Genomic DNA, 55,105 nt, shown 5'->3' with positions numbered 1-55,105 from the left:
GGAGTTGCATGGCTTCTATGCCCGCGTTGCAGGTGAGTCAAGCTGAGCTTGGCTGGGGGGCGTCGGACAATGTGTCGGTGCCGCGCAGGTCCTTGAGCCAGCCATTGACCGCGCGGGTGACGGTGGCCGCACCCTTGCCGCTCGACATGACCGATGTCAGCGGCAGGATGGTCGTCGCGCCGGTCCCCGAGCCATCTCGGATCACGAAGATCAGTCGCGACATGGTGCGGCGTGGTCTTGACCCGTCGCGATTGTTGCTGAGCCCGCTTTCCGTTTCCGCGCGGAGCACATCACCAAGCGGGATCACCGTTTCCGAATGACGGAAAATCGTTCGGCTGCGCAAGGTCAGCGTCTGTGCGCGGGCGTCGAGGATAACCTGCAGCCGTTCCACAAAGACCCCCATGGCACCGAGGCCAAGACCGCCACCGAAAATGATAAAGATCAGCCCGGCCCAATGCTGCGTGAGCGTCAGCAACCCGATGGCTGCGAAGGTCAACGTGAAGAAAAGCAGCATGATCGCCATGAACCACGGGGTTTCACCGGCGATCAGCAGGTCGGGGGTGTTTGTCTTGATCTTCATGAGGCGCAGAATAGGGGTTTCACCGACAGATGAAACACCGTCTTTCGCCAAAGAGAAAAACCGGAACCATTCAGCGGCGAAGAGGGGCATGGAACGCCGTGCAACGTCGAGATTGGAAGGATTGGCAGCGGCCTGCCTTTTGCAGGCTTTCGCCGCAGGTTGTGGTATCGGTGCGAGATCAAATATTGCAACTTCGAACCTAATTGGCGAAGAAGGTGGGGCGTTGTGCGAATGCGCGCAGAATAGTCTTGCAGGGAACGCATGGATAACTGGGACGAGATTAGAACAGCTTACAACGTGGCGCGGATCGGCACGGTTAGTGGCGCGGCGGAAGTGTTGGGCGTGCATCATGCGACGGTCATCCGGCATATTGACGCGCTGGAGGAGCGGCTTGGTGTGCGGCTGTTTCAACGTCACGCCCGGGGCTATACGCCGACCGAAGCGGGCGATGACCTGCTCAGGGTGGCGCAGGCGACTGACGATCAGTTCAGCCAGCTTGCGGGGCGGATAAAGGGGCAAGGAGATGCGGTGAGCGGCGAGTTGGTGGTCACGTCCCTGGGCGGGTTGAGCCACCTTCTGGTCCCAGTATTGGCGGAGTTCCAGTTGGAGTATCCCGACCTGATCGTGAGATACCTGACTGGCGACCGGCTGTTCCGCCTGGAATATGGTGAGGCACATGTGGCCGTGCGTGCGGGATCTGTCCCGGACCAGCCGGATAACGTCGTGCAGCCCTTTCACCGGCAACAATATGCGCTTTACGCGAGCGAGGCCTATGTCGCGCGCCATGGCATGCCCGGTCCGGTGGCGGAGTATGACAGGCACCGGTTTGTCGGCACCGACGATCCCAAGTCGCGCGCGCCCTTCTATCGCTGGATGCGCGAGAACGTCCCGTCGGAGTGTATCGTCTTTCGCAGCGGTGACGTGCATGCGATGCGGCGGGCGATACAGGAGGGGATCGGGATTGGCTTCATGTCGCAGCTTCATGCGGCAGAACTTGGCGGCTTGACCGAGGTTCACCCCCCGATCGAAGAGTGGCACGGGCCGCTCTGGTTGGTGACGCATATGGATCTGCACCGGACGACCAAGGTGCAGGCCTTCCTGTCCTTCCTCAAGGATCGCGCAAAAACCTGGGACAGCCAATGACCGAAGCCCTCCGCGGCCACCTGGCGATGCTGTGTTTTTCCGGGCTGATCGCCGGTTCCTTTGCGCTTGGGTCCATGGCGGCCCCGCATATCGCGCCCACGGCGCTGAACGCCGTGCGCTTCGTCCTGGCCTCGGTGCTGGTCGGGGCTGTCGCTCTGGGAACAACCGGCATTTCGCGCAGCGCACTGGACGCCCCCTGGCGTTACCTGCTGATGGGCGCGTCGATGGGCATCTACTTTGTCCTGATGTTCGAGGGTCTGAAAACGGCGCCGCCGGTCTCGGCCTCGGCGGTCTTTACCCTGACGCCGGTGATTTCCGGCATTTTCGGCTATTGGATGCTGCGGCAGGTCACCACGCGGCGCATGGCGCTGGCGCTGGCCGTTGGCGCCGCGGGCGCTCTTTGGGTGATTTTCCGCGCGGATTGGCAGGCCTTGGTGGCGTTCCAGGTGGGTCGGGGCGAGATGATCTATTTCGTCGGCTGCGTGGCGCACGCCTTCTACACCCCGCTCGTGCGCAAGTTGAACCGTGGTGAGCCGCCCGTGGTGTTTTCCTTCGGCGCCATGGCTGGCGCGGCGATCCTGATCGCCCTTGCCGGTTGGGGGGACATCCGTGCCACCGATTGGACCGCGCTGCCGGGCATCGTGTGGATCACCATTGCCTATACGGCGGTTTTCGCCACGGCCATGACCTTTGTCCTTTTGCAATACGCCACACTCAGGCTGCCCAGTGCCAAGGTGATGGCCTATACCTACCTCACGCCGAGTTGGGTCATCCTGTGGCAATTCATGCTGGGTCATGACGCGCCGCCGGCCCTGATCTATGGCGGCATTGCCCTCACGATTCTGGCGCTCTTTATGCTTTTGCGGGATGACGAAGCCTAAGTACGACGGAAAACCATGGAACCCCGGGACGCTTCAGGGCGTTAGCTTGCAGTGCAACAAAAAGAGGGGGAGTTCTCATGCGCAACATCATCTATCTCGTAGGCCTTGTCGTCATCGTTTTGGCAATCGTGCAGTTCGTCCTCTGAAAACCGGCTGCGCGACGTTAAGTTACTTTTAGAGCGCCTTTCGCGTCGCTGATGACCAGCCTGTGACCCTTTCCGCCAACATCTTGGGGGAAAACCTGCGAGGTTTTCCCGTTTAACGGGTGTGTCACCGCCATCTAGAAGCATGTTGCTGATTAGTTGGGGGGATTTTCCATGGTGAATATCGAAAGCATCGTGTTGATCGTTGCGGCAGGGGCGTTAGTCCTGGGCTTCTTCTGAGCCGTCATTATCCAATTCGACTTCGAGAAACCGTTCGAACGCGTCGAGGTTCACGGGTTCAAACTGCCCAAATCCCTGCATCCAGACGCTGGCCGCTTTCATCGCGTCCGGCTCCAGCTTGCACCATTTCACACGGCCGCGCCGTTCTTGGCTGATGAGGCCCGCGCGGCTGAGGATGTTGAGATGTTTGGAAATCGCCGCCAGCGACATCTCGAACGGCTCGGCCACATCGGTCACCGCCATGTCATCCTCGAGCAGCATCGACAGGATCGCGCGGCGGGTCGGATCGGCGAGGGCGGCAAAGACGGTATCGAGAGGATCGGCCATGGCAACGGTCGTACGGGGAATGCAAAGCGGACGTCAATTGCTGAATTTTCCGCCGGGTTCGTTGCGCAATCGTTCATTTAACCGTGCGGTGGTTGCGAAATTACGGCTGAATCCGAAAAATCGCTGGCCGAGTCGGGCGCTTTACAGTAGCGAAATCCCATGATGGCGGGTAAACCCAAGTATCGGAACACTCTGCTGGCGGCACTGATTGTGCTGCCGCTGTTGCTTCTGTCGGTCTTTCCCCAAGGCACCATGGCGGTGCGGGGTGCCGATGGGATTGAGGTCGTGCTCTGTACCGGTGACGGGCCGCTCACGATCCTCGTGGATGAAAACGGGACACCGATCGACGATCAGCATGCGGATGTTGCCGGTTGTGATTGGGTGCTTCTCGGGCAGTCCATCGTTCTGGCCTCGTCGCTGGAGACCAGCTGCGCCGCTCCGATTGTTGCAGAGCGGATCACCGGGTTTGACGAAGGCAGCGCGGACCTGCCGTCCCCGCATCGCACTCATGCCGCCCGGGCGCCGCCCGTGGTCTGATCTGACCCCAAAAATACCCCAAAACTAAAGATCAGATAATGGAGGGACCCATGGTCTCGATGGACGGTAATTCCGTGGCTGGACGGGTGGCGGACACCCACGCGTCAAACAAATTCTACAAGGCCGCATGGCGGTGGCATTTCTATGCGGGCCTCTACATCATCCCGTTTTTCATCCTTCTGGCGGTGACCGGCATGACCATGCTGTGGCTGGCCTATGTGGATGGCCGGGACGGCGAGCGTATTCCCGTTGTCCCGCAGGAGCAGACGCTGGCCGTGTCAAAGCTCGCCGATGCGGCCCTCAGTGCCGTGCCGGAGGGAGAGTTGAAAACCTACCTCGCCCCGCATCGCGAAGACATGGCGGCGGTGTTCCGCGTGGACCGCGATGGCGCCGCCAACATGGTGGCCATCAACCCCTATGACGCAACACTCCTACAGATCTATCCGCGCCGCTCCGGCTGGTATGATTTCATGGACAACCTGCATAGTGACCTCATGCTCGGGGTGACCGGCGACCGGATGCTCGAAATCGCGGCATCGCTTGGCATGGTCCTGATTGCCACCGGCCTTTACATGTGGTGGCCGCGCGAAGGCGGTTGGCGTCAGGCGCTTTTCCCGTCGCTGGGGCGCGGGCGCAGCCTTGTGAAATCACTGCATGGCGCCGCTGGCTTCTGGATTTCCATCGTGCTCACCTTCTTCCTGATTTCCGGCCTTGCCTGGACAGGTGTCTGGGGCGAGAAGATCACCCAGGCCTGGAGCCAGTTTCCCGCCGACAAGTGGGATGCGCCGCTCTCGGACATCACGCATGCAAGCCTTAATGGCGGTCGCAAGGAAGTGCCCTGGGCGCTGGAGCTGACCCCGATGCCGGCCTCCGATCCGCATGCGAACCATGGCGGAAGTGCCAGCACCCCCGATGCGGCGGGGACTGACACCGAAGCGGGGCCGGTTACCAATCCGACGCTTGATCAGATGGATGCCCTGGCCCGGGAGATCGGGTTTGACGGCCGCTATCAGCTCAGTACGCCGCAGGGTGAAACCGGCGTCTGGACCTTCAGCCGCGACTCCATGAGCAATGATGACCCCAACCCGACGACGGACCGCACGGTGCATGTGGATCGTTACACCGGTCAGGTACTGGCCGATGTGCGCTACGAGGATTACTCTTGGGCGGGCAAGGCCATGGCCGTGGGCATCGCGCTCCATATGGGGACGCTGGGCCTGTGGTCGGTTCTGGCCAACACGCTGGTGTGCCTGACGGTGATTTTCCTCTGCGTGAGTTCCGTCATCATGTGGTGGATGCGCCGCCCGGCCAAAGCCGCCCGCCTTGCGGCACCGCCGATGCCGTCCTCGATGCCCTTCTGGAAGGGTGCGGTCCTCGTTGGCCTTCTGGTGTCGATGGCATTCCCGATGGCGGGGATCACCCTTCTGACGGTCATGTTGCTGGACCTCCTGGTGATTTCCCGGCTGCCGGGGTTGCAGAGGTTGGTGTCCTGAGGACGTGAATGGCGCGCCCCGTTGCCGCAATAGCGCGGCGGGGCGCGTTCCTCTTTCCGCTTGACGCAGAACAAGGTGTCGCCCGCGGGCCGCGCCTAGGATGGGCGGAATACCGACAATCGGAAGGGGGAAGAAAATGTTCAAGCAGATCATGGTGCCATACGATCTGTCAGCCCGCGAGAAATGCGCCAAGGCGCTCAAGGTCGCGGGCGATCTGGCCCGGCGACACGAGGCGCAGATGACGCTGGTCAGCGTGGGTGGCGGCACAAACACGTTGATATCCCATTCGGCCGATGAGCTGGAGCGATTGCTCGGGGCCTATGCGGCGCAGGTCTCGGCAAGCGAAAAGGTTGAGGTGGCAAGCCGTTTCTACGACGTCACTGACCCGCGGGCCGAAGTCGACCGCATCCTGATCGAAGCGATTGGCGACACCGGTGCCGATCTTGTGGTGATGGCGTCGCATCACCCCGGCTGGGTCGAATACCTGATCAACTCGCACGCGGGCAGGGTGGCATCGCGGGCGCAGGTGTCCGTCTTCGTCGTCCGCGACTAGACCGTCACTGGGGATGTCGCCGCTGCCGTGCCGTTTGCAGCGGCTTGGGGGGACGCCCGAACAGGGCCTGTAGCGTCACGGCACCAAGGACGATCGCACCGCCGAACATCTCCGGCACGGTCATGGCCTCATTGACAAACAGCCAGACCCAGATCGGCCCCAACACACTTTCCAGCAGGACAAGAAGGCTGACCTCGGCGGCGGGGACATAGGGGGTGCCCCAGGTCACGAAGGCGATCCCGATGCCGATGGTAAAGCCGCCCATGAACAACGTGATCCAGAAGTCATGCGCCGAGACCTGCAGGCCGTTTCCAATGACCAGGGCGCAGCCCGCGCCAATCAGGAGGCAGAACACACCGCCCAGAAAAGTGCCGCCCAGCACGTCTGGTTTGCGTGACCTGCGCGCCAGGGTCAGCATCAGGGCAAATGTCACCGCCGAGATGAAGGCGATAATATTGCCTGTGGTGCGGCCCAGGTCGATGCCGCCCTGGACCATGACGCCAACACCGACCACCGCCAGCGCCATCGAGGCCAAGGTGATGCGGGTCGGCCGTTCGCCGATCCACGCCCAGGCCATGAGCGCGGCACAAAGCGGTGTCGCGGACAGGATGAAGAGGGCCGATGCGACCGAGGTGTTGAGCATCGCAAAGACATAGGCCGTGAACGCGACGGAGAGCGCGAGGCCCATGCCGAGGTCATAGCGGTCAAGGCTGGCCAGAAACCGGGTCGGCGCGGTTTTGCGCCGCAGGCAGGCCACGAGCGCGACCATCCCGGCAAGCGAGATCGACCGGTATGTCAGGATCTGGAACCCGTCCGCCGTGTCGATCAAGCGCATCAGCAGGCCGACGAAGCTCATGAACGTCGCCCCAAAGAGGATAAGCGCCATCGCCTGTGTTTTTCCCATCGACCGTCCCCCGCGGATCCCCGTTGCAGGCTTATCGGGGACCACGGCATGCTGTCCAGAACGGAAATCAGCGCTGGCGATCAACTGCTCTGCACCCACCTTCGCAACGCGCCCTGCGGTCGGGAGGCGTCACAAAGATCAACCAAATGGTTGAATATCGTGAATCCGGTCTTTTGGCGCAAACCGCATGGTTGGACGATTCCCGGTGCGTTGTTGGTGGTAAAATAAACGCTTATAATTCAGATGTTTATTACGTCCTTCGAGGGTCGGCGGCCATGCTTGACTCGGTTCCTCCACGCGCATAGCAAAGGGCATCCATTTGATGGGGGTAAATCCGCGTGACAGAGCCTGATCAAAGCGAGCGCCTGGCGCAGCTTGAGGCCAGGATCAACGCGCTAAAGGCGAAGGACGCGCCGAAGCCCCATCAGGAGACCCACTATTCCCAGGCACATCTGGCCTGGCGCATGGTGATTGAATTGGTGGTCGGTCTTTTGATCGGCTTTGGCATGGGGTACGGGCTCGACAGCCTGTTCGGGACACTCCCGATCTTCCTCGTGATTTTTACATTGCTGGGTCTGGCGGCAGGCATCAAGACGATGATGCGCAGCGCACAGGAGATCCAACAGAAGAAAGAAGCGGCAGATGCCGCGGGCACCGCACCCTCCGGGGGTGATGACGAGAGGACAAAAGATGGCGACTGAATCGCACGATGGCGCAGAAAAAGGCGCAGAGCTGGTTTTCCACCCGATGGATCAGTTTATCGTCAAGCCGCTTTTCGGTGACGGCGCGGTTGGCATGTTCACGGTCACCAACGTGACCCTGTGGATGGCACTGACCATCGTCTGCATTATCGCGCTGCTGGTTCTGGGCACCTCGGGCCGCTCGGTCGTGCCAAGCCGCATCCAGTCGATTGCTGAGCTTTGCTATGGCTTCATCCGCAAGATGGTCGAAGACGTCGCGTCGAAAGAGGCGCTGCCTTACTTCCCCTATATCATGACGCTCTTCATCTTCATCGTCTTCTCGAACTTCCTCGGGCTCTTGCCGGGCGCGTTCACCACGACCTCGCATATTGCCGTGACGGCGGTGCTGGCGATGATGGTGTTTCTGACCGTAACAATCCTGGGCTTCGTCAAGAACGGCATGGGTTTCCTCAGCCTGTTCTGGATCAGCGCGGCCCCGCTGCCGCTGCGGCCGATCCTGGCGTTGATCGAAATCATCTCTTATTTCGTCCGCCCGGTGAGCCACTCCATCCGTCTTGCCGGTAACATGATGGCCGGCCACGCGGTTATCAAGGTTTTCGCGGCCTTCGCGCCCATGGTCCTGATCTCGACCGGTATCGGCCTCGTGGTGACACCGCTGTCGATCCTGGCGATCACCGCGATCTACGCGCTGGAGGTCCTCGTGGCCTTCATCCAGGCCTACGTTTTCACGATCCTGACCTGCGTGTATCTCAAGGATGCGCTGCATCCGCACCACTAAGGGCAATGAAACAAAGGCGGGTCCGCCCGCCACATGAACAATCGAAACAACTCAATTCCATCGTAAGGAGAAATCAAATGGAAGGTGACGTCGTACAAATGGGTGCATACATCGGTGCTGGTCTGGCCTGTACAGGCATGGGCGGTGCTGCTGTTGGTGTGGGCCACGTTGTTGGTAACTTCCTGTCGGGCGCCCTGCGCAACCCGTCGGCAGCCGGTGGCCAGACCGCAACCATGTTCATCGGTATCGCGTTCTCGGAAGCGCTGGGGATCTTCTCGTTCCTCGTAGCCCTTCTGCTGATGTTCGCCGTCTAAACTTACGGAACCTGATCCTTACGGCCGGGTGGCGGGGCTTGACCTCCCACCCGGTGTAAACGGAAAGTTTCCTTAAGAGAGGACGACGACATGGCAACCGAAACGCACGATACGGCCAACCAAGCGGCCAGCGCCTGCGTCGACTCGTATGGCGGCGCCATCGGCATGCCGCAGCTCTGTGGCGAATGGTTTGGAAACCAGATCTTCTGGCTTCTGGTCGCGCTGGTCGTGATCTTTTTCATTCTGTCGCGGGTCGCCTTGCCGCGCATCGCGTCGATCCTGGCGGAACGTCAGGGGTCGATCACCAATGATCTGGCTGCTGCCGAAGACCTCAAGGCCAAGGCCGTCGAGGCCGAAGAAGCCTATAATAAGGCGCTGGCCGATGCCCGTGCCGAAGCACAAAACATCGTGGCGCAGGCCAAGGCGGAGATTCAGGGCGACCTGAACGACGCGATTGCCAAGGCTGACGCCGAGATCGCCGCCAAGTCCGCCGAAAGCGAAAAGGCCATTGCCGAGATCCGCGCCAGCGCGCTGGATAACGTCAAGACCGTCGCCAAGGACACAGCCAAGGAAATCGTGGCGGCCATGGGCGGCAAAGCCGACGCCAAGACGGTAACCGCGGCAATCAACGCGCGGATGAAGGGGTAAGGACATGCGCAAGACACTTGCAACACTGATCGCCCTGACCACGGCCAGCCCCGCGCTGGCGGCATCGGGTCCATTCTTCTCGCTGGCCAACACCAACTTCGTGGTGCTGGTGGCCTTCCTTTTGTTCGTCGGGGTGCTTTTGTACCTCAAGGTGCCGTCGCTTCTGGGCGGTATGCTCGACAAGCGCGCTGAAGGCATCGCTGCGGAACTGGAAGAGGCCCGCGCCCTGCGCGAAGAGGCACAGACCCTGCTGGCTGGATACGAACGCAAGCAGAAAGAGGTCCAGGACCAGGCCGAGCGCATCATTGCCCACGCCAAGGAAGAGGCGACAGCCGCGGCCGAGCAGGCCAAGGAAGATCTGAAGGTCTCGATCGCGCGCCGGATGGCCGCCGCCGAAGATCAGATCGCCTCGGCCGAGTCCTCGGCCCTGAAAGAGGTCCGTGACCGTGCCGTTGCGATCGCGATCGGCGCCGCCAAAGACGTCATCGCCAAGCAGATGACCGCGGCTGAATCGAACAAGCTGATCGACAGCGCGATTGATGAAGTGGACGCAAAACTGCACTAAGGCGCCAGTTTTCTGCGAAAAATAGGAACCCCGGGCCGTTGTGCCCGGGGTTTTTTGTAACGAAACCACCCCGCGCATCACGCTTGACGTTGAGTTTCGTTACGTCAATTGGCGGGATTCACCGCGAAACTGTAAGAATTCTCACAGGATGGTATACAGTTGCACACTAAACGGTGACTTCGCCCGTCGCTGCGTTGATCGGCACCGATCCGTTGGCATATCAACTCCACAAGAAAATTCAGATGTCAGTGGAGACTTAAACAATGAATGCAGCACTTTCCCATCCCCGCCCCATCGGCGCCTTGCCGTCGATCAATGTACAAACCGTCGGCCTCATGTTCATCGCGGGTTTCGTCGCGACGATCGCTTTCGACCTCTGGGGGCAGCTTATCAGCCCCGGTCTCGGTTTCGCCGCGCTCTCGCCCCATGGCCTGGCGCGCAGCCTTCTGGGAACGCTTGGCCTGCCGAATGGCGCGTTTGCCGGTAACTTCGTTCACTTCTACCTCGTTGGCCTGATCGGCTACCCCGTTGGATGGCTCTTCATCTTCGCCCCGATCTGGAAACGGGTGATCGGCCAGACCCATTGGTTCCTGCCCTCCGCCATCTATGGTTTCGGCCTCTGGGTTTTCGCCATCGGCGGCATCACGTCGGTTGCCGGTCTGCCGTTCTTTCTGAACTTCACCGGCATCACCTGGGTCGCGCTGGTCGGTCATGTCGCTTACGGGATCGTCCTCGTGGCAACGCTGCGGGTCATTGATCGCGACTGAGTGGCGCCAGCCAATAAAAAAGAAAGGGGGCCGTTGATCCGGCCCCTCAATCCGTCCTGCCTGGTGTCTTCAGTGAATAGTCAGAGTTCTGAAATGCCAGTGCGTTTTATCGAATTGCATCAGGTATAGGCGAGACGAATCAGGCCGGTCAACAGAAACTGATTCGAAACGCCGAATTATCGTGATTTTATTGGGGATAACGTGGATTTACCCGTGATCCCGCAGAATATGACCAGCCAGATATAGCGAGCCGCAGATCAGGATCCGCGCATGGGGCGTGTCCCGGGCGATGCGCTCTGCCGCGGCCAGGGTGCTGTCCGCTGTGCTGGCAGTGATGCCAACGGCCTGCGCAGCGGCGGCGGTTTCCTCCGCGGGCAGCGTATTGGCCTCTGCGGGGATCGAGACGGCGGTGAGGCTATCGGCGTGCCGCGCCAGCGGTTTCATGTATCCCGACACATCCTTGGTGTTCAGCATCCCGCAGACCAGATGGGTGGGACGTTTGGGCAGGGTCGAAAGGTGACTGCCGAGCGCCTGACCCGCGGCGGCGTTGTGGCCCCCGTCAAGCCAGATCTCGGCCTGTGGGGCGGCCTCGACCAACGGACCGGTGGCGAGCTTTTGCATCCGCGCCGGCCACTGCGCCGAGGTCACAGCCGCCTCGCAAGCCACCTCGCCGAGACCCAAGTGACGCAGGACCGCCAATGCTGCCCCGGCATTGTCGATCTGATGCGCGCCGGGCAGGTTTGGCATCGGCAGGTCCAACAGCCCCTGTTCGTCCTGAAAGACCAACCTGCCGCGTTCGGGGAAGACATGCCAGTGCTGGCCCTGCGCAATCAATGGCGCGCCGAGGGTCGCGGCGCGCGCTTCGATCACGTCCATCGCGTCTTCTGCCTGCGGCCCGACCACGCAGGTCACGCCCCGCTTGATGATCCCGGCCTTCTCACCGGCAATCTTGGCCAAGGTGTCACCCAGGAACTGTTCATGGTCGATAGACACCGGTGTGATGACCGTCAACGCAGGCTTGGCAATCACGTTGGTGGCGTCGAGCCTGCCGCCAAGGCCGACTTCAAGTAGCGTGTAGTCCGCAGGCACCCGGCTCATCGCCAGGATCGCGGCACAGGTGGTGATTTCGAAATAGGTGATCGCCTCATCGCCATTTGCGGCATAGCACTCGTCCAGAACCGCGGTCAGATCGGCCTCGGAAATCAGCTCACCGGCAAGGCGGATGCGTTCGTGAAACCGCGCCAAATGCGGCGAGGTATAGGCATGCACACGCTTGCCCGCCGCCTCGAGCCCCGCCCGGATCATTGCCTGGGTCGAGCCTTTACCATTGGTGCCGGCGAGGTGAATGACCGGCGGCAACCGGTCCTGCGGATTGTCGAGCGCCGCCAGAAGCCGCCAGACACGGTCCAGTGTCAGATCAATGATCTTGGGGTGCAGCGCCATCATCCTCTCAAGGATGATGTCCGAATGGGGCGCGGTCATTTTTCCGCGGGCTTTGCGTCGGGGGTCTCGGCCTCTTTGACGGCCGTGGGTGTCTCCGGTGCGGGCAGGTCGCCTTTGACCGCCGGGGGCAGGCCCATCAGCATGCGCGTGATGGTAATGAGCTCATCGCGCATCTGCGGGCGCGGGGTCACGCGGTCGAGCATACCGTGATCGAGCAGGTACTCGGCGCGCTGAAACCCTTCGGGCAGCTTCTCGCGAATGGTCTGTTCGATGACACGCGGCCCGGCGAAACAGATGAGTGCATTGGGCTCGGCGATATGCACGTCGCCCAGCATCGCATAGCTCGCCGTCACGCCGCCGGTGGTCGGATGGGTCAGCACGACGATATAGGGCAAGCCGGCCTCTTTCAGCATCTGCACGGCCACGGTCGTGCGCGGCATCTGCATCAGGCTCAGGATACCTTCCTGCATCCGCGCGCCGCCCGCGGCGGAGAAAAGGATCAGCGGGCGTTTCAGGCGCACGGCTTCTTCGGCGGCGGTGATGATTGCGTTGCCGACATACATGCCCATGGATCCGGCCATGAAGCTGAAATCCTGCGCGGCGGCCACGATCGGGGTGCGCCCCATCTCGCCGGTGGCCACGAGCATCGCCTCGGCCTCACCGCTGGATTTTTGCGCGGCCTTCATCCGGTCGGGGTATTTCTTCTGATCGCGGAATTGCAGCGGGTCGGCTTTTGGCGCGGGCACTTTCAAATCGGTGAAAATCCCGCCGTCGAATAAGGTCTTGAACCGTTCGCGCGGCGTGATCGCCATGTGATGGCCGCAACCGGTGCAGACAAACAGGTTTTCGCTGAGTTCCCGGTGAAACAGCATCGTGCCGCATTCATCGCATTTGGACCAAAGGTTTTCGGGCATCTCACGGCGCGAAAAGATCGAGTTGATCCGCGGGCGCACGTAATTGGTGATCCAGTTCATGTAGCGATGGTCCGGTTGTTCGTGTTGCGGATCAGAAATAAGGGGCCGCGCGGGGAATTGCAATCAACGACGCAGGGCTAATCGCGCGGTCAGCCAGCAGCAAAGCAGGATCAGGAGGTCAACCGGTGCCCACGTAGTCAGGGCATCCGTTGATGCCAGCGAAAAGGGAAATGTGTAGAGGGCCAACCCGTCAAATGGCCCCTGCGGGGCGGCGATGGCGATGGCGCTGAAGTTGTTGACGAAATGCAGGGCGATGGCCGGGCCCAACGTGCCGGAACGGGCGGTGAGATCCGCGGCGGCCATGCCGAAAAGCGTGGCCCAGAGGATCACGATGAGCGCGTTTTGCGCCGGCAGGCTCGGGTCGTAATGCACGAGGCCAAAGACCACCGATGGCACCATCAGCCAGATGACCGGATTGGGAAACCGCGCGGCCAGTTGGCTTTGGATATAGCCGCGAAAGGCCAGCTCTTCGGCGGATGTCTGGATCAGCAGGGCGATGATGGTGAGCGGCAGGAACATCACCCATTTGCCGAATGGTAGGTTAGGGAGGGGTGTGATCTCGTTCGGCATCGGCAGGAACATGGTGACCGCCAGCAGCAACACCAGGCCCACCAGAACCCGGCGGAATTGCATGATCGCCCAGGGCAACGGTCCGATGAGCGACATCAGGCCGCGCTGGTGCAAGGCGCGGACGGAGATGGCCAGGGACACCGACAGAAGCGCGAAGACCGAGAGGTTGATGATGACGCTGCCCGGTGTGCGGGATTGGTCGATCGTGGTGATGACGGCCATGCTCTGGTCGGAGGTGAGCATGGCAAAGATCACCATCCAGACCAGGTAGTTGATCGAATAGTAGATCAGGATCGTCAGGACGATCCCCGCAATGAGGAATTGCAGGCCCGCTGTTGGTCGTGCCGGGGCGATCAGGGGGTCATAGGCGTCATACCGCATGACCGCACCCTAGGCGGGGACCGGTGGCAGTGCAATCGGGCGGCTGCCCCGCCATCAGGCTTGCCCATCCCCGCCCCTTGTCCTAGACCGTTCAGGACATTTTCAAGAGGCTCGCCATGACCAAATTCGACAAAGCCAAGCTGCCCAGCCGTCACGTAACCGAAGGCCCCGCGCGGGCACCGCATCGTTCGTATTATTACGCGATGGGGATGAGCGAGGAGGAAATTCACCAGCCTCTCATCGGTGTCGCCACCTGCTGGAACGAAGCCGCGCCGTGCAACATCGCGCTTAACCGGCAGGCGCAATCGGTCAAGATGGGCGTCAAATACGCCTCTGGCACACCGCGCGAGTTCACCACCATCACCGTAACCGACGGGATCGCCATGGGCCACGAGGGCATGCGCTCGTCGCTGGCCTCACGCGAGGCAATTGCCGACACGGTCGAACTGACGATGCGCGGTCACTGCTATGACGCGCTGGTGGGGCTGGCGGGCTGCGACAAGTCGCTGCCGGGGATGATGATGGCGATGGTGCGCCTCAATGTGCCGTCGGTCTTCCTCTATGGCGGGTCGATCCTGCCGGGCCGGTTGGACGGCAAGGATGTGACCGTGCAGGACGTGTTCGAGGCCGTAGGGCAGAACCAGGCCGGGAACCTCAGCGAATGCGAGTTGGAGAAGCTTGAAAAAGTCGCTTGCCCCTCTGCCGGGGCCTGCGGCGGGCAGTTCACCGCCAACACGATGGCCTGCGTGTCAGAGGCGATTGGCCTTGCCTTGATGAATTCCTCCGGCGCCCCCGCACCTTATGAGAGCCGCGATCAATATGCCGAGGCGTCCGGATCGGCGGTGATGAACCTGCTGGAGAAAGGTATCCGTGCGCGCGACGTCGTGACCCGCAAGTCGCTGGAAAACGCGGCCCGCGTCGTGGCTTGCACAGGTGGTTCGACCAATGCCGGGCTGCACCTGCCCGCGATTGCCCATGAGGCAGGGATCGAGTTCTTCCTCGATGACGTTTGTGACATCTTCAAGGACACGCCCTATTTCGTTGATTTGAAACCCGGCGGGCAATTCGTGGCCAAGGACCTTTACGAGGTGGGTGGTGTGCCGGTCGTGATGAAAGAACTTCGCAAGGCGGGCCTCATCCACGAGGAGTGCATGACCGCCGATGGCATCACCATGGGTGAGGCGCTCGACAAGATCACCCGCGAGGCCGATGGCCGGGTGATCTATCCGGTGGACAAGCCGCTTTCCAAAACCGGCGGCGTTGTTGGCCTCAAGGGCAACCTGGCTCCGGCGGGTGCCATCGTGAAGGTTGCGGGCATGAGCGAAGAGCAGCAGGTCTTCACCGGCCCCGCGCGCGTGTTTGAATGCGAAGAGGATGCTTTTGCCGCCGTGCAGGAACGCGCCTATGAAGAGGGCGAGGTGATCGTTATCCGCAACGAAGGCCCCGCCGGCGGCCCCGGCATGCGCGAGATGCTGGCGACAACTGCTGCGCTTTCCGGCCAAGGCATGGGCAAGAAGGTGGCGCTGATTACCGATGGGCGTTTCTCGGGCGCAACCCGTGGTTTCTGCGTGGGTCATGTCGGCCCCGAGGCGGCTCATGGCGGCCCGATCGCGCTTTTGCAAAACGGCGATGTGATCACCATCGACGCGATCAAAGGCGCAATCAGTGTTGATCTGAGCGACGAAGAGTTGACCAAGCGCAAGGAAAGCTGGCCCGGCCCGCGCGAGACAATCTATGCCTCGGGCGCGCTGTGGAAATACGCGCAACTGGTGGGCGAGACCTATAAAGGTGCCGTGACCCACCCCGGTGGTGGCAAGGAACGCCACGTCTACGCCGATATCTGAATACGAATTGGTCCGACGGTAAGCCTGTCGGGCCATTTTCCTCTTTAGGACGAAGCGGGTGTTCATGAACGAGCCGCTCGATTGCCAGACCGCGGGATGGCGATCAACGGTCGTGGGACGTGCTTTATCGCAGCCAAATTCGAAATAGCCCTGATGGTTGCGCAACCTCTCCAAATCGCCAGCCCTTGCGGGCGGTCTGGCGATCGCGCGGCGGCCTGCGGCCTTAATTCCGCGCGGGTGGAAACTCAGAACGTCCGCTGAGATTTCTGAATGGACATCGGGCGACACAAGCGGACCACAGGTCATCACGTCAGGCGGTTCCATCGGGTCACTCGCAGGCCTCATGCCAAACAGGTGGATTGTTTCCAATTCGTGGTTAATGCTATGGAAGGATGAGGTGGGGCAGACTGGGACGGAGCCAGGGCAAGATGGATCCGCAATGATAAGACTTCGCAGTTCGCTGTTTGACTGGGCCCGTCACCGGCGGGAGGTACGGCGTTGGGGCAGGGTGGCGCGCGAAGCGCCGAGAATGCGGTTTTCCCTGCTGCGGGCGGAACGTGCCCGAGCGCGTAAGCTGATGTATTCATTGAATGAAATTGTCTCGGTTGCCGATAACCGACTGGCGCTGCCGATGATTGGGTCCAGTGCTTTCCCCAAGCCCCATGGGACCGATTGGTCGTGGCGTCCGTCGCTCTGGCGCGAACCTCTGGCCACGCCGGGCATGTCGTCGGTGCAGAGCAAGTCGATGTTGGGGGACGAAGTGACATTGTTTCACGATTGTGCCCATTCCGAACTGACCCTGCGCCAGATCCGCAACAGCCGGGAGGCCGATCTGGCCCCGTTCGGCCTGCGCATGGACGTGTTCAGTTTCGACGGTTCCTTCCTGTCATTGGTGCTGGATCTGCCGTTCGAAGCGGTGGATCAGCTGACCCGCAGGCACCTGATCCGCATGGACACGATCGTGGAGATGGAAAAGCCGCTGGAGATCTTCGCGCGGCTCAACATCAAGCATGGCCCGAATACGGAGCAGTTGGTACGTGAGTTGCCGCTCCACGAAGAAGACGTGATGGTCGAGTTTGACCTGGCCTACAGCCAGCTCAACGAAAAGCGTATCGAGCGCGCGTGGATCGACCTGATTTTCGAGAACCCGCAGATGAGCCAGGTGATCCTGCGTGATCTCACCTTTGGCCGCCGGCCGCGCGCCGAGTTCTGAGAGGAGGCCCTGATGGATGAGCTGACACTGACCAAGACACGGTTGTTCGAGGGGGTGTGGGAAGGTGTCCTGACCTATGAGGGTACGGGCAACTACCAGCCCGAGATCGAGGTCACCCATCTGCAGAAGCCCGTGGCCGGGGTGGAGGTGCGGGAAAAGCCCGAAGAGGGCCTCTGGGTCGTCCGGGTGCCGATCCCGGTCGAGATCATTGCCGACGGCGTGCAGACCTTTGTCATTTGCGACAAGAGGTCAGGAGAGATGCTCGACAGTTTCGCGCTGATGTCGGGCGATGCGCTGAGCTATGACATCAGGGCCGAGATGACCTTGTTGCGCGAAGAGCTCGACATGCTGAAACGGGCGTTCCGCAGGCATTGCCTCGAGACCACCTGACGGGAGGCTCAGGCCGGCTCTTCCCAGCCGTCGATAACCGCCATCGCCTCCTGCGCGGTTTCCACGAACCGGAACAGGTCGAGATCTTCGGGCGAGATGGTGCCTGCGTCCGACAGGGCTTCCCAGTTGATGATCGAGCGCCAGAACTTTTCGCCGAAGAGCAGAAATGGAACGCGATTCATGCGGTCGGTCTGGATCAGGGTGAGTGCCTCGAACATTTCATCCAGCGTACCGTAGCCGCCGGGAAAAACGCAGATCGCCCGCGCGCGCATCAGGAAGTGCATCTTGCGGATGGCGAAATAATGGAAATTGAAGCACAGGCCCGGGGTGACGTATTCATTCGGGGCCTGTTCATGGGGCAGGACGATGTTGAGGCCGATGGAATTGCCGCCCGCATCGGCGGCACCGCGGTTGCCAGCCTCCATCACGCCGGGGCCGCCGCCGGTTGCAACGACATATTCACGCCCGTAGCTCGCCATGGATTTTTCGGTCATCAGCCGGGCAAATTCGCGTGCTTCGTCGTAAAATTCAGACAGATCAGCGAGGGTTTTTGTACGCGCCTCGGATTTCTTGGTGGGGTCGGGGATGCGGGCGCCGCCGAAGAGGACAATCGTGCTTTCGATGCCGCGCTCGTTCAGGATCATCTCGGGTTTGAGCAGTTCCAGCTGCAGGCGCACGGGGCGTAATTCGTCCCGGCACATGAAGTCCAGATCGTTGAAGGCCAGGCGATAGGCCGGCGCGCGGGTCTGCGGCGTATCGGGGACCTGCTCGGCCGACGAGCGGTCGGAATGGGCGTCACGGAACTGGCTGCGGCGATCATCTTTCATATGCGGCATATCCTTGCTTGGGTATGGTTAACAAGGCGTATAGGAACGGGTCTGAATTGACCAGCGAAAGGGGCGTGGCATGGATTGGAAAACCTTGATCGGCGCGGCAGGTGACCGGATTGGTGGCCATGTACGGCGGACCCCGGTGATCGAGGTCGCGGTACCCGGTATTGCCCAGCCTGTGGCCCTGAAGCTCGAACAGATGCAGCATACCGGCAGTTTCAAGGCCCGGGGCGCGTTCAACACGCTTCTGAGTGAGCCGGTGCCGGAGGCGGGTCTTGTTGCGGCCAGTGGTGGCAATCACGGGGCCGCGGTGGCTTTTGCAGCGCAACAATTGGGCCACACCGCACAGATTTTCGTGCCGGAAATGGCGGGGCCTGCGAAAATCGCGCTGATCGAACGGACGGGTGCAAAGCTCACCGTTGTTCAGGGCGAATACGCCAATGCCCTGGCGCAGGCGCGCGAGGTCGAGGAGCGCCGTGGTGCGATGCAGGTCCATGCCTATGACGCCCCGGCGACCGTGGCCGGTCAGGGGACCTGCATGGCGGAATGGGAGGATCAGGGGCTTGAGGCCGATACCGTGTTGATTGCCGTTGGCGGTGGCGGGTTGATTGCGGGCGCGATGGCCTGGCTTGACGGGCGGCGCAAGGTTGTGGCCGTTGAGCCGGAAGGGGCCTCTGCGCTGCATGCGGCACTCTTTGCGAGCGGCCCGGTGGATGTGGAGGTTTCGGGGGTGGCGGCGAATGCCCTGGGCGCGCGGCGGATTGGTGATATCTGTTTCGAGCTTGCATCACGGCAACAGGTGTCATCGGTCCTCGTGAGTGATGATGCGATCATCGGTGCACAGCGATGGCTTTGGCAGGAGCTGCGCCAGTTGGTTGAACCGGCGGGTGCGGCGGCATTGGCGGCGTTGCTTTCCGGCGTTTATGTCCCGGAGCCGGAGGAACGGGTGGCGGTCCTGGTTTGTGGTGGGAACGTGGCGCCCGACCCGGTGGGGTGAAAGGCGCGCTCGGGCGCGTCCCGCCCACCCACCTCCGCGCCCTCACGCGCCTTTGCTGGCGCGATTGGCATCTGCCACGTCGCATTGCGCATCGCGCGTCCACGTCATATAGGCGATTGCGAGATCTGAAAGTTGACCCAAGGGAGGCCACCCATGTCGAATGCCCAGCTTGAACAAGCCATCGAAGCCGCGTGGGATGCGCGCGATACAATCACGACGGCGACGACCGGGGAAGTCCGCGACGCGATCGAGGATACGTTGCATGCGCTCGACAGCGGCACGTTGCGCGTGGCGGAGCGGCGCGAGAATGGCGACTGGCATGTGAACCAATGGGCCAAGAAGGCGGTTTTGCTGTCCTTCCGGCTGAATGATATGGCCATTATCGAGGGCGGCCCCGACAATGCCGGTTGGTGGGACAAGGTGCCGTCAAAATTCGATGGCTGGTCCGAAGATCAATGGCGCAGCGCCGGTTTCCGTGCCGTGCCGGGATCCATCGTGCGCCGGTCGGCTTTCGTTGCGCCGGGCGTGGTGCTGATGCCCTCTTTCGTCAACATCGGTGCCTATGTGGATGAGGGCTCGATGGTGGACGGTTGGGCCACGGTGGGAAGCTGCGCCCAGATTGGCAAGAACGTACACCTTTCCGGCGGTGTCGGCATCGGCGGTGTGCTGGAGCCGATGCAGGCGGGCCCGACGATCATCGAAGATAACTGCTTTATCGGCGCACGCTCGGAAGTGGTCGAAGGTTGCATCGTGCGCGAAGGATCCGTCCTCGGCATGGGTGTCTTCATTGGCCAGTCCACCAAGATCGTCGATCGTGAAACGGGCGACGTGTTCTATGGCGAGGTGCCGCCCTATTCGGTCGTCGTCGCGGGGTCCATGCCCACAAAGAATAACATCAGCCTCTATTGCGCGGTGATCGTGAAGCGTGTGGATGAAAAGACCCGTTCGAAGACCGGGATCAACGAGCTTCTGCGTGACTGACAAACCCAAGAAGAAATCGCGCCAGCAGGTCTATACCCTGCTGGTCGAAATCGGCCGCAAGGAGGGCGACGGGCTTGCCGATAAGGCCACCGGTGCGGCGCTTGTGGTTTACGCCAGCGGCGTGGATGAGGCCGAGGCGGTGCGCGAGACCGTTGCGATCCTGAAACAGGCCGATACGGCACCGCTCGACGTGTCGGGCTATGGCACGTTGGACGAACGCCTGGCTGAGGGCCATGAGATCTGCGACGAAGAACGCGATCTGATGCAGCGCGCGTTGGATGAAAACGCGGTGATCGTGGCGCAGGTGACCCCGTTTTTTGATTGAGAGGCCCGAGTCGCGGGCATAGGCCTCTTGCGGCCTGCTTCAGGCGGCTCGGTGCATGGCCAGTGTAATCGCCTCGAAGGGTTTCAGGACCGGCCAGATCGGTTTGGGATGTTCGGGAAGCTGGAACCGGTCGATGCCCGCGAGAACGCTGGCGGCGAGAGCTTCTGGCTTGCGGCGCAGCCGGCCAATGTAGAGGCTTTCGACCGGGCATCCAGCGGCCAGGATTTCCTCGTGGCCGGGAAGGAGGATATGGTGGTAGGTCACCAGATCGGGACTATCGGCGAAGAAGGTCGATACCCCGTTTACGAGGTGACGCGCCGGGATCAGGACGGCCTCCTTGCCGAACATGTATTCCACCTCGCTGCCGCTCATGACCAGCCGCTGTTGCGGGGCAACGACGATATCACGTACGAGGCCGAAATAGGGCGCGCGGATCAGAACGGGGCAAAAACTCCCGCGGGCGGGAACAGTGCGTCGCACCGTGTGCAGCACCGGCACCTGTTCACCCGTGGCCGTTTCGACAAGATCACCCCGGCGCAGACGGTCGGCATAGGCGGGGCCGTTTGGCGTGGCGACCTGTATGGAGCCGGTCAGGCCGGGCATGGGTCCGACCGGTTCGACCTCGGACGAGATGGCCAGGAAATCGACCTCGGCATGCAGGTCGCGTTGTGTCGATTCCATGATCATCGCCCGCAGATCCGTCATCGCGATCGCTTGTGGCGGCGCGAAGGCGATGGTCCGCATCCTGTCGGTTTCGGGCTGCTCCAGCGTCAGCTGCGCCCGGTTGCCGGGGATGTCCCAGCAATAACTCAGCCGGATCTTGTCGGTGCGGCTGTTTGGATCATGCGCCAGGGTTGCATGGCGAATGTCATCGCCGTCCCGGTCGATCAGAACGATGCTGCCACCGGGCAGCATCTGAAGCGAAAAACTTCCCGGTCCGGCACCGCGCCGGTGAAACTCCAGAAGGGTCTGGGGCTTCTTGTCGGCAGACAGGCTGGTTTCCAGCATCAGCGTTCCCCGCGGCAGCGTGGTGCCCTGTGCGCCGCCGCGCGCTTCTTTGCCGAGGCCGCCCGCGTCAAAAATGGCGCCGTTCCGGTCGGCGATGCCAATCCATCCCATCTCAGGCGGCCCTCGCCCGTGACATGAGCAACTGCGCCTCGTAGCGTTTCAACGTACGTCGGGCCGCGGGGCTGTACCCGGCGCCGGTTTCGGGGTCGATTTCGGGGAAGAGCGTGCAGATTTCCTCCACGATCTCGGCTTCGAAACTCTTGGCGGTCTGTGGCCCGGGCAGGAAACTCTCCGTCTCAAGACCTTCGGAAAAGACGACCTGATGACGATCAAAGAGGATGTGCACGTAATCCACCATCCCGCCTTCGACCCGTCGCACGCTTCGATCATTGACGAGGTCGCGCGCCGCGACGAGCACTTCGGCTTCGCCAAACAGAAGCTCTGCCAGGCTGTCGCGGATCAGAACGCGGTGCAGCGGTGAAAGAAGCAGTTCGCGGTGTGTGCCGAAAGTGTTTTGTGCAATGCGGATGGGGGCAAAGTCACCCGCGGCTTCAACCCGCCGCTGCCCAATCCAGCGCAGGGGTTGTGGGCCGTCATCCTGCGTCATCACCAGGTCACCGGGTGCCAGCGTCTCGACCGGCGTCTCGCCGTCCGGGGTCCGGATCAATGTCCCCGCGACAAAGCACGGGATGGAGGACACGGTCACAAAGCCGACATCGGTGCTTCCGGTCGAGCTGGACACTTCGTAGGTGAACGAGAAATCCTCGATATCGCCATCGCCAACCATGGTGATCGTGCCGTTGGCATTCAGCGTGATCTGCTGACCGGTGGACAGGGTCACGACCGATCCGGTGGTCACGGCCTGTCCGTTGATTTCGGTGATGGTTAGCGTGCCACCGGTATTGTTGATGTCGTTGGCCAGAAGATCCAGCGTCTTACTGCCGGTCGGAAAGAGGTTCGACGTGTCATCGGTCGCGACCAGCGTGGTCTGGATGCTGTCCCCAGCAATCAGAAGCGTTGAATCGTACCGGTTGTCGGCCACGTCCGCGATACCGATCCGGATCGAATTGAGCTGCCCGGAATTCACCGGGATGGTCAGGGTCATGGTGACGGTAAACCCGTCCATCTCGGTGTTGAACTGATCGGCAGTGTTGTCGATGAAGAGGTTGCTGTTGTTGCCGGAATTGAGGTTGTTTGGGTCGATATCGCCATCGCCGACGGCAAGATCGACCTGATTGCCGTTGATCCAGACGCCGACAAAATCCTGGAATTGGCCATTGGTGAACTCGGGGTATTCCTCGGACGCAAAGACGAATTGCATCGTCATCACGTCGCCCGTGGGGATGAAATCGACATCGAGGTAAGAGGCGTCGAACGTGCTGGTTCCGGCGGCGGCATTGAAGGTGGGATCGTTGTTGGGGCCACTGGAGCCGGTCGTCGTGCCGGTATTCAGGTTGGATTGCGAGGCGTTGTTCGTGAAGCCGCGCAGGTCGCCGGTGGAAAACAGGACGCCGCTGTCGCCAGGCGTGACGCCGGGCGAAATCGCGTCGCCACTCGTGTAGATGCCCGACGAATCCTGATCGCCGGTATACGACGCGCCGACAATCGTGACGCCATCGCCAAAGATTTCCTGCGCCATCTGCGTCGCAGTGGCACCCCTGTTGATCGGTAACTCTGTACCTGCAACCATTTACTGCCCCAACCCACCGTTGGAGACAGCGCAAAACGCCAGCGCAGCGGGGTTTTCCCCGCCTTGTTTTTATGGACAAATTGCTTGTCCGCTCGATATCGGGCCTTTTGCGGCCCTGCTGATTTTGCCCTGCCTCGGGTCTTTTATCGAGAGTTGGTTAGCAAGAAAAAGCGCGTCTGTTAAGAAATTTTCCTTTTGTTTGGAATGACGTGCGCGGGGTGCGACTTTTCTGCGGCATTTGCGCTTTGGTGCAAAGCGCGCTAGGCCCGCATTGAGTGTCTCCAAGACCCGTGAGGAACCATGCCAGATAGCCCCACTGATCCCGTTGCGCTGACTGCTGAACTGGTGCGCTGTCCTTCGATCACGCCCGAAGAGGGCGGCGCGCTTGTTGTGTTGGCGGATTTGCTGACGGCTGCCGGGTTTACCTGTACCCGGGTGGATCGCGGCGGGGTGTCGAACCTCTTTGCCCGCTGGGGTGAAAAGGGCGCGGCGAGGACATTCGGCTTCAACGGTCATACGGACGTCGTACCCCTGGGCGACGAGGCGGCGTGGTCGATGCCGCCATTCGGAGCCGAAATCAGGGACGGGTATCTGTGGGGCCGTGGCGCCACGGACATGAAGTCAGGCGTGGCCGCCTTTGCAGCCGCCGCCGTGGATTTCGTGCGCGATACGCCCCCTGACGGGGCCGTGATCCTGGCGATTACCGGTGATGAGGAGGGCGATGCCGAGGATGGGACAACGGCGCTGCTGGACTGGATGGCGCAGGAGGGCGAGGCGATGGATGTCTGCCTTGTCGGCGAACCGACCTGCCCCGACAAGATGGGCGAGATGATCAAGATAGGACGGCGCGGGTCGCTCTCGGCCTGGTTCACCATCACCGGTGTGCAGGGGCATTCCGCCTATCCGCACCGCGCCTGCAACCCGCTGCCGGCCATGGCGCGGCTGATGGACCGGTTGTCCTGCCATGTGCTGGACACGGGCACGGATCATTTCGATCCTTCGACGCTAGCCGTTGTCACGATCGACACGGGAAACCCGGCCACGAATGTGATCCCGGCGGAGTGCCGTGCGACCGTCAACATCCGGTTCAACGATGCCCATACGGGTGCGGGCCTATCGGATTGGCTCCGGGGAGAGCTGGACAAGGTTGTGGCGGAGTTCGGCGTCAAAGGCGATGTGCAGATCAAGATCTCGGGCGAGAGTTTCCTGACGCCGCCTGGGCCGTTGTCGGACCTTGTGACCGCGGCGGTGGAGGCGGAAACAGGCATCGCGCCGGTTCTTTCGACCACCGGTGGCACGTCGGATGCGCGCTTTGTCAAGGATCATTGCCCGGTGGTGGAATTCGGTCTTGTGGGCGAGACCATGCACCAGGTGGACGAGCGTGTGGCGGTCGACCAGATCGGGCAGCTCAAGGCGATCTATACCCGCATCCTGCGCGACTATTTCGGCTGAGGCGATGCGCCCGACGCTGGTTGTCATGCTGAAAGAGCCGCGCCCAGGCCGGGTCAAGACACGGCTGGGGCGTGACATCGGCATGGTGGGTGCGGCGTGGTGGTTCCGGCATCAGGTGAGGCGATTGCTGCGCGAGGTCGAGGATCCGCGCTGGCGGCTGGTGCTGGCCGTGGCGCCGGATGTGGCCGGGATGACATCGCGGGTCTGGCCCGGGCATCTGTCGCGGGTGCCGCAGGGACAAGGTGATCTGGGCGCGCGGATGGCGCGGCTGATGCGGGGTCTGCCGCCGGGGCCGGTGTGCATCGTCGGCGGCGATATTCCAGGGGTACGGAAAGCGCATATTGTGCGGGCCTTTCGGGAATTGGGTGGTCATGAGGCGGTCTTTGGTCCGGCGCCGGATGGGGGGTATTGGCTGGTAGGGTTGAAGCGTGTGCGGGTGCCGGAGACGCTTTTCGACAATGTCCGCTGGTCGTCGGAGCATGCGTTATCGGACAGTATGGCGAGCCTTGGGGCCGCGCGTGTTGCGCTGGTGGATACGCTCGGTGATATCGACACAGTGGATGATCTTCGCGGCGCTGTTCCCTAGAGGAGTTCGCTTCGCTCACGCCGGTCAGTTTTGCGCTCAGGGCGCGCAGCCCTTGGGGTTTCACCCCAAACCCCGGTCCAGGCGCTACCGTTTTCGCGTGTGGTGCGCCCGGGGCAATCATGTTACCTCGGCAGGATGAGTAACATGCCCTCCAAGGACGAGATCCTGCAATGGATTTCGGATAACCCGACCCAGACGTCGAAACGTGACATCGCCCGTGCTTTTGGCATCAAGGGGGCGGCACGGATAGATCTCAAGCGTCTGCTCAAGGAGCTTGAGGCCGAGGGGCATTTGCAGAAGCGCAAGAAGACCTATCGCGACCCTGACAAGCTGCCGCCGGTGGCGGTATTGCAGGTGGCGGAGGTTACACCCGACGGCGACCTGATGGCGCGGGCGATGGAATGGCAAGGCGAGGGGGATGCACCGCTGGTGTCGATTGTTGCCCGAGCGAGTGATCCGGCGATGGCGCCGGGGGATCGCATTCTGGCGCGTCTGACCGCCGTTCAGGGGGAGACGTATCAGTATGAGGGTCGGTTGATCCGGCGGATCGGGACCAATCCGCTCAAACTGCTCGGTGTCTTTCGTAAACGCACCGAGGGCGGGCGGATAGTGCCCATCGACAAGGGTGACGGCAAGGAATGGGAGGTCCTTGGCGACGCCACCGGTGGGGCGAAGGATGGCGAGTTGGTTGAGGCGGAGCAGGCAGGGCCGAAAGGCCGGATGGGTCTTCCCCGTGCCCGCGTGGTGCAGCGACTCGGTGATCCGACCGCGCCGAAAGCGGTTTCACTTATTGCCATTCATCAGCACGGCATCCCGGACGATTTTCCCGACGAGGTGATTGCCGAAGCCGACAAGATGAAACCCGCGGGCCTCAAGGGGCGTGATGATTTGCGGGACATGCCGCTTATCACCATCGACCCGGCGGATGCACGCGACCATGACGATGCCTGCTGGGCTCATGCGGATGACGACCCGAAGAACGAGGGCGGGCATGTGATCTGGGTCGCGATTGCGGATGTGGCGCATTACGTGACTTCGGGAAGCGCGCTGGACCGGGAGGCGCGCAAGCGGGGCAATTCCAGCTATTTCCCGGACCGGGTTGTGCCGATGTTGCCGGACCGGTTATCGGGCGATCTCTGCTCGCTCCACGAAGGTGTGCCGCGCGCCTGCATCGCCGTGCGGATGCAGATCAACGCTTTTGGTGAGAAGATCGGGCACCGGTTTGTGCGCGGGTTGATGCGTTCGCCTGCGTCGCTCAACTACCGCGAGGTGCAGGAGGCGATGGATGGGGCGCCGAACGAGAAATGTGCGCCGCTGATGGACGATGTGATCCGGCCGCTTTACGCCGCTCATGAGGCGCTGAAGCAGGCCCGGAAAACGCGGCAACCGCTGGAGCTTGAACTGCCGGAGCGCAAGGTGGAGTTGAGTGACGAGGGTGAGGTTCTGAGTGTCAATTTCACCGACCGGCTGGACGCGCACAAGCTCATCGAAGAATTCATGGTCCTGGCCAATGTCGCGGCCGCCGAGACGCTGATTGCGAAGAAGTCTCCGCTTCTTTTCCGGGTCCATGAGGAGCCGCCGCCTGAAAAGCTCGACAGTCTGCGGGAGGTGGCCGAGGCCGCCGGGCTGGTGCTGGCCAAGGGGCAGGTGCTCAAGACAGCGCATCTCAATGCGCTTCTGCGGGCCGCGCAGGACACGGATCACGCGGAGCAGATCAACATGTCCACCCTGCGCGCGATGACGCAGGCCTATTACGCGCCGTCGAATTTCGGGCATTTCGGGCTGGCACTGCAGGCTTACGCGCATTTCACCTCGCCCATTCGCCGCTATGCGGACCTGATCGTGCATCGCGCGCTGATCTCGGCCCATGGCTGGGGTGAGGATGGTCTGAGCCACGACGATCAGGAACGGCTTGACGGCACGGCGGCCCATATCAGCGATACCGAACGGCGATCCATGATGGCTGAGCGGGACACGAATGACCGTTATCTCGCAGCGTTCCTGTCCGAACGGGTGGGGGATGAATTCACCGGGCGGATCAGCGGCGTGGCCAAGTTCGGCGCTTTCGTGCGGTTGGATGAAACCGGGGCGGACGGGCTTATCCCGGTGCGCTCGCTGGGGCGAGAGTTTTTCAATTTTGATCGGGATGCGGCGACGCTGACCGGATCGGATACGGGTGTCGAAATCGGATTGGGTCAGCGCGTGACCGTGCGCCTGGCCGAGGCGGCGCCGGTGACCGGGGGGCTGGCGCTGGACCTCATCAGTATTGATGGCAAGGCCATGCCAAAATCCGGATCGGGCCGGCGGGGGCGTCCGGTCAAGCGGCAGTTGACCAAGGCGAAACGCAAATCGGACAAGGCGAAGCGCAAGGTCAAGCGGCGGCGTTGAGCCGTGGTTTTTGGGTGCGGCTTGCCGGTCTACCTGTTCAAACACCGCTAAAGGTGAACACCTGCCAGACGCCGCCTGGTCGAAGGGCGTATTGGCTACCTGCGGCACCGCCATCGACCCATTGATGTGCCGCGCCAGGTAAAGACGTCGCCATAGGTGTGATTTGTCGCTCCAGTGACTAGGCCCGCGCCGGTTTCAGGTGATAGGTCAGCGCATGGCGGATCAGGTGGGAGAGGCGTTCTGGCTCGATTTGCGCCACTTCATCGAACAGAATCGCGCGGTTCCCGTCGATCCTGTCCCATCCGGCGAAAGCCTGCGCATAGCTGGCGATAATCGTGCTTTGGCAATGGGCGAAAAGGGCGAAAGTGGCATCCTTGTGCGGCCCCAGCCGGAGGGTTGAGCCCACACGTGCGGGCGTCAGGTATGCCGGCTGACCCCACCGCAGGGTTTCCGCCAACGGTTGGGCCTGCGGAACGCCCTCGGCGACCTGGAAAATCAGCTCCCTCAGGCGTAACACGCCTTCCCGCACGGGCGGCTGATAGCCTGAAATGATCTGGCCGACATCAGGTGGCAGGGCGGGCGTGGTCATGATCTCTCTCGCGCTGAAGTCAAAACTCATCTAGCATCTGATAATGACAGTAATTGTCAGGATACCCGAAGATACTCCACATCATGACACGCACACATCGCCTTTTCCAACTGATGCAGGCCCTGCGCAACACGGCCCCGCCCGCAACGGCGGCGGGACTTGCGCAAACGCTCGGAGTGACGCCCCGAACGATCTACCGCGATATCGAGGGGTTGCGCAGCCTGGGCGCGGTAATCGACGGGGCCGCGGGATTTGGCTACACGCTGATCGAAGACGCGGCGCTGCCGCCGCTTAGTTTTGCGGATGAGGAACTTGAGGCGCTGGTTCTGGGCCTGCGTGAAGTCGGCGAGGTCGGTGATCCGGCGCTGGCGAAGGCAGCCAGCTCTGCCATGTCCAAGCTGCGCGCGCGCTTGCCCGCGAGCCAGGCGCATCGGCTGGAACATGCGGTGTTGACCGCTCGGCGTTTCGCTCCGCTGCCGGAGCCGGGCATTGACGTCACGCAACTGCGCCAGGCCGCATGGGACGAACGCACCATCCGGTTCGACTATTCCGATGTGGAGGCGCGCCAGACCACGCGCAGCGTCGATCCGCTTTCGATCGTCTATATGCAGGCGTCGCATTGCCTTTTGGCCTGGTGCCACTTGCGGCAGGATTTTCGCGCCTTCAGGCTGGATCGGATGCGTAACCTGGACGTGACCGAGGCCTCCTTCCGCCCGCGCCGGGTACCGCTTCTGCGGGAGTGCCTGGCGCAGATGTGCGCGTAAGTCCGGCATCTCGGCAGAACCTTGCACCTTTGCGTGATGAAACCTTTTGATTTGTCCCGGTTCAGAGTATGTTTGGGAAAAACAATAAGGGGCCGGGCAATGCACAAACGTGTTCTAGTGGCCGCAATCGCAGGCACATCAATTGGAATTTCGGCGCTGGCAGCGGCGCCGGTGGAAACGTCGCTGAGGCCGCAATTGCGCCCCGGCACGATGAGTTCGGACGCGGTTGTCATCAGTGTGGATCTGCCGGTGCGGAGCTTGCGTCCGGTGGCGCGCCCGGCGGTCGGCGCGGCAAGCGATGGCGACGTCAAGGTTATCAAGGTTGCCACCTCGAACCCGGCCTTTGACCGCTGGATCAGCAGCTTTCGCGGGCGCGCGGTGAATGCGGGGATCACGGGCCGGACCTTTGATCGGGCGTTTGCGGGCGTGCAATACAATCCGGACGTCATCAAAAAGGACCGCAACCAGGCGGAGTTCAAACGCCAGATCTGGGATTACCTCGACAGCGCCACCTCGCCGCCAAGGGTGGATGGCGGCAAGAAGGGGCTGCGCAAGCATCGCCGTGCCCTGACCCGGATCGAAGAGCGGTATGGTGTCGAAAAAGAGGTTGTTGTCGCGGTCTGGGGGCTGGAGAGTTTCTATGGCACCCGCAAGGGCGATACGCCGTTGATCGGCGCCCTCGCCACGCTGGCCTTTGACGGGCGGCGCGGGGCGTTTTTTGAAAAGCAACTGATCGCCGCGCTCAAGATCATCCAGTCCGGCGATGTGGCGCCACTCAACATGACCGGCTCCTGGGCGGGCGCGATGGGTCATACGCAGTTTATCCCGACCTCCTACCTGGCCTATGCGGTCGACTTCACCGGGGATGGCAAACGTGACATCTGGTCGGATGATCCAACCGATGCGCTGGCGTCGACGGCCGCCTATCTGAAGCGGTTTGGCTGGCGCAAGGGCATGCCATGGGGTGTCGAGGTGCGGGTGCCGCGCGGGGTGAAGCCTGGCGGGACCAAGCGGATGCCGTCGAACTGGGCCACGCGAGGCGTCGTCGGCATGGACGGCAAGCCGGTGCGCGATTACGGCTCGGCACGAATTCTGCAACCGGCGGGACCGAATGGCGCGTCCTTCATGGTCTTTGCCAATTTCGATGTGATCAAACGCTACAACAATGCCGATGCCTATGCGATTGGCGTCGGTCACCTGTCAGACCGGATCGCGGGTGGACCGGAAATTCAGGCGAGTTGGCCGAGGGGGTACACCCCTGTGACGTTTGAGCAGCGCAAGGAGATCCAACGCCTGCTGAAACGGCGTGGCTACAAGCTCGAAAAGATCGACGGGATCATCGGTCCCAACAGTTCCAAGGCGATCCGGCATTTCCAGCAATCGGTTGGTGCAAAACCAGATGGGTATGCCTCGAAAGAAGTGCTGCAACTTCTCAAGACGCGGTAGTCGCGAATGTTAGATCGGTCAAAAAGTTAAGAGAGCCCTTAGTCGACACATCCCGCGCGCGGAATCAAGGCGCGCAGCGCCGCCGCGCGATCGCCAGACCGCCCGCAAGGGCTGGCGATTGGGAGAGGTTGCGAACTGATCAGAGGTTTTCCGGACTCGGCAGAGATAAAGCGCGTTTGACAACGGTTGATCGCCACCCCGCGGTCTGGCAATCGCGCGGCCTATTCGTAAGCCTTCGCTAGGTCTCGAAAAGCAAAAGTCGGTCAATCCAGCTCAGAGCACTGATAGTGTGAGCGCGCCAGCCATTCAGGGCTGACCTCCACCCCCCAGCCGGGGCGATCCGTGACGCGGGCGTGGCCGTTTTCGATGCCATAGGGATCTTCGACGAAAAGGCCCTCCTGCCACGGGTAGTAATCCGCACCCTCGATGGAAAACTCCAGGTACTTGCCCGCATTCGGGATCGCCCTGAGCAGGTGCATCGTAAAGAGCGTGACCAGCGACAGGTTCGCGCAATGCGGCGTGATCGGTAGGCCCGCCGCCTCGGCCATCCTGCAGACCCGCAAGGTCCGGGCGATGCCGCCCAGGTAGAGAATGTCGGGCTGGGCGATATTCACAGCGCGCATGTCGATCATCCGTTTCCAGGTTGGCAGGTCGCAATCCTGCTCACCGCCGGTCACGTCGATCTCAAGCGCGTCGGTGACTTCCTTAGTCTGCTCCAGCTCCCAATAGGGGCAGGGTTCCTCGTAATGGCCAAACCCTTGATCCTGCAGCATATGCCCCACCTCGATGGCACGTGCGGGCGCATAGCAGGAATTCGCGTCGATGAGCAGATCAGCATCAGGCAGCGCCTTTCGCATCGCCGGAATGATCTCTTCGGTGCGGCCGGGCCATTCGTCCTGCCCGCGGCCCACCTCGGCACCCGCGCGGACCTTGAAGGCGGTGAACCCTTTTTCGCCGGCCAGACGCTGCATCCGCGCGGCCTCGTCCGCGGGGGTGATGTCGCGCTTCATCGAACTGGCATAGGCGCGTATTGTCCCCGCTGAGCCGCTCAGCAATTCGGCCACCGGCTTGCCGGCCAGCTTGCCTCGCAGATCCCAGATCGCCGTGTCCAGCCCGCCCATTGCGCGGCGCAGGTAGGAGCCGGGGAACTTGTGTTCACGCTCCGCGACCAGATCCAGCAGATCGTCCAGTTCGGACGCATCCTTGCCGAGAACCCAGGGCGCCACCTGCCGGTGCAACACCTGGCAGGTGATGTCGGAATGATAGGTGGAAACTTGCCCCCATCCCTGGTTGCCATCCTGATCGGTGACCCGAACGAACCCCACGAATTCATTGGTAAATGTCTCGATACGGATCGGTGTCATGCTGGTGGCTCTCCCTTATGCGTTGTCTTCGAGTATCATATCGGCAGCCTTCTCGCCTACCATGATTGCCGGGGCGTTCGTGTTGCCCGACGGAATGATCGGAAAGATCGACGCATCGGCCACCCGCAGCCCCGCGATCCCATGCACCCGCAGGCGCGCATCGACCACGGATTTCCCGGCGTCATCCCCCATCCGGCAGGTGCCGCAGGGGTGGAACACCGTCCAGGCATTGTCGCGCGCATAGGCGGTGAAATCCGCGTCCGTGGTCATGGCGGGACCCGGGGCAATCTCGGCGTCGATCACGTCGGCAAGTGCGGGGGCGCTGGCGATCCGGCGGATCAGGTGCATGCCGTCGATGGCCGCCTGCCGATCTTCGTCCGTCGAGAGGTAATTCGGGTGGATCTCCGGTTCCGCGAACGGATCGGCGGAGGAGATATGCAGTTGTCCGCGGCTGGAGGGCCGGCATTGGTTGAAGCCCAGCAGGAACCCGGGAAACGGGTCAGGGGTCATCAGGGGGCGCTTGCCCACCGGCGCGCGGGTATAGCTCAGCGGCGAGAAGTAAAGCTGCTGATCGGGCCGTCCGGTGCCGGGACGGGTCCGGACAAAGCCGCCGCCCTGATTGACGCTGAGGCTGAGCGGTCCGCTGCGTTTTAGCAGGTATTCAAAGGCCACGCGCGCCCGTCCGGTCCAGGGGCGCAGAACCTGGTTTAAGGTGGGCACTTTTGCGCGGTAAAGGCCGTCCAGGCCCGCGTGGTCCTGCAGGTTTTCGCCCACATGCGGCGCGTCGTGCCGGACTTCGATGCCCATCGCGCGGAGCAGATCACCGTTGCCGATGCCGGAGCGTTCAAGGATCATTGGGCTGCTGACGGCCCCGGCGGCAAGGATCACCTCGCGCCCGGCACGGATGGTCACATCGCGGCCCTTCTGACGATAGGTGAGCCCTGTCACGCGCTTGCCCTCGAAAGTCAGCCCGAGGACATGTGCGTGCAATGCCACCGTCAGGTTTGGCCGCTTCATTGCCGGACGCAGGTAGCAGGTGGCGGTCGAGGCGCGCAGGCCGTTGCGGGTTGTGATCTGATAGATCATCGCGCCCATCATCGACTGGCCGTTATAGTCGGGGTTGGTGGGGATGCCGACCTGTGCTGCGGCGCGCAGGTAGTTCTGACAAAGCGGATGCACGGCGCCGGTGATGTCCTGCACCGCAAGCGGCCCGTCGGTGCCACGAAACGCATCCTCACCGCCGGACCACGCTTCCATCCGGCGAAAGATGGGGGCCACGTCCTGCCAGGCCCAGCCCGGGGCATCCGCCGCCCAGTCGTCAAAATCCTCCGGGTGGCCCCGCACATAGACCATCGCGTTGATCGACGAGGAACCGCCGATCACCTTACCGCGCGGCCAGTAACTCTGCCGCCCGCCAAGGCCCGGCACCGGCTGCGTCGTGAATTTCCAGTTGATGCGCTTGTCGTAATAGGCCTTGCCATAGCCGATGGGCATCCGGATCCAGGGGTTGAGGTCGTTGCCCCCGGCTTCGATCAGCAGGACAGAATGACGCGCATCGGCGCTGAGCCGATTGGCCAGAACAGCTCCCGCCGATCCGGCACCGACGATGACGAAATCAAAGGTTTGGGCATCGTGGGTGTTGTCGGTCATGAGGCTCCACCGTCTTCATCCGGACAGTTAAGCCAAGGGGTGGGGTGGATTGGCAATCCCAAATACGCCCTAAGGGGGTCAATGCACGACCAAGGTATGCACCAACCGCCAGCAGGGGGCGGCATTGCGAGGTCAGATTTTCGGGGATGTTCGCGCCAGATTCTGGGTTCTGCAAGCTGACGCATCAGGTGGCGCCCCGCCTTCACGAAAAGGCAGGGCGCATTGGTTTTCTTACTTCTTGCCCGCTTCGACCACGTCCTCGACAGTGCGCAGGCCGGTCTTGGGCGATTGAACCAGCACGGCCATGTTGCCGGGCTTGTGTTCGTTGCGGCGCATTTTTACGTGTGCCGCAGGGATTTCATCCCAGGGGAAAACCTCGGACATGCAGGGGTCCAGCCGCCGTTCGACCATGAGCTGGTTGGCTGCTGCCGCCTGCTTCAGGTGGGCGAAGTGCGATCCCTGCAGGCGCTTCTGATGCATCCAGATATAGCGCACGTCGAAGGTACAGTTGTAACCGGTGGTCCCCGCGCAGATCACCACCATGCCGCCTTTTTTGCAGACGAAGCTGGACACCGGGAAGGTGGACTCGCCGGGGTGTTCAAACACCATGTCGACATTGTTGCCCTTGCCGGTGATGTCCCAGATCGCCTTGCCGAATTTGCGGGCTTCCTTGAACCATTCGGCATATTCCGGGGTGTTCACCGTGGGCAGTTGACCCCAGCAATTGAAATCCTTGCGGTTGATGACGCCCTTGGCACCCAGATCCATCACGAACTGGCGCTTGTCCTCGTCGCTGATGACGCCGATGGCGTTGCCACCCGCCGCGTTGATGAGCTGGATCGCGTAGGAGCCAAGGCCACCCGATGCACCCCAGACCAGAACGTTCTGGCCGGGCTTAAGGTCATGCGGCTGGTGGCCGAAGAGCATGCGATATGCGGTTGCCAGGGTCAGCGTGTAACACGCGCTTTCTTCCCAGGTCAGGTGGCGCGGCCGCGGCAGAAGCTGTTGCGCCTGGACATTGGTGAACTGCGCGAAGGAGCCATCGGGGGTTTCATATCCCCAGATCCGCTGGCTCGGCGAATACATCGGATCGCCGCCGTTGCAATGTTCATCATCGCCATCGTCCTGGTTGCAGTGGATCACGACCTCGTCGCCCACTTTCCAGTTCTTGACCCGGTCCCCTACGGCCCAGACGATGCCAGACGCGTCAGAGCCAGCAATGTGATAATCGGCGCCGTGCACGTCGAACATGCTGATCGGAACGCCGAGGCCAGCCCAGATGCCGTTGTAGTTGACACCGGCGGCCATCACCAGGACGAGCACCTCGTGACTGTCCAGCTCGGGCACATCGACGACTTCAAGCTGCATCGCCTGATCCGGCTCACCCTGACGTTCGCGCCGGATCGCCCAGGCATACATCTGTTTCGGGACATGGCCGAGCGGGGGCATCTCGCCCACTTCGTACAGGTCTTTTTCAGGTGCATCGTAAGGTGCGATGCCGGTTTCTGTGTCCAAAGCCATCAGAGCCTCCATATCAGAGCGTTTCGCCGCGATGCAGAATCGCGATTTCCGGCCAATAGGTAGCGTCGGATGCGCAACAATGCAATGCTATAGGTGCATTTTTTGTAATTTTATAACCGAGCGGATGCAGAAAAATCGGCGTTAATCGCTGCGGTTGCGAAATAGATGCTGAATTGATGCAGCATAATAGGCAACGATCGCGCGTTCCTCGTCCACCAGTGTCAGCGTATCCTGATCCTCTGTCACGAGGCCCCGTTTGACGAGATTACGCAGCCCGACATCGACCGCATACTCCTCGTCGTCGCGGGGCAGGTGGACATGCGCCTGCGGCAATTCCCGCATGATGTCCTGCACGGCGGCTTCCAATTCGGCTCGGGTCAATGGCCCGTCGGCCCTGATCAGTGCCCGCGCAACCATTGGCACCGGCAAGACGGGAACCTCCTCGCCAATCCGGATCATCAGCAGCCGGGCGAGATCCTTGACGTCACCGCGCGGGTGTTCCTTCTGGAAGGTGTTGAGCGAGACCGGCGCGCCGAAGCTGGCCGCGGCATAACCGTGCCGGTGATACTTGCCCGTCAGCCGCAATGTGATTTGCCTGAAGACGAAACGGGTCACGACACTGATCCGCGCCCGGAACCGGCGTTCGCCCTTCTGCCCGGCGGCGACGAGGATGCGATCCTCGAACACGCGGTCATAGTTGACCGCAACCGGTACGAAGACGACATCACGTTCGGTATTGGTGCGGCCCTCGACGATGTATTTCAGCAGGCCGAGTTTGGGCGACGCCAGCTTGCCATCAAGGCTCAGCCCGCCTTCGGGGAACATGGCTTGCGTCACACCGCCATCGGTCGCGAGCCCGACATAGCGCGCCAGAACGCGACGATAGAGGTCGTTACGCGATTTGCGCCGAATGAAATAGGCTCCCATCGCCTTGATGAGCTTACTGAGCGGCCAGACCCGCGCCCACTCGCCCACCGCATAGCTCAGCGCCGAGCGTTCGGCGGCCAGCCAGGTCACCAGCACGTAATCCATGTTGGACCGGTGGTTCATGACGAAAACGACGGTGGCATCCCTGTCCACCTTACTGAGCGAGGCGTCGTCGAAATGCCCCAGACGGACGCGGTAAAGCGACCGGCTGAGCCATTTGGCCAGTTTGATCGCAACGCCGAAATAGGCGGTTGCAGAAAACCCCGGGACGATTTCGCGGGCATAGCGTTTGGCCTGCTCAAATGCCACGTTTTCAGGGACACCTTCGGCCTTGGCGTGGTCGGCCACGGCCTGCGTCACCTCGGGGTCATAGATCAGCCGCTGTATCATGTCGTAGCGGCGCGCGAGCTTGAACGGCTCGATCGGGCGTTCCAGCTTCTGGTTCAGCCGTGCCACGGCCCGTTCCATCCGGCGACGGAAAAACCACCGTACGGAGGGAAAGAGGAAGTGCGAGGCAAAGGTCACCGCCGCAAAGAGCAATAACAATACCAGTGCCCAAAGAGGCATTTCGACCGAACGCATCATGGCGGGGACTCTTGCAGCAAAGACCCGGATGGACAATATCAGTTGCATCAATTGGCAAGAGGTTTTCATGACCGCAGTGACAATTCGGCATGGGTTTGACCCCGCGCATCGGCAGGCGGCCGCGGCGCTCTACTGGCAGGCGTTCAAGGGCAAGCTGGGCAAGGTGATGGGGCCGGACGCCCGCGCCCTGGCCTTTTTCGAGGCCACGATGGATGCGGATTATGCCTTGTCCGCGGTGGATGCCGACGGGCGCCTGCTGGGTATCGCGGGGTTCAAGACCAGCGAAGGCAGCCTGAGCGGCGGGACACTTCGGGACATGACGCGCATTTATGGCTGGTTTGGTGGCACATGGCGTGGTCTGATCCTGTCGACGCTGGAAAGGGACCTCGCACCCGGGGTCTTGTTGATGGACGGGATTTGCGTCGATGCGGACGCGCGCGGCCTGGGTGTGGGGACGGCCCTGCTGGACGCGATCAAGGAGCATGCGCGGCAGGCGGACTTGAATTCGGTCCGGCTGGATGTGATCGACACCAACCCCCGCGCCCGCGCCTTGTATGAACGGCGGGGATTCGAGCCGATGGGCACCACACATACCGGTGTTCTGCGCCATCTCTTCGGGTTTCGGTCGGCCACGACGATGCAATGCGGGCTGACGTAACGCCCCTTGCTTGACGTGCCGGTGCCTGGGAACGCTGTTGAATGGCTGTTGCTGCAACGCAGCGAATTGACATCGGTATAATATTCCAAGTATCTATCGCTTAACGTAAGAAAGTTGCGCAAGCTGATTCACGAGGCCCATCTATGTCGCAGATGCAGAAAGACCCGCAAAAGGACCGTCCCTGGTTGATCCGAACCTATGCCGGGCATTCCACGGCCAAAGCCTCGAACGCGCTTTACCGGTCGAATCTGGCCAAGGGTCAGACAGGGCTTTCGGTGGCTTTCGATCTGCCGACCCAGACCGGATATGACAGCGATCACGTGCTCTCACGCGGGGAGGTGGGCAAGGTCGGCGTGCCGGTCTGTCATCTTGGCGACATGCGCGCGCTCTTCGACGAGATCCCGCTCGATCAGATGAACACGTCGATGACGATCAACGCGACCGCCCCCTGGCTCTTGGCGCTTTACATCGCGGTGGCCGAGGAGCAGGGCGCGGATATCGCTTCGCTGCAGGGCACGGTGCAGAACGACCTCATCAAGGAATACCTGAGCCGCGGCACCTATATCTGTCCGCCGAAACCCAGCCTGAAGATGATCGGGGATGTGGCGGAATACTGCTACACGAACGTGCCGAAATGGAACCCGATGAACGTCTGTTCCTATCACCTGCAAGAAGCCGGTGCGACGCCCGAACAGGAATTGGCCTTTGCCCTGGCCACCGCGATTGCCGTGCTGGATGAGTTGAAACCACGCGTTCCGGCGGAGGATTTCCCGGCATTGGCGGGGCGGATCTCGTTCTTCGTCAACGCGGGCATCCGTTTTGTGACCGAGATGTGCAAGATGCGCGCCTTTGTCGATCTCTGGGATGAAATCCTTGAAAGCCGTTACGGCGTCGACAACCCGAAATTCCGCCGCTTCCGTTATGGTGTGCAGGTCAACTCGCTTGGCCTGACCGAGCAGCAACCGGAAAACAACGTCTATCGTATCCTGATCGAAATGCTTGCTGTGACGCTGTCGAAGAAAGCCCGCGCACGCGCCGTGCAACTGCCCGCCTGGAACGAGGCGCTTGGCCTGCCGCGCCCGTGGGATCAGCAATGGTCGATGCGGATGCAACAAATCCTGGCCTATGAGACCGACCTCTTGGAATTTGACGACCTCTTTGACGGTAACCCGGCGGTCGATGCCAAGGTGGATGCGCTTAAAGAGGGTGCCCGGCACGAGTTGAAGAACCTCGACAGTATGGGCGGCGCCATCGGATCCATCGAGTATATGAAATCACGGCTGGTGGATTCCAACGCCGAGCGCCTGAACCGGATCGAGAAAAACGAAACCGTTGTGGTCGGCGTCAACAAATGGACCGAAGGCGAGGTCAGCCCGCTGATGACCGGCGATGGCGGTATCATGGTGGTCGATCCCGCCGTTGAGGCCGAACAGATCGCACGCCTGAACGACTGGCGCAACGCGCGTGATGCCGAGGCGGTGAAAGCCGCGCTGGCGGAGCTGCGCGAGGCGGCAAGCAAAGGCAAAAACGTCATGCCCGCCTCGATCAAGGCCGCCAAGGCCGGGGTCACGACGGGCGAATGGGCCGCCCAGATGCGCCAAATTCACGGCGAATATCGTGGCCCTACCGGTGTGTCGGCCAGCCCGTCGAACAAGACCGAGGGCCTGGATGATATCCGCGAAGCGGTCGATGCGGTCAGTGACAAGCTGGGCCGTCGCCTGAAATTCCTTGTCGGCAAGCCGGGGCTCGACGGGCATTCCAATGGTGCGGAGCAGATCGCCTTCCGCGCCCGCGATTGCGGTATGGATATCGGGTATGAGGGTATTCGCCTGACCCCCGAAGAGATCGTTGCCGCCGCGCTTGAGGACAAGGCCCATGTGGTGGGCCTGTCGATCTTGTCCGGGTCGCACCTGCCGCTGGTCGAGGATCTGATGGCCCGGATGCGCGAGGCCGGTCTTGGCGATGTGCCGGTGATCGTCGGTGGGATCATCCCCGACGAGGATGCCAAACGCCTGCTCGAGATGGGCGTTGCGCGGGTCTATACGCCGAAGGATTTCGAGCTCAACACGATCATGATGGACATCGTGACGCTGGCCGATCCCAAGGCCGTGGCGGCGGAGTAAACGGCGGCTTTACTCGGGCACGATGCGCGCTAGACTCCGCGCGAAAAGCCCGAGGAAACGCCCATGACACTTCCCTCCGATGCCGATGCGCGCCGCGCGATCAAGCCGGTCATCTGTTATCCCAATGACACGCTGCCGAAACCCGATCTGGCGCTTTACGCCGCCGCGCGGGAGGGTGCCGAAAAGGTAAGCGAAGTGCTGGCCCCGCCGCGAGAGGCCGCCTGTTTCCGCGCGCCCGCCGGGCATTTCTTTCGCGTCTCGTCGGTCGAGGGGCCGCAGGTGGGTGACCTGAACCTGTGGAACGCCAATGACCTGTCGGAGCGCTTCTATTCCGGGAAATCCCGCGCCCTGCATGGCACCCACCTGACCACGGGCGAGCGGATGTGGTCGTCCTTCCCGCATTTGCGGCCCATGGCGACGATCACGACCGATACGCTGGACTGGTACGGGATCGACGATTTTGGCGGCTCGGTTCATGACGTGATCGGTACGCGCTGCGATCCTTACACCGGCAACCTTTTGAGCGGGTCGCAGTATCACCACTGCTGCCATTCCAACCTGATCCGCGCTTTGGCCGATGAGACCGGCATGAGCTATGCGGAGGCGGAGCCGCATGTGCATGATGTGCTCAACGTCTTTATGTGTACCGGATTCACCCGCGACACCGGGCAGTATTTCATGAAGGCCAGCCCCGTGCGCCCCGGCGACCACCTCGAATTCTTTGCTGAGATCGACATTCTGGGTGCCTTATCGGCCTGTCCCGGCGGCGATTGCTCATCCGAGCATTCCAGCGATGAAGCCGCGTGTCATCCACTGCTGATCGAGGTTTTTGCGCCGAAAGAGGGCGCATTGGACGGGTGGGGAAGCCCGGCGGTCAACGGGTACAACCGGCACCACCGGGATTAACGCCCCGCCCGCGTCAGGGGCGGGCGTATTTGATGAACGGCGTCAGCGTCCCGATACGGTCATAGAGCTTGCGCGCCTCTTCGTTGAAATCCTGCGTCAGCCAGTAGACCGAGGGGCAGCCGTCGGTGTCAGCAGCGGCATAGACCGCTTCGATCAGCTTTCGCCCGACGCCTGAGCCGCGCACGGACGGATCGGCATAGAGATCCTGCAGGTAACACACATCCTCCAGCCGCCAGTTATGCGGGTGATAGATGTAATGCACCAACCCCACCAGGTCGCCACCCTTGACCGCCACGAACGCCTTCTGCTTGGGGTGTTCATGGGAACAGAGCCGTTTGAACGTTGCCTCATAGACCGCGTCGGACACGCTGCTTTCGTAGAATTCCAGATAGGCGGTCCAGAGCGCATGCCATTGGCTCTGATCGCCGGGTTCAATGGGGCGGATGGTGACATGATCGGACATGATGCGCCTTCGTATCTTTGGATCGCTCAATGCGGAGATTACGGTCGGTGCCCGGAAAAAACCACGACAAACTCTATCGCACCAGGCCGGCGATGTTGACGCGGCTAATCCTTGGCCAGCTTTACGATGTTTGCCGGGTCGGCCTCGGGGGTGAGTTCCTCGAAATCGAAATTGTCGAGCCGGTCGGCGCGTTTGCCCGCGCGCGTGGCCGCCGTGATGACACCCGACACATCATCGCCCGCCTGCCGCAGATGGGTTTCGAGCTTGGTGGCCTTCTCGCCGATGATCTCCACGTCGCGATGCAGTTGTTTGAGCGCCTTGCGGATCGCACCTGCCTGTTCGCGCATCCGGGCGTCTTTGAGGATCGCTCGCATCGTGTTGAGCGTGGCCATGCAAGTGGTTGGCGAAACGATCCAGACCCGCGCGTTGAAACCATAGCGGACGACATCAGGCAGGCGGGCATGAAGCTCCGCATAAACCGCCTCGGAGGGCAGGAACATCAGCGCGCCATCGGCGGTTTCGTCTTCGATTAGGTAGCGCTCGGATATCGCGTTGATATGGGTCCGGACGGCGGTCTTGAGGTCGGCCAGCGCCCGGGCGGAGGCCTCTTTGGTGTCGGCTGCGACAAGCGCCTCGTAGGCCTCAAGCGGGAATTTGGCGTCGATCACGATGGGCCCCGGCGGGTTCGGCAGGTGGATCAGGCAATCGGCGCGGCGTCCGTTGCTGAGCGTCGCCTGGAAACTATAGGCATCGGCGGGCAGGGCCTTGGAGACGATATCGTTGAGCTGGATTTCCCCGAACGCGCCGCGGGTCTGCTTGTTCGACAGGATATCCTGCAAGCTCAACACATCGCCGCTGAGCTTTTCGATATTGGTCTGCGCCTTGTCGATGGTGGCGAGGCGTTCCTGCAACTGCGTCAGTGACTCGGTGGTCTTCTCGGACGAGCCATGCAGCGTCTCTTTCATCCGGTCCTGCATCTCGGTCAGGGCCAGGGCCGCGCGGCGGGCATTTTCGGCGAGCTTCTCGTTCATCTGAAGCTGCACATCTGCAAGGCGGTTTTCCACGGTCTGGATCACCTGCAACTGCCCATTGGCCTGGGTCTCGCTGACCGTTTGCAGGTTGCCGGAAAGCTGATGCTGGTTCTGGCCGATGGTCTGCATGTCGCGATTGAGTTGCCCGACCTGCTGCACCACGTCCTCGACCGTCCGGGCCGAGCGGCCAGCGGCGCGCACGCTCATCACGAGCAGGATCAACATGACCAGCACCGCGCCGCCACCGATCAGGGCGGCAAGGGTCAGCGGATCGCTCAGATCAAAACTATGGCTGCCGATCTGGATCATGTGCGCCCGAAAAGCCGTTCGATATCAGAGAGCTTGAGCTCCACATAGGTGGGGCGCCCGTGATTGCATTGGCCGGAATGGGGCGTCGACTCCATCTCGCGCAGAAGCGCATTCATTTCGTCGGCCTGCATCCGGCGTCCTGACCGGATCGACCCATGGCAGGCAACACGGCTCAGGATGGCCTCGATCCGCGCGCGGACCGAGATGCTGTCGCCCTGATCCGCCAGTTCATCGAGGATATCCAGGATCATCGCCCGCGAGTCGATCTGACCCAGGATGGCGGGCGTTTCCCGCACCGCGATGGTGCCAGGGCCGAAGGCTTCGATCACGAGGCCAAGCATTGCCAGATCTTCCGCGAGTTCCAGCAGGCGCGCGGCATCCCCTTCGGACAGTTCAACAATCTCGGGGATGAGAAGCGCCTGCGAGGGTACGCCGTTTTCAGCCATCTGGCGCTTCAGATTTTCATAGACGAGCCGCTCATGGGCGGCGTGCTGATCGACGATGACCATGCCGTCGGCGGTCTGGGCGATGATGTAGTTTTCATGCACCTGCGCCCGGGCCGCGCCAAGGGGAAGGTCCTGCGGCGCGGTTTCCGGCTCTTCGGTGACCGGTTCGACGCGGGCGCTGTAATCGCTGCGCATTTCGTCAAACCCGGGGGCCTGGGCCTGGTAGCTCGCTGTACGGGCCTCTGATGACGGGCGGTCCATCTGATAGACGCGTGGGCCGGACGGTTCCGGAATGAAAGCGCCCAGGGTCGCCCCGGCCACGGTGGTCGACGCGCGATGCCCGGCCTCGGCCAGCGCGTGGCGCAGCCCGGAGACGATCAGCCCGCGCGCCAGCCCCGGATCGCGGAACCGCACTTCGGATTTGGCGGGGTGCACGTTTACATCCACCAGCGTGGGGTCGCAGTCGATGAAAAGCGCCGCCGCCGGGTGGCGATCACGGCTCAGAAAGTCGTGATAGGCGGCCCTGAGCGCGCCATAGAGCATCTTGTCGCGCACCGGGCGGCCATTGACGAAGAGGTACTGCGCCACTGCGGAGCCGCGCGAATAGGTTGGCAGCGCCGCAAATCCGGTCATCCGCAGACCTTCGCGCGTGGCGTCGATCCTGAGCGCGTTTTCGGCAAAATCCGTGCCGAGGATTCGGGCAAGCCGCCCATGCAATGCGCCGAAGAGATCACCGGTTTCCGGATCGGCACGGAAGGTCACCCGGCCTTCGCCGCCGCCCGAGACATCGCGCAGGGTGAAACCCACGAAAGGTTCGGCCATGGCAAGGCGTTTGATCGTGTCGGTGATCGCCTGCGCCTCGGCCCGGTCCGTGCGCATGAATTTGAGGCGCGCGGGGGTGGCATAGAAGAGATCGCGCAGGGTGACAATCGTGCCGGCGTTGAGGGCCGCGGGTTTGACCGCGCTCATCTCCCCGCCATGGACGTTGATTTCCGCCGCCTCGTGCCCCGCGGCGCGCGAGGTCAGCGTCAGGCGGCCCACCGCCCCAAGGGAGGGCAGCGCCTCTCCGCGAAAGCCGAACGTGTGGATGTTCAGGAGGTCCGAGCCGTCGATTTTGGACGTGGCATGGCGCGAGAGCGCCAGCGATAGATCCTCGGGCGCAATGCCGCAGCCATCATCCGTCACCCGGATCAGGGTCTTGCCGCCATCCGCATAGGCAATGTCGATCCGCGTGGCCCCGGCATCGAGCGCGTTTTCCACCAGTTCCTTGACCGCGGAGGCGGGCCGTTCCACCACCTCGCCCGCGGCGATCCGGTTGATCGCGGCATCGTCAAGTTGGCGAATAACGGGACGGTTTTCGCTTATGTGGGGGGCGGATTGGGCCATACCACAAGACTTAGCACAATATGTCGCGATTCGGGAAACGGATATCGGTGGCAGATCACCCTTTGCCCGAGTAGACTTTGCCGCGTAATCGCCGGTCAGAAAAGAGGTTGAAATGCAGAGCGAAGATATCGGGAACGCGGTATTGGAGACGTGGACGGTTGAGGAGGTCGCCGCGGCCTGGGAAGCGGATGAGATCGTTTTGATCGACGTGCGCACCGTGCAGGAATACGGGCTTGAGCATATCGAAGGCGCGTTGTTATCGCCAATGTCGTTCTTCCGTGCCGAAAAGCTGCCGGGTCAATCGGATAAACGGATCGTCTTTCACTGCGCCGGTGGCGTGCGGTCGGAGAAGGTGGCCAAGGCGTGTCTCGAGGCGGGCATGGACCGGGTTGCGCATTTGGGCGGCGGGTTTGCGGCGTGGAAGAAGGCCAAACAGCCCTATCTCGGGATCAATATGGGGACCGGCGCACCGCAAAGGATCAACGCGGGTTAAGGTCAGGAGGCCCGAGCCGGTTTGGGGCGTCAAGGTAGCGGGATAAACTCCTGGTCGTCGCCCGGCGGGAGCTGGAAGCGGCCATGGGTCCAGTCACCGGCGGCCCAGGCTTCTTTTGCGGCGTCGATCTTTTCGCGCGAGGACGCGACGAAATTCCACCAGATATGGCGTGGGCCGTTCAGGGTTTCGCCGCCAAGCGCCATCAGGCGTGCACCTTGTTCGCCCGCCCGGATGGTGATCGCATCACCGGGCCGGAAGACCATCATGCGGCCCGCCTCGAATGTCTCTCCCGCGATCTCGACTGAACCGGTCGTGATGTAGACGCCGCGATCCTCGTGATCTTCGGGCAAAGGCAGCATCGCGCCCGGCTCAAGCACCACGTCGGCATAGAACATGTCGGTAAAGGTGCTGACCGGTGCTTTTTCGCCCCAACCACGGCCCATGATCAGGCGCAGTGATTTGCCCTCTCCTTCGAGGAGGGGCAAGGCGCCTTCGCCATGATGTTCAAAACTGGCGGTGTTTTCCTCGGCGCTTTCCGGCAGTGCGACCCAGGTCTGGATGCCGAAGAGTTTGCTTTCGCCTTTGCGCGTGGCTTCGCTGGTGCGTTCGGAATGGGTAACACCGTGGCCCGCAACCATCCAGTTGACCTCGCCGGGATAGATCATCTGATGGGTGCCGAGACTGTCGCGGTGCTCGAACTCCCCCTCGTAGAGATAGGTCACAGTCCCGAGGCCGATATGGGGATGCGGGCGGACGTCGATCCCCTGGCCGGTCAGAAATTCCGCCGGGCCCGCCTGATCGAAGAAGATGAAGGGTCCGACCATCTGCCGCTGCGGGGCGGGCAGGGCGCGGCGGACTTCGAAACCGCCCAGGTCGCGGGCGCGCGGGATGATCAGGGTTTCGATGTCGTCAAGTTGGCCGGCATCAGGGCAAGTCGGATCAAGTGTCGGGTTCCAGCTCATCTCGTGTTCTTTCGCGTTGGCGTGTCAGGAAAGCACATCATGCCATTCAGTATGACGTCGGAATTGCGCTGCGGCAAAGGGGCAAAGCGGGACGATCTTGACCCCGGCCTCGCGGGCATCCGTGACCGCACGTTCGACCAGGGCGGCCCCATATCCCTTGCCGCGCAGGGCCTCGGGCACCTCGGTATGGTCGATGATCATCAAGGTATCGCCCGCGCGGGAATAGGTCATATAGGCTTGCCCACCCTCGGGGGCAGATACCGCATAGCGACCTTTGCTGTCGCTTGACGTGTGTTGAATATCCATCGCGCTTTTCCTGTGTCTTTTTCGGAAATCTAGCCCGGGTGCGGGTTTTTCCAAGTCGCAGGTTTTGCACAAGGGATGTGCGTCCCATGGAGGCCGCTCACGAAAATACCCCGGGCGCGAACGCCCGGGGCCACTTGGCTTGGATAACAGGATTCCGGTCAGGTGGCGGAGAACTCGGGATACGCCTCCATGCCCAGTTCCGCCATGTCGAGACCGTTGATCTCGACCTCTTCGTCGACACGCAGGCCCATGGTGGACTTTAGCACGACCCATACAATGGCCGAGGTGATCGTCACGAAGGCACCGACCACGAGGATGGCATAGAGCTGCGTACCGATATTGGCGGCGTCATTGGTGAAGACGACCGCAATCGTGCCCCAGATGCCGGCGAAGAGGTGCACCGGGATGGCGCCCACCACATCGTCGATCTTGAGCTTGTCGAGCATCGGCACCGCAAAGACCACGATGGCGCCTCCGACCCCACCGATCAGGGTGGATTGGATCAGCGACGGCGTCAGCGGTTCGGCGGTGATCGACACGAGGCCCGCCAGCGCACCGTTCAGGATCATCGTGAGGTCAGGTTTCTTGTACATGATCTGCGTCATGATGAGCGCCACGACCGCCCCTGCTGCGGCAGCGGTGTTGGTGTTGGAGAAGATGCGGCTGATATCAGCCACGTTTCCGGCAGTGTCCATGTAGAGCTGCGAGCCGCCGTTGAAGCCGAACCAGCCCAGCCAGAGGATGAACGTGCCGAGTGTCGCCAGTGCCAGATTGGACCCGGGGAAGGGCGTGACGCGGCCATCCTTGTACTTGCCAAGGCGCGGCCCGAGGATGATCGCGCCAGTGAGCGCCGCCCAGCCACCGACGGAATGTACAACGGTCGAGCCAGCGAAATCCTGGAAGCCCATGCCGTCAAGGAAGCCACCGCCCCATTTCCAGCTCGCCTGGATCGGGTAGATCACCGCGGTCAGCAGGACGACGAAGACGAGGAAGGGCCAGAGCTTGATCCGCTCGGCCAGGGCGCCCGAGACGATGGATGCCGTGGCGGCGCAGAACATCAGCTGGAAGAAGAAGTCCGAGCCAACCGAGGCATAGGTCAGGTCAGGGTCCGCCCCTTCGAGGCCCACGGGTTCAAGGGAGGTTACCGAAAACGCGCCCAACATGCCGTCGATCGACCAGCCATCGCCCGGGTACATCAGGTTGTAGCCGAGGATGTAGTAGAAGAGCGACGCCAGCGAAAACAGCGCCACGTTCTTGGTAAGCTGCATCGCGACGTTCTTGCCGCGGACCAGCCCGGCCTCGAGCATGGCGAACCCGGCGGCCATGAAGAAGACCAGGAAGCCCGAAACGAGGAACATGAACGTGGTGAAGATGAAGCCGATATCGGCGTTGAGAGGCGTCGTGTCGGCCTCCTGCGCGAGGCCCATGCCGGGCAGCATGACAAGGGCTGCGGCAAGGCCCGTCTTGGGTAGGGATTGCATATGGTTTCTCCTGTAGTGGGATGGTTCAGAGGGCGTCGTCATCGGTCTCGCCGGTGCGCACCCGGATGGCTTGCTGGAGGTCGAGGACAAAAATCTTGCCATCGCCGATTTTGCCGGTCCGCGCCGCGCCGGTGATGGTTTCAACCACCTGATCGGCCATGGCGGCACTCACCGCGATTTCCAGCTTGATTTTGGGGACGAAGTTCACGGCATATTCGGCGCCGCGATAAATCTCGGTATGGCCGGACTGGGTGCCGAAGCCCTTGATTTCCGTTACCATCATGCCGCGGATGCCGATATCGGTCAGCGCCTCGCGTACTTCGTCCAGTTTGAAGGGTTTGACCGTTGCTATGATCAGTTTCACCTTGGTTCCCCTTTTATTGGTGGCCTGTCGGACACATATTTCGATGAGCCAGAGGTGAGTTGATTCTGCGGTGCAGCGAAAGATTGGAGCGGGGAATGGCGGGAAGAATGCGGGGCTGTTGCGGAAAATTTGTGCAAAATTTCAGAGATGATTGAAAATTCAGCAGCTCAAAAAAGCCCCGATGCCGCGCGACCGGGGGTCTACATTTCCCCCGTGGCAGGGTAGAGTGCGCCAAAACAAAAGGGTCCGGGCAGGGCAAGCATGAGTAAATCCGGTGGGAAAAAGCCGCCTTTGGTGGCTGAAAAACGCTATAGCAAGAGCAGGTCCAAGTCCAAGACGACGACCCGGCGCAAGCCTGCGGCCAAACGCAAGCGGCGGGCGCCCGCGCGCAAGCGCAATCCGATTGTCGCCTTTTTCCTGCGCATCATTCGGTGGTTTCTGCGGATTGTCTGGTGGGTCACCTGGCGGGTCACGGCGGTCGTTGCCGTGGTGGTCGGCCTGGCCGTCGGATATGTCTACACAACGCTGCCGGATCTGACCGAACTACTCGACGGGCGGGCACGGGGCTCTGTGACGCTTCTCGACCGGGAGGGCGACGTGTTTGCCTGGCGCGGGGATCAGTTCGGTGGCGAGGTGTCGGCCGAGACGGTCAGCAAGCATCTCAAGAACGCCGTGGTTGCGACCGAGGACAAGCGGTTTTATCGCCATTTCGGGATCAGCCCGCGGGGCGTCGCCAGTGCTGTGCGCATCAATCTCAGCGAAGGGCGCGGGCCGCTTAGCGGGCATGGTGGATCGACCATCACGCAGCAGACCGCGAAGCTGCTCTGCCTGGGCGTCGAGTATGACAAAAGCCAATGGAAGGACGAGGCGGCTTATGTGAATGACTGCCGCCGCGGGTCGATGTCACGCAAGATCAAGGAGGCGGTCTATGCGCTGGCCATGGAGGCCAAGTACAGCAAGAACGAAATCCTCTCGATCTATCTCAACCGGGCCTACATGGGCGGCGGCGCCTATGGGGCCGAGGCCGCGTCCCAACGTTATTTCGGCAAATCCGCCGCGCAGGTGAACGCCGCCGAAGCGGCGATGCTGGCCGGTTTGCTGACGGCACCCTCGTCATTGGCGCCCACCAGTAACCTGCAACGGTCGCAGGACCGCGCGGCAACCGTGCTGCGGCTCATGTATGAACAGGGTTACCTGACCTCGGCGCAGATGCGCGACGCGCAGAACAACCCCGCCACCTTGAGCAAGGCCGCCAAGGCGCAGACCGGTGGCTATTTCGCCGATTGGGTCATGGATAGCGGCCCCGAGTTCTTCACCCGCGACACGACTGAAGACGTCATCATCCGCACCACGCTGGACCAGCGGATACAGAAGGCGGCGGAAGAGGCGCTGGACTATATCTTCGAGAATAAGGTGCGCGAAGGATCCAAGGCGCAGGCGGCGATCGTCGTTATGTCCGCGGACGGGGCCGTGCGGGCCATGGTTGGTGGACGCGATTCCAAGGTCGTGGGCGCCTTCAACCGCGCGACGCAGGCCAAGCGTCAGACCGGATCGGCTTTCAAACCCTTTGTATATGCCACCGCGCTTGAGCTTGGGCATCACTGGAATTCGACGGTAATTGATGAGCCTTATTGCCAGAACATTCCTGGCTCGGGCCGTTGGTGTCCGGAGAACTATGATCGGAAGTATCGCGGCAAGGTCAATCTGGTCCAGGCCCTGCGGCAATCGCTCAATATCCCGGCTGTGAAGGTCAGCGAAAGCGTCGGTCGCAATCTTGTGCGAGACGTGGCAACTGGATTCGGCATCGACAATGCGCTTGCCGACGGTCCTGCGCTGGCGCTGGGCGTATCGGAAAGCACACTTCTGGAGATGACCGGGGCCTATGCAGGCATCCTCAACGGTGGATCGTCGGTAACGCCCTATGGTCTGACCGAACTGCGCCTGCTGGGGGATGAAGAGGCCACCATGGATCAGACTGGCGGCATCGGCGAAAGGGTCATCCAGGAAGCCGCCGCGCGGGAGCTGACGTGGATGATGTACCAGGTGGTCAATGGCGGTACAGGTGCGCGGGCGAAACTCGCCGACCGGGATGCCGCGGGTAAGACAGGTACGACACAGGCCGCCCGCGATGCCTGGTTCCTCGGGTTCACGGCGGATTATGTGACCGGTGTCTGGATGGGCTATGACGACAACACGCCGCTGTCCGGGGTGACCGGCGGGGGGCTTCCGGCGGAGATCTGGCACGAGACGATGACCCGGGTGCACGAGGGCACGCCCGTCCATCCGCTGCCGATGACGCGGCCTGCCCCCGAAGCGGTTGTCCAGGACAACAATCGCCGGCAGCAGCGCCGCCGGAGCGGCAACCCGATCGAGAATATCCTGCGCGAAATCTTTGGACGGGAACGGTAAGGTCGGATCGACGACCCTTGGGAGGTGATGTGCTGGGTCCACGTTGGGGCAACGGGCGAGGGGCTGAATGACCCGCGGCCCCGGCAAACCTGCCGCTTAACAAGTCACATCTGAAATGCTAAAGTTGCGCCATTAGACCTTCGCAATCGCTCTGATTGAGGGCGGCAAGACAGGGGCGGTTCCCGGTCAATGCAGGCGGAGAAAAGTGAATTTGCAGCCGCCCGGCCTATCGGGGCCGGTCCATTTTAGCGAACATGTCTTTGCCCGTCGCGGCAAGGGAGGCGATTGATGAAATGTAGTTCTTGTCAGTTTGAAAATCCCCCATCCGCCCGATTTTGCGGCCAATGCGGCCGTGAGCTGGAAGCCGAGGACAAGGGCCTTTTCACCTGGCTCACCACCAGTGCGCAGCCGGGACTGGCGGGCAAGGCGATCATTGCACTCAAGTTGATCGGGGCATTTTACGTCTCGATGATGCTGCTCGGCGTCCTGCTTTACGGCTTCTGAACCCGGCTGACCGGTGAACGGGCTGGACATGAACGGGCGCTGCGGTTTGATGAAGGAACATTGAATGGCAACGGCGATAAACGGCGAAAAGATCTTTCAGGACATCGTGGTCGCTGTCCTTGAGGATCTGGTCGGGACGGCGATTCCGATGCAGCGCACGGTCTATGCGCTTGCGAAACATGCAACCGTGGCCGCCTATCGTGTCATCAACAGGCAGTTTGCCGAGGCCCAGCCCGAGGCGATGGTCGCGGTGTCGAACCTGAGCTATGCCGAGGCCCATGACATTGCCCGGCGCGAGTTGGACCGGACCAGCATGGATCAGGCCCAGAAGGATGAACTGGTCAATTACCTGGCCGCGCTTCCAATGACCTCACGGCAGGCGTTGCGGCGCAGTGGCGATGATGGCCATGTGACCACGATGGTCTCGCAAGTCCCGCAAAGCGCCGAAGAGATGGCCAAGTTCGTCCCGATCCGCGCCCCGCGTTTCCAGCCGAATTACAAGCTCGAGGGGCATGATTTCAAACTCGACACCCTGTTGGGCATGGGCGGATTTGCCGAGGTCTGGAAAGCCTATCCGACGGAGTTCAACCGCACGCGGCCCGTGGCCTTGAAGTTCTGTTTCGACAAGGTGCTGCTGGCGGGGCTCAAGAATGAAATCCGCGCGCTGGACACGATCGGGGCGCATGACCCGACCAAGGATTTCGTGCAGCTCATGCAAACCAACTTTACCGCTGATCCGCCGTTCCTGGTGTTTGAATACATGGATGGCGGCAGCCTGGTGAATTGGGTCGAAGGGTTCGGCAAAGCCAGGCCGCAGGTCACCGATGTGGTGAGCGTGATGAAGATGGCCACCCGCGCGATGCAGCTGGCGCATGAAAACGGCATCGTGCACCGTGACCTGAAACCCGCGAACCTGATGATGTCGTCTGATGGCCGCGTGAAGATCACCGATTTCGGGATCGGTTATGCCCTGGCGCAGTCAGAACCGTCAGGCGATGACACCGATGCCGACATTTCCAAAAGCGCCTATTTTCCGGGCGCCTTCACGCCGATGTATGCCGATCCGATGAAGGACCCTGCCGAGGGGCCGCACCCGCGCGATGATGTCTATGCGCTTGGGGTCATCTTCTTTCAGCTTCTCATGGGATCGGTCACCTACAAGATGCACGGCAACTGGCAGTCCTATCTGCGTCACGCCGATGTGGATCATGACCTGATCCGGATGATCGAAACCTGTACCGCGCCGCGCATGGAGCGGTATGAGAACGCCGGTGCGATGCTGGCGGCGCTGGAGCGTTTCGGCGCAGATATCCCGGCCGATAACGACAAACACGATGAGCGCGCCTCGGGCCGGTCTGACGGGACTGTCCACCTGGCCTATTGCACCAATTGCGGTGCGGTGCGAACCAGGGGGCATCGTTTTTGCACCAATTGCGGAACGGATCTCACCACCGTTTGACGCACTTTTTTGGTGCGGGCTGCTGGTGATGGGCCGCGAAAGGCAATTAATCGACCGGCCGTGGCCCTAGAGGTCGAAGGTCGCGAAAACCGGTGCGTGGTCCGAGGGTTTATCCCACCCCCGCGCGTCCCGCAGGATGCGACTGGAATGGGCGGCGTTGGAGATATCCGGCGTGGCCCAGACATGATCGAGCCTGCGCCCTTTGTCGGCCGCGTCCCAATCCCGCGCGCGATAGCTCCACCAGCTATAAAGCTGCCCCTCTGGGATATCGGCGCGGGTCACATCCACCCATTTGCCCGCATCTTGGGTTTCGGCGAGGTGATCGACTTCGATCGGCGTGTGGCTGACCACTTTGAGGAGTTGCTTGTGGGACCAGACGTCATCTTCGCGCGGCGCGATGTTCAGGTCGCCGACGAGGATGGACTTCTGCGGTGTGTCGCTGTGGAACCAGTCGCGCATATCGGTCAGGTAGTCGAGCTTCTGGCCAAACTTCTCGTTTTTCTCGCGATCCGGCACATCGCCCCCCGCTGGGACGTAGAAATTGTGGACGGTCACCCCGTTCTCCAGCCGCCCGGCGATGTGGCGCGCATGGCCCAGATCTGCGAAATCCTGCGATCCGACCTCTTCGATCGGCAGGCGCGACAGGATGGCGACGCCGTTATAGCCCTTCTGGCCGCGCGCGATCATGTGGGTGTAGCCGAGGGCGGCAAAATCCTCGACCGGGATCTTGTCGACCGGTGATTTGCATTCCTGCAGGCAGAGCACATCGGGGGCCTCTTCGCTCAAGAGCTTGCAAACGATCGGGGCGCGCAGGCGGACCGAATTGATGTTCCAGGTGGCGAGTGTGAAGGGCATGGCTTTTCCTGTCGGCTCAGTTCCCTGCCTTCATATCGGAAAGCACGGAGATGAGAAGGGCCTGAAATGCCTCGGGCGCCTCTATCTGGGGGATATGGCCAACATCTGTCAGCAGGTGCGGCGGCCCCTGGCCGATCAGCGCGGCAAGCTCATCGGCCTGTTCGGGCGGCGTGACCGTGTCCTTGTCCCCCCAGATCAGCCGGGTGGGCAGGTCCAGCGCGCGGAAATTGTCGGGGCGGGTGCTAAGGGCCGTCTTGGGCGGCACCAGAAGCGACGGCAGCCAGTTTGCGAAGGCGGCGGTTGAGCTTTCGATCACCATCGGGCGCTGCAGGATCTCGACGACCTCATCCGTGGCGGCCTCCTTGACGTAGAGAAGCTGGGAGAGGAGCGTTTTTGTCAGGAGCGGATTTGTTCCCGTGAGCGATACGATTGTCCGGCGCAGCCATGCGGGGCGCAGGGGAAGGGGCAGGGATGCTTCTGCCTCATGGCTGTTGAGGCCCAGGGCGCCGTCAACGATCACAAGCCCGGCAAATGCCTCTTGCCGCATCATCACGGCCTCGGTCGCCGGGGCGGCGCCGAAGGAATGCGCGATCAGAACCGGACGGGTTCCGAGGGCCTCCACCAGCGACAGGATGCGCCTGGCCTGGGTTTGGCGGCTGTAATCACCCGCCGGGTCGCGGTCAGAAAAGCCGAAGGGCGGCATGTCAAAGGCGATCACCCGGTATCCCTGCTCGGCCAGCGCCGTCATCGTCTCGGCCCAGAGGCCCGACCATGCGGCCGTCCCATGGGCCAACAACAACGGGGTTCCCCCCACTGGCCCGACCTCCTGCACATAGATCGCGCCAAGGCCCGTATCGACCATTCGCCCGGTTTCGGGTTGTGCCTCCGCGGCGGTTTGGGTTTCGCGCAGCATGGCCGCACCGCGGAAACCAAGCGACGGCAGCAGTACCACGATCAGCAGCGCGATCACGAGACGTTTGAGGCGGATCATCGCTGTCCGGCCCTTGCCAGAGGTAGTTCCGTGGTGTGTTTGATCTCCTCCATCACGAAGCTGGCGGAGACATCACCCATTGGCACCCGCGCGATTAGGGTTTGATAGAGCCGGTCGTAGTCGGCCATGTCGGCCACGCGCGCGCGGATCAGGTAATCGAGGTCGCCGGTCATGCGATAGACACCAGTCACCTCCGGCGTTCCCCGTGTAGCGCGGGCAAATTTTTCGAGCCAGGCGGCGTCATGTGCGGCCGCCTTGACCTGGATGAACACTTCAAGACCCAGGCCAACCGCCGCCGGGTCCAGCAGGGCCACCTTGGCGCGGATGACACCAGCGGCCTCCAGCGCCTTGATCCGCCGCCAGCAGGCATTGCGGGAGAGACCCACGCGATTGCCCAATTCTTCGAGAGGCAGGCCCGCATCCCTCTGCAGCTCTGTCAACAATTTACGATCAATATCGTCAATAATGCTCATGAATTAATATTATTGTGGGAAAATATCTCGGCATCAATGAAATTCGGGGACTCTTTGAGAAAATTTCAACCTGTTGATGGGCTAGTTTTGATGAAACGCCACTCACTGAACAGGAACAGACCCATGATGAACCGCATTTTTCTTGACCACCCCCGCAGCGTTGATGAGAGCTATTTCGAGCATATGGCCTTTGCGGGCAAGTTCAGCTTCCGGCTTTTTGCCGCCGGGTTCTGTGCGCTGATCCATGCCATCATCCCCTGCGCCTTCGAGAAAACCGCGAGCCGGATGATCGCGCAGATGTACGCCAAGACCCACAACCGGGGTCAGTAAATGTGCCGCTGGGCCGCGTGGATCGGTCAGCCGATTTTTCTTGAGGAAATCATCAGCCGCCCTGACCATTCCCTGATCGTGCAGAGCCGGCAGGCGGATGAATGCAAGACCGCCACCAACGCGGATGGTTTTGGTATCGCGTGGTACGATCACCGCACTGAGCCGGGTCTTTACCGCGATGTCTATCCGGCCTGGTCCGATCCGAACCTTGCGGCCGTGGCGCGGCAGGTGAAATCGCGGCTCTTTCTGGCGCATGTGCGGGCGTCCACGGGTTCCGCGATCAGCCGGAACAATTGCCATCCCTTTGCTGTTGGCCGGTGGAGTTTCATGCATAACGGCCAGGTCGGCGGGTTCGAGGCCGTCCGCAAGCAGGTCGATATGGCGATCCCCGATGCGCTCTACCCTGACCGTAAGGGCGCCAGTGACAGCGAGGCGATCTTTCTCACCGCGCTGGGTCTTGGTTTGGACACCCGCCCCGTCGCCGCGATGGAAGAGGCCGTCGCGCAGATCCAGCTTTTGTCCGAAGACCGGGGCACCGCGCCGCATATGCGCCTCTCGGCGGCCTATTCCGATGGCGCGTCGCTTTACGCGGTGCGCTATGCGTCCGACACCCGGGCGCCGTCGCTCTACTACCGGTATTGCCGGCAGTTGCGGGGATACATGG

Annotated in this window: 55 protein-coding genes (1 of these 55 cut by a window edge); 31 read left to right on the top strand and 24 right to left on the bottom strand. The window is 61.9% G+C overall.

Features of this window, described 5'->3' with window-relative positions; translation table 11 throughout:
• Positions 1 to 37: 37 nt before the first annotated feature.
• On the bottom strand, positions 38 to 670 hold the full coding sequence (locus RBB29_RS04200; protein WP_306121103.1) for a hypothetical protein: 633 nt from the start codon (positions 668 to 670) through the stop codon (positions 38 to 40).
• Between the two features lie 171 nt (positions 671 to 841).
• Between RBB29_RS04200 and RBB29_RS04195 the strand changes: the two genes are divergently transcribed.
• Together RBB29_RS04195 and RBB29_RS04190 are read left to right on the top strand one after the other, a co-directional pair.
• The gene (locus RBB29_RS04195; RefSeq protein WP_306112923.1) at positions 842 to 1,723 is read left to right on the top strand and encodes a LysR family transcriptional regulator; all 882 of its coding nucleotides are present in this window, start codon (positions 842 to 844) and stop codon (positions 1,721 to 1,723) included.
• Complete coding sequence (locus tag RBB29_RS04190; protein ID WP_306112922.1) at positions 1,720 to 2,604, top strand: DMT family transporter; 885 nt, start codon at positions 1,720 to 1,722, stop codon at positions 2,602 to 2,604. The genes RBB29_RS04195 and RBB29_RS04190 overlap by 4 nt, the downstream gene beginning before the upstream one ends.
• Positions 2,605 to 2,966: 362 nt before the next feature.
• Here RBB29_RS04190 and RBB29_RS04185 read toward each other — a convergent pair whose 3' ends face one another.
• Positions 2,967 to 3,314: a helix-turn-helix transcriptional regulator gene (locus RBB29_RS04185; protein WP_306112921.1), complete on the bottom strand. Its 348-nt coding sequence runs from the start codon at positions 3,312 to 3,314 to the stop codon at positions 2,967 to 2,969.
• A 159-nt stretch (positions 3,315 to 3,473) separates the two neighbouring features.
• On the opposite strand from RBB29_RS04185, the gene RBB29_RS04180 reads away from it, so the two are divergent.
• The 3 genes from RBB29_RS04180 (at position 3,474) to RBB29_RS04170 (ending at position 5,897) form a co-directional block, all read left to right on the top strand.
• The gene (locus RBB29_RS04180) at positions 3,474 to 3,851 is read left to right on the top strand and encodes a hypothetical protein (RefSeq protein ID WP_306112920.1); all 378 of its coding nucleotides are present in this window, start codon (positions 3,474 to 3,476) and stop codon (positions 3,849 to 3,851) included.
• A 50-nt stretch (positions 3,852 to 3,901) separates the two neighbouring features.
• Complete coding sequence (locus RBB29_RS04175; RefSeq protein ID WP_371931418.1) at positions 3,902 to 5,344, top strand: PepSY-associated TM helix domain-containing protein; 1,443 nt, start codon at positions 3,902 to 3,904, stop codon at positions 5,342 to 5,344.
• 136 nt (positions 5,345 to 5,480) lie between these two features.
• On the top strand, positions 5,481 to 5,897 hold the full coding sequence (locus tag RBB29_RS04170) for a universal stress protein (RefSeq protein WP_306112919.1): 417 nt from the start codon (positions 5,481 to 5,483) through the stop codon (positions 5,895 to 5,897).
• A 4-nt stretch (positions 5,898 to 5,901) separates the two neighbouring features.
• On the opposite strand, the gene RBB29_RS04165 is transcribed toward RBB29_RS04170, so the two are convergent.
• On the bottom strand, positions 5,902 to 6,801 hold the full coding sequence (locus RBB29_RS04165; RefSeq protein WP_306112918.1) for a DMT family transporter: 900 nt from the start codon (positions 6,799 to 6,801) through the stop codon (positions 5,902 to 5,904).
• Positions 6,802 to 7,139: 338 nt separating this feature from the next.
• Here RBB29_RS04165 and RBB29_RS04160 point away from each other — a divergent pair, with 338 nt between their 5' ends.
• The 6 genes from RBB29_RS04160 (at position 7,140) to RBB29_RS04135 (ending at position 10,574) form a co-directional block, all read left to right on the top strand.
• On the top strand, positions 7,140 to 7,502 hold the full coding sequence (locus tag RBB29_RS04160; RefSeq protein WP_306112917.1) for an AtpZ/AtpI family protein: 363 nt from the start codon (positions 7,140 to 7,142) through the stop codon (positions 7,500 to 7,502).
• Entirely contained in the window at positions 7,492 to 8,280 is a 789-nt protein-coding gene (locus RBB29_RS04155) for a F0F1 ATP synthase subunit A (protein WP_306112916.1), read from the top strand. The genes RBB29_RS04160 and RBB29_RS04155 overlap by 11 nt, the downstream gene beginning before the upstream one ends.
• 77 nt (positions 8,281 to 8,357) lie before the next feature.
• A complete protein-coding gene (locus tag RBB29_RS04150) occupies positions 8,358 to 8,594 on the top strand; it encodes a F0F1 ATP synthase subunit C (protein WP_085799500.1) in 237 nt (78 codons plus the stop codon).
• Between the two features lie 90 nt (positions 8,595 to 8,684).
• On the top strand, positions 8,685 to 9,242 hold the full coding sequence (locus RBB29_RS04145; protein WP_306112915.1) for a F0F1 ATP synthase subunit B': 558 nt from the start codon (positions 8,685 to 8,687) through the stop codon (positions 9,240 to 9,242).
• Positions 9,243 to 9,246: 4 nt separating this feature from the next.
• Positions 9,247 to 9,807, top strand: coding sequence for a F0F1 ATP synthase subunit B (locus RBB29_RS04140; RefSeq protein WP_306112914.1), 561 nt, complete (start codon positions 9,247 to 9,249; stop codon positions 9,805 to 9,807).
• A 263-nt stretch (positions 9,808 to 10,070) separates the two neighbouring features.
• Positions 10,071 to 10,574 (top strand): hypothetical protein, encoded by a 504-nt coding sequence (locus RBB29_RS04135; RefSeq protein ID WP_306112913.1) that lies wholly within the window; start codon positions 10,071 to 10,073, stop codon positions 10,572 to 10,574.
• A 207-nt stretch (positions 10,575 to 10,781) separates the two neighbouring features.
• Here RBB29_RS04135 and RBB29_RS04130 read toward each other — a convergent pair whose 3' ends face one another.
• The 3 genes from RBB29_RS04130 to RBB29_RS04120 all read right to left on the bottom strand — a co-directional run bounded on the left by RBB29_RS04130 (position 10,782) and on the right by RBB29_RS04120 (position 13,942).
• Positions 10,782 to 12,056: a folylpolyglutamate synthase/dihydrofolate synthase family protein gene (locus RBB29_RS04130; RefSeq protein WP_306112912.1), complete on the bottom strand. Its 1,275-nt coding sequence runs from the start codon at positions 12,054 to 12,056 to the stop codon at positions 10,782 to 10,784.
• Positions 12,053 to 12,991 carry an acetyl-CoA carboxylase, carboxyltransferase subunit beta gene (accD, locus tag RBB29_RS04125; RefSeq protein ID WP_306112911.1) on the bottom strand — a complete coding sequence of 313 codons (939 nt, stop codon included), beginning with the start codon at positions 12,989 to 12,991 and terminating at the stop codon, positions 12,053 to 12,055. The genes RBB29_RS04130 and accD overlap by 4 nt, the downstream gene beginning before the upstream one ends.
• A 63-nt stretch (positions 12,992 to 13,054) precedes the next feature.
• A complete protein-coding gene (locus RBB29_RS04120; protein ID WP_306112910.1) occupies positions 13,055 to 13,942 on the bottom strand; it encodes a CPBP family intramembrane glutamic endopeptidase in 888 nt (295 codons plus the stop codon).
• Between the two features lie 116 nt (positions 13,943 to 14,058).
• Here RBB29_RS04120 and ilvD point away from each other — a divergent pair, with 116 nt between their 5' ends.
• From ilvD to RBB29_RS04105, 3 genes are all read left to right on the top strand, one after another.
• Positions 14,059 to 15,786 (top strand): dihydroxy-acid dehydratase, encoded by a 1,728-nt coding sequence (gene ilvD, locus RBB29_RS04115; protein ID WP_306112909.1) that lies wholly within the window; start codon positions 14,059 to 14,061, stop codon positions 15,784 to 15,786.
• 439 nt (positions 15,787 to 16,225) lie between these two features.
• Positions 16,226 to 16,999, top strand: a complete 774-nt coding sequence (locus tag RBB29_RS04110; protein ID WP_306112908.1) for a DUF6478 family protein — start codon at positions 16,226 to 16,228, stop codon at positions 16,997 to 16,999.
• A gap of 12 nt (positions 17,000 to 17,011) precedes the next feature.
• Entirely contained in the window at positions 17,012 to 17,389 is a 378-nt protein-coding gene (locus RBB29_RS04105) for a hypothetical protein (protein WP_306112907.1), read from the top strand.
• A gap of 8 nt (positions 17,390 to 17,397) precedes the next feature.
• Here the strand turns inward: RBB29_RS04105 and RBB29_RS04100 are convergent, their stop codons facing one another.
• Positions 17,398 to 18,216 (bottom strand): LOG family protein, encoded by an 819-nt coding sequence (locus RBB29_RS04100; RefSeq protein WP_306112906.1) that lies wholly within the window; start codon positions 18,214 to 18,216, stop codon positions 17,398 to 17,400.
• A gap of 79 nt (positions 18,217 to 18,295) precedes the next feature.
• Between RBB29_RS04100 and RBB29_RS04095 the strand changes: the two genes are divergently transcribed.
• From RBB29_RS04095 to RBB29_RS04085, 3 genes are all read left to right on the top strand, one after another.
• Positions 18,296 to 19,216, top strand: a complete 921-nt coding sequence (locus tag RBB29_RS04095) for a threonine/serine dehydratase (RefSeq protein WP_306112905.1) — start codon at positions 18,296 to 18,298, stop codon at positions 19,214 to 19,216.
• 153 nt (positions 19,217 to 19,369) lie between these two features.
• A complete protein-coding gene (gene dapD, locus RBB29_RS04090) occupies positions 19,370 to 20,197 on the top strand; it encodes a 2,3,4,5-tetrahydropyridine-2,6-dicarboxylate N-succinyltransferase (RefSeq protein ID WP_306112904.1) in 828 nt (275 codons plus the stop codon).
• On the top strand, positions 20,190 to 20,522 hold the full coding sequence (locus tag RBB29_RS04085; protein ID WP_306112903.1) for a hypothetical protein: 333 nt from the start codon (positions 20,190 to 20,192) through the stop codon (positions 20,520 to 20,522). The genes dapD and RBB29_RS04085 overlap by 8 nt, the downstream gene beginning before the upstream one ends.
• 39 nt (positions 20,523 to 20,561) lie before the next feature.
• On the opposite strand, the gene RBB29_RS04080 is transcribed toward RBB29_RS04085, so the two are convergent.
• Positions 20,562 to 21,641 carry a Hint domain-containing protein gene (locus tag RBB29_RS04080; RefSeq protein ID WP_306112902.1) on the bottom strand — a complete coding sequence of 360 codons (1,080 nt, stop codon included), beginning with the start codon at positions 21,639 to 21,641 and terminating at the stop codon, positions 20,562 to 20,564.
• Position 21,642: 1 nt separating this feature from the next.
• Positions 21,643 to 23,220, bottom strand: coding sequence for a Hint domain-containing protein (locus tag RBB29_RS04075; protein WP_306112901.1), 1,578 nt, complete (start codon positions 23,218 to 23,220; stop codon positions 21,643 to 21,645).
• A 300-nt stretch (positions 23,221 to 23,520) separates the two neighbouring features.
• Between RBB29_RS04075 and dapE the strand changes: the two genes are divergently transcribed.
• The 3 genes from dapE (at position 23,521) to rnr (ending at position 27,646) form a co-directional block, all read left to right on the top strand.
• Positions 23,521 to 24,672, top strand: coding sequence for a succinyl-diaminopimelate desuccinylase (dapE, locus tag RBB29_RS04070; RefSeq protein WP_306112900.1), 1,152 nt, complete (start codon positions 23,521 to 23,523; stop codon positions 24,670 to 24,672).
• Positions 24,673 to 24,676: 4 nt separating this feature from the next.
• Entirely contained in the window at positions 24,677 to 25,258 is a 582-nt protein-coding gene (locus tag RBB29_RS04065) for a TIGR04282 family arsenosugar biosynthesis glycosyltransferase (protein WP_306112899.1), read from the top strand.
• Positions 25,259 to 25,393: 135 nt separating this feature from the next.
• Positions 25,394 to 27,646, top strand: a complete 2,253-nt coding sequence (rnr, locus tag RBB29_RS04060) for a ribonuclease R (RefSeq protein WP_306112898.1) — start codon at positions 25,394 to 25,396, stop codon at positions 27,644 to 27,646.
• Positions 27,647 to 27,824: 178 nt separating this feature from the next.
• Here the strand turns inward: rnr and RBB29_RS04055 are convergent, their stop codons facing one another.
• Entirely contained in the window at positions 27,825 to 28,265 is a 441-nt protein-coding gene (locus RBB29_RS04055) for a DUF1801 domain-containing protein (protein WP_306112897.1), read from the bottom strand.
• 53 nt (positions 28,266 to 28,318) lie between these two features.
• On the opposite strand from RBB29_RS04055, the gene RBB29_RS04050 reads away from it, so the two are divergent.
• Positions 28,319 to 28,999 carry a YafY family protein gene (locus RBB29_RS04050; RefSeq protein WP_306112896.1) on the top strand — a complete coding sequence of 227 codons (681 nt, stop codon included), beginning with the start codon at positions 28,319 to 28,321 and terminating at the stop codon, positions 28,997 to 28,999.
• Between the two features lie 99 nt (positions 29,000 to 29,098).
• On the top strand, positions 29,099 to 30,445 hold the full coding sequence (locus RBB29_RS04045; protein ID WP_306112895.1) for a lytic murein transglycosylase: 1,347 nt from the start codon (positions 29,099 to 29,101) through the stop codon (positions 30,443 to 30,445).
• Positions 30,446 to 30,708: 263 nt separating this feature from the next.
• On the opposite strand, the gene RBB29_RS04040 is transcribed toward RBB29_RS04045, so the two are convergent.
• The 4 genes from RBB29_RS04040 to RBB29_RS04025 form a co-directional block, all read right to left on the bottom strand.
• Positions 30,709 to 31,809, bottom strand: a complete 1,101-nt coding sequence (locus RBB29_RS04040; RefSeq protein ID WP_306112894.1) for a mandelate racemase/muconate lactonizing enzyme family protein — start codon at positions 31,807 to 31,809, stop codon at positions 30,709 to 30,711.
• Positions 31,810 to 31,824: 15 nt separating this feature from the next.
• Positions 31,825 to 33,459 carry a GMC family oxidoreductase gene (locus RBB29_RS04035; protein WP_306112893.1) on the bottom strand — a complete coding sequence of 545 codons (1,635 nt, stop codon included), beginning with the start codon at positions 33,457 to 33,459 and terminating at the stop codon, positions 31,825 to 31,827.
• Positions 33,460 to 33,690: 231 nt separating this feature from the next.
• Positions 33,691 to 34,980: a crotonyl-CoA carboxylase/reductase gene (gene ccrA, locus RBB29_RS04030; protein ID WP_306112892.1), complete on the bottom strand. Its 1,290-nt coding sequence runs from the start codon at positions 34,978 to 34,980 to the stop codon at positions 33,691 to 33,693.
• Positions 34,981 to 35,121: 141 nt separating this feature from the next.
• Positions 35,122 to 36,492 (bottom strand): 1-acyl-sn-glycerol-3-phosphate acyltransferase, encoded by a 1,371-nt coding sequence (locus RBB29_RS04025; protein ID WP_306113094.1) that lies wholly within the window; start codon positions 36,490 to 36,492, stop codon positions 35,122 to 35,124.
• Positions 36,493 to 36,559: 67 nt separating this feature from the next.
• Between RBB29_RS04025 and RBB29_RS04020 the strand changes: the two genes are divergently transcribed.
• The 3 genes from RBB29_RS04020 to RBB29_RS04010 all read left to right on the top strand — a co-directional run bounded on the left by RBB29_RS04020 (position 36,560) and on the right by RBB29_RS04010 (position 40,179).
• Entirely contained in the window at positions 36,560 to 37,150 is a 591-nt protein-coding gene (locus RBB29_RS04020) for a GNAT family N-acetyltransferase (protein WP_306112891.1), read from the top strand.
• Between the two features lie 143 nt (positions 37,151 to 37,293).
• Entirely contained in the window at positions 37,294 to 39,273 is a 1,980-nt protein-coding gene (locus tag RBB29_RS04015) for a protein meaA (protein ID WP_306112890.1), read from the top strand.
• Between the two features lie 63 nt (positions 39,274 to 39,336).
• Entirely contained in the window at positions 39,337 to 40,179 is an 843-nt protein-coding gene (locus RBB29_RS04010) for a DUF1989 domain-containing protein (RefSeq protein WP_306112889.1), read from the top strand.
• A gap of 13 nt (positions 40,180 to 40,192) precedes the next feature.
• On the opposite strand, the gene RBB29_RS04005 is transcribed toward RBB29_RS04010, so the two are convergent.
• From RBB29_RS04005 to mutL, 3 genes are all read right to left on the bottom strand, one after another.
• Positions 40,193 to 40,642, bottom strand: a complete 450-nt coding sequence (locus tag RBB29_RS04005) for a GNAT family N-acetyltransferase (protein WP_306112888.1) — start codon at positions 40,640 to 40,642, stop codon at positions 40,193 to 40,195.
• Positions 40,643 to 40,746: 104 nt separating this feature from the next.
• Positions 40,747 to 41,982: a DNA recombination protein RmuC gene (locus RBB29_RS04000; RefSeq protein ID WP_306112887.1), complete on the bottom strand. Its 1,236-nt coding sequence runs from the start codon at positions 41,980 to 41,982 to the stop codon at positions 40,747 to 40,749.
• Positions 41,979 to 43,814: a DNA mismatch repair endonuclease MutL gene (gene mutL / locus RBB29_RS03995; RefSeq protein WP_306112886.1), complete on the bottom strand. Its 1,836-nt coding sequence runs from the start codon at positions 43,812 to 43,814 to the stop codon at positions 41,979 to 41,981. The genes RBB29_RS04000 and mutL overlap by 4 nt, the downstream gene beginning before the upstream one ends.
• A gap of 112 nt (positions 43,815 to 43,926) precedes the next feature.
• On the opposite strand from mutL, the gene RBB29_RS03990 reads away from it, so the two are divergent.
• Positions 43,927 to 44,307 (top strand): rhodanese-like domain-containing protein, encoded by a 381-nt coding sequence (locus tag RBB29_RS03990; RefSeq protein ID WP_306112885.1) that lies wholly within the window; start codon positions 43,927 to 43,929, stop codon positions 44,305 to 44,307.
• A gap of 29 nt (positions 44,308 to 44,336) precedes the next feature.
• Here the strand turns inward: RBB29_RS03990 and RBB29_RS03985 are convergent, their stop codons facing one another.
• The 4 genes from RBB29_RS03985 to RBB29_RS03970 form a co-directional block, all read right to left on the bottom strand.
• A complete protein-coding gene (locus RBB29_RS03985) occupies positions 44,337 to 45,269 on the bottom strand; it encodes a pirin family protein (RefSeq protein ID WP_306112884.1) in 933 nt (310 codons plus the stop codon).
• Positions 45,270 to 45,293: 24 nt separating this feature from the next.
• Positions 45,294 to 45,575: a GNAT family N-acetyltransferase gene (locus tag RBB29_RS03980; RefSeq protein ID WP_306112883.1), complete on the bottom strand. Its 282-nt coding sequence runs from the start codon at positions 45,573 to 45,575 to the stop codon at positions 45,294 to 45,296.
• Positions 45,576 to 45,733: 158 nt separating this feature from the next.
• Entirely contained in the window at positions 45,734 to 47,056 is a 1,323-nt protein-coding gene (locus tag RBB29_RS03975; protein ID WP_306112882.1) for an ammonium transporter, read from the bottom strand.
• A gap of 25 nt (positions 47,057 to 47,081) precedes the next feature.
• Positions 47,082 to 47,420, bottom strand: a complete 339-nt coding sequence (locus tag RBB29_RS03970) for a P-II family nitrogen regulator (protein ID WP_306112881.1) — start codon at positions 47,418 to 47,420, stop codon at positions 47,082 to 47,084.
• 261 nt (positions 47,421 to 47,681) lie between these two features.
• On the opposite strand from RBB29_RS03970, the gene RBB29_RS03965 reads away from it, so the two are divergent.
• From RBB29_RS03965 to RBB29_RS03955, 3 genes are all read left to right on the top strand, one after another.
• Positions 47,682 to 49,829: a transglycosylase domain-containing protein gene (locus RBB29_RS03965; protein ID WP_306112880.1), complete on the top strand. Its 2,148-nt coding sequence runs from the start codon at positions 47,682 to 47,684 to the stop codon at positions 49,827 to 49,829.
• 288 nt (positions 49,830 to 50,117) lie between these two features.
• Positions 50,118 to 50,333, top strand: coding sequence for a zinc ribbon domain-containing protein (locus tag RBB29_RS03960; protein WP_306112879.1), 216 nt, complete (start codon positions 50,118 to 50,120; stop codon positions 50,331 to 50,333).
• Between the two features lie 64 nt (positions 50,334 to 50,397).
• Positions 50,398 to 51,792 carry a protein kinase gene (locus RBB29_RS03955; protein ID WP_306112878.1) on the top strand — a complete coding sequence of 465 codons (1,395 nt, stop codon included), beginning with the start codon at positions 50,398 to 50,400 and terminating at the stop codon, positions 51,790 to 51,792.
• 66 nt (positions 51,793 to 51,858) lie between these two features.
• On the opposite strand, the gene RBB29_RS03950 is transcribed toward RBB29_RS03955, so the two are convergent.
• The 3 genes from RBB29_RS03950 to RBB29_RS03940 are packed head-to-tail and all read right to left on the bottom strand — an operon-like array spanning position 51,859 to position 54,111.
• Positions 51,859 to 52,647 carry an exodeoxyribonuclease III gene (locus RBB29_RS03950; RefSeq protein ID WP_306112877.1) on the bottom strand — a complete coding sequence of 263 codons (789 nt, stop codon included), beginning with the start codon at positions 52,645 to 52,647 and terminating at the stop codon, positions 51,859 to 51,861.
• A 16-nt stretch (positions 52,648 to 52,663) separates the two neighbouring features.
• The gene (locus RBB29_RS03945) at positions 52,664 to 53,638 is read right to left on the bottom strand and encodes an alpha/beta fold hydrolase (protein ID WP_306112876.1); all 975 of its coding nucleotides are present in this window, start codon (positions 53,636 to 53,638) and stop codon (positions 52,664 to 52,666) included.
• Positions 53,635 to 54,111: an Lrp/AsnC family transcriptional regulator gene (locus RBB29_RS03940; protein WP_306112875.1), complete on the bottom strand. Its 477-nt coding sequence runs from the start codon at positions 54,109 to 54,111 to the stop codon at positions 53,635 to 53,637. Before RBB29_RS03940 ends, RBB29_RS03945 begins: the two co-directional genes overlap by 4 nt.
• A gap of 123 nt (positions 54,112 to 54,234) precedes the next feature.
• Here RBB29_RS03940 and RBB29_RS03935 point away from each other — a divergent pair, with 123 nt between their 5' ends.
• Both RBB29_RS03935 and RBB29_RS03930 read left to right on the top strand, forming a co-directional pair.
• Positions 54,235 to 54,441 carry a DUF6356 family protein gene (locus RBB29_RS03935; RefSeq protein ID WP_306112874.1) on the top strand — a complete coding sequence of 69 codons (207 nt, stop codon included), beginning with the start codon at positions 54,235 to 54,237 and terminating at the stop codon, positions 54,439 to 54,441.
• Positions 54,442 to 55,105, top strand: the 5' portion of a protein-coding gene (locus tag RBB29_RS03930; protein ID WP_306112873.1) for a class II glutamine amidotransferase. Its footprint extends 134 nt past the window's final position; 664 of the gene's 798 nt are visible here — the first part of the coding sequence; the start codon lies at positions 54,442 to 54,444; its stop codon lies off the right edge, out of view. It begins immediately after the preceding gene.

This window comes from Roseovarius sp. MMSF_3359 (assembly GCF_030733385.1).
GTDB lineage: Bacteria > Pseudomonadota > Alphaproteobacteria > Rhodobacterales > Rhodobacteraceae > Roseovarius.
This window is presented reverse-complemented; position numbering and strand designations above follow the sequence as displayed.

Bases quoted from the DNA above. Each gene is read 5' to 3' on its own strand.
- RBB29_RS04200 (WP_306121103.1), bottom strand. From the start codon at position 670: ATGCCCCTCTTCGCCGCTGAATGGTTCCGGTTTTTCTCTTTGGCGAAA.
- RBB29_RS04195 (WP_306112923.1), top strand. From the start codon at position 842: ATGGATAACTGGGACGAGATTAGAACAGCTTACAACGTGGCGCGGATC.
- RBB29_RS04190 (WP_306112922.1), top strand. From the start codon at position 1,720: ATGACCGAAGCCCTCCGCGGCCACCTGGCGATGCTGTGTTTTTCCGGG.
- RBB29_RS04185 (WP_306112921.1), bottom strand. From the start codon at position 3,314: ATGGCCGATCCTCTCGATACCGTCTTTGCCGCCCTCGCCGATCCGACC.
- RBB29_RS04180 (WP_306112920.1), top strand. From the start codon at position 3,474: ATGATGGCGGGTAAACCCAAGTATCGGAACACTCTGCTGGCGGCACTG.
- RBB29_RS04175 (WP_371931418.1), top strand. From the start codon at position 3,902: ATGGTCTCGATGGACGGTAATTCCGTGGCTGGACGGGTGGCGGACACC.
- RBB29_RS04170 (WP_306112919.1), top strand. From the start codon at position 5,481: ATGTTCAAGCAGATCATGGTGCCATACGATCTGTCAGCCCGCGAGAAA.
- RBB29_RS04165 (WP_306112918.1), bottom strand. From the start codon at position 6,801: ATGGGAAAAACACAGGCGATGGCGCTTATCCTCTTTGGGGCGACGTTC.
- RBB29_RS04155 (WP_306112916.1), top strand. From the start codon at position 7,492: ATGGCGACTGAATCGCACGATGGCGCAGAAAAAGGCGCAGAGCTGGTT.
- RBB29_RS04150 (WP_085799500.1), top strand. From the start codon at position 8,358: ATGGAAGGTGACGTCGTACAAATGGGTGCATACATCGGTGCTGGTCTG.
- RBB29_RS04145 (WP_306112915.1), top strand. From the start codon at position 8,685: ATGGCAACCGAAACGCACGATACGGCCAACCAAGCGGCCAGCGCCTGC.
- RBB29_RS04140 (WP_306112914.1), top strand. From the start codon at position 9,247: ATGCGCAAGACACTTGCAACACTGATCGCCCTGACCACGGCCAGCCCC.
- RBB29_RS04135 (WP_306112913.1), top strand. From the start codon at position 10,071: ATGAATGCAGCACTTTCCCATCCCCGCCCCATCGGCGCCTTGCCGTCG.
- RBB29_RS04130 (WP_306112912.1), bottom strand. From the start codon at position 12,056: ATGACCGCGCCCCATTCGGACATCATCCTTGAGAGGATGATGGCGCTG.
- accD (WP_306112911.1), bottom strand. From the start codon at position 12,991: ATGAACTGGATCACCAATTACGTGCGCCCGCGGATCAACTCGATCTTT.
- RBB29_RS04120 (WP_306112910.1), bottom strand. From the start codon at position 13,942: ATGCGGTATGACGCCTATGACCCCCTGATCGCCCCGGCACGACCAACA.
- ilvD (WP_306112909.1), top strand. From the start codon at position 14,059: ATGACCAAATTCGACAAAGCCAAGCTGCCCAGCCGTCACGTAACCGAA.
- RBB29_RS04110 (WP_306112908.1), top strand. From the start codon at position 16,226: ATGATAAGACTTCGCAGTTCGCTGTTTGACTGGGCCCGTCACCGGCGG.
- RBB29_RS04105 (WP_306112907.1), top strand. From the start codon at position 17,012: ATGGATGAGCTGACACTGACCAAGACACGGTTGTTCGAGGGGGTGTGG.
- RBB29_RS04100 (WP_306112906.1), bottom strand. From the start codon at position 18,216: ATGAAAGATGATCGCCGCAGCCAGTTCCGTGACGCCCATTCCGACCGC.
- RBB29_RS04095 (WP_306112905.1), top strand. From the start codon at position 18,296: ATGGATTGGAAAACCTTGATCGGCGCGGCAGGTGACCGGATTGGTGGC.
- dapD (WP_306112904.1), top strand. From the start codon at position 19,370: ATGTCGAATGCCCAGCTTGAACAAGCCATCGAAGCCGCGTGGGATGCG.
- RBB29_RS04080 (WP_306112902.1), bottom strand. From the start codon at position 21,641: ATGGGATGGATTGGCATCGCCGACCGGAACGGCGCCATTTTTGACGCG.
- RBB29_RS04075 (WP_306112901.1), bottom strand. From the start codon at position 23,220: ATGGTTGCAGGTACAGAGTTACCGATCAACAGGGGTGCCACTGCGACG.
- dapE (WP_306112900.1), top strand. From the start codon at position 23,521: ATGCCAGATAGCCCCACTGATCCCGTTGCGCTGACTGCTGAACTGGTG.
- RBB29_RS04065 (WP_306112899.1), top strand. From the start codon at position 24,677: ATGCGCCCGACGCTGGTTGTCATGCTGAAAGAGCCGCGCCCAGGCCGG.
- rnr (WP_306112898.1), top strand. From the start codon at position 25,394: ATGAGTAACATGCCCTCCAAGGACGAGATCCTGCAATGGATTTCGGAT.
- RBB29_RS04055 (WP_306112897.1), bottom strand. From the start codon at position 28,265: ATGAGTTTTGACTTCAGCGCGAGAGAGATCATGACCACGCCCGCCCTG.
- RBB29_RS04050 (WP_306112896.1), top strand. From the start codon at position 28,319: ATGACACGCACACATCGCCTTTTCCAACTGATGCAGGCCCTGCGCAAC.
- RBB29_RS04045 (WP_306112895.1), top strand. From the start codon at position 29,099: ATGCACAAACGTGTTCTAGTGGCCGCAATCGCAGGCACATCAATTGGA.
- RBB29_RS04040 (WP_306112894.1), bottom strand. From the start codon at position 31,809: ATGACACCGATCCGTATCGAGACATTTACCAATGAATTCGTGGGGTTC.
- RBB29_RS04035 (WP_306112893.1), bottom strand. From the start codon at position 33,459: ATGACCGACAACACCCACGATGCCCAAACCTTTGATTTCGTCATCGTC.
- ccrA (WP_306112892.1), bottom strand. From the start codon at position 34,980: ATGGCTTTGGACACAGAAACCGGCATCGCACCTTACGATGCACCTGAA.
- RBB29_RS04025 (WP_306113094.1), bottom strand. From the start codon at position 36,492: ATGATGCGTTCGGTCGAAATGCCTCTTTGGGCACTGGTATTGTTATTG.
- RBB29_RS04020 (WP_306112891.1), top strand. From the start codon at position 36,560: ATGACCGCAGTGACAATTCGGCATGGGTTTGACCCCGCGCATCGGCAG.
- RBB29_RS04015 (WP_306112890.1), top strand. From the start codon at position 37,294: ATGTCGCAGATGCAGAAAGACCCGCAAAAGGACCGTCCCTGGTTGATC.
- RBB29_RS04010 (WP_306112889.1), top strand. From the start codon at position 39,337: ATGACACTTCCCTCCGATGCCGATGCGCGCCGCGCGATCAAGCCGGTC.
- RBB29_RS04005 (WP_306112888.1), bottom strand. From the start codon at position 40,642: ATGTCCGATCATGTCACCATCCGCCCCATTGAACCCGGCGATCAGAGC.
- RBB29_RS04000 (WP_306112887.1), bottom strand. From the start codon at position 41,982: ATGATCCAGATCGGCAGCCATAGTTTTGATCTGAGCGATCCGCTGACC.
- mutL (WP_306112886.1), bottom strand. From the start codon at position 43,814: ATGGCCCAATCCGCCCCCCACATAAGCGAAAACCGTCCCGTTATTCGC.
- RBB29_RS03990 (WP_306112885.1), top strand. From the start codon at position 43,927: ATGCAGAGCGAAGATATCGGGAACGCGGTATTGGAGACGTGGACGGTT.
- RBB29_RS03985 (WP_306112884.1), bottom strand. From the start codon at position 45,269: ATGAGCTGGAACCCGACACTTGATCCGACTTGCCCTGATGCCGGCCAA.
- RBB29_RS03980 (WP_306112883.1), bottom strand. From the start codon at position 45,575: ATGGATATTCAACACACGTCAAGCGACAGCAAAGGTCGCTATGCGGTA.
- RBB29_RS03975 (WP_306112882.1), bottom strand. From the start codon at position 47,056: ATGCAATCCCTACCCAAGACGGGCCTTGCCGCAGCCCTTGTCATGCTG.
- RBB29_RS03965 (WP_306112880.1), top strand. From the start codon at position 47,682: ATGAGTAAATCCGGTGGGAAAAAGCCGCCTTTGGTGGCTGAAAAACGC.
- RBB29_RS03960 (WP_306112879.1), top strand. From the start codon at position 50,118: ATGAAATGTAGTTCTTGTCAGTTTGAAAATCCCCCATCCGCCCGATTT.
- RBB29_RS03955 (WP_306112878.1), top strand. From the start codon at position 50,398: ATGGCAACGGCGATAAACGGCGAAAAGATCTTTCAGGACATCGTGGTC.
- RBB29_RS03950 (WP_306112877.1), bottom strand. From the start codon at position 52,647: ATGCCCTTCACACTCGCCACCTGGAACATCAATTCGGTCCGCCTGCGC.
- RBB29_RS03945 (WP_306112876.1), bottom strand. From the start codon at position 53,638: ATGATCCGCCTCAAACGTCTCGTGATCGCGCTGCTGATCGTGGTACTG.
- RBB29_RS03940 (WP_306112875.1), bottom strand. From the start codon at position 54,111: ATGAGCATTATTGACGATATTGATCGTAAATTGTTGACAGAGCTGCAG.
- RBB29_RS03935 (WP_306112874.1), top strand. From the start codon at position 54,235: ATGATGAACCGCATTTTTCTTGACCACCCCCGCAGCGTTGATGAGAGC.